Consider the following 57671-nt stretch of genomic DNA (forward strand, 5'->3'; position numbering starts at 1 on the left):
GGCCTCGGCCCAGGCCGGGTCCTGCTCGACCAACCGGGCCACGACCGCCTCGTCCGGCGTGCCGTCGAGCACACCACCGAGGTAGTCGGCGAGCAGGTCGTGGTCGACCTCCCTGAACCCCCCGGCCGTCACGATTCCTCCTGGTTGGCGTCGCGCCGGGAGTGCCCCGACCCAGATCGGACGCCCCCCACCTGCCGAGGGTTCCCCCGGGTGACGACGGGCACGTCCGGCCCGGCCATGCTCCCGCCGTCGGGTCCGGCGGCATCCCGGCCGCGCGTCCCGGCCCGCCCGTCCCGCGGCGGGGCGACCCGCCCGGACCGGAGGTTCGGGCGCTCGTCGGCCGTCCCGCCGGGAACGACGCCAGTTCGCAGGTGGCCGAGGGCCACGGCGAGTCGGGCGCGCCCCCGGGCGCAGCGGCTCTTGACCGTCCCTTCGGCGACGTCGAGGATCCGGGCCACCTCGGCGACGGGGTAGCCCTGCACGTCCACCAGCACCAGCGCGGCCCGCTGCTCGACCGGCAGCTCGGCGAGGGCCTGGCGGACCACCAGAGCGGTGTCGTGGTCCTGGACGGGGGCGGCCGGCTCCACCCCGCCGGTCGACGGGCCGTCGTCGGGGCCGTACGTCCCGTCCGGCAGCGGAACGGTCGGGTGCGCCTGCCGGCGGCGGATCCGATCCAGGCAGGCGTTCACCACGATCCGGTGCAGCCAGGTGGTGACGGCGGAATCGCCCCGGAAACGGGCTGCCGCGCGATGGGCGGAGAGCAGCGCGTCCTGGAGTGCGTCGGCGGCCTCCTCTCGGTCGCCGACCGTCCGCAGGGCCACCGCCCAGAGCCGGTCCCGGTGCCGGTGGAAGAGCTCGGTGAAGGCGTACCGGTCGCCGGCGACGTGGGCGCGGAGCAGCTCCACGTCGCTCGGTCCGACGCCCGGGACGGAGCCGGCCGGAACGGCGACCGGCGGACGGCGCTGGCCGTCCACCGGTACGTCTGTGGTCCGCTCGCCGTGGCCGTCCATCACCACGCCCGCCCCGGGTGGCGACCCGTCGACGGTCGTCGGTTCACGACCCCTGGACCGTGATCTCCTGGACCGTGACCTGGTAGCCCCGGTCGTTCGAGGGCAGCGCGGTGAGCCAGAACAGCAGGAAACGGTACTTCGTGTCGGCGTCGAAGCCGTTGAAGGTCATGGTGGTGCCGTCGTGCTCCTCGAACGGCTGGCCGACCGGGCTCGTCTTGTAGCTCGTAAACAGCGACTTGTCGCCGGCCGAGGTGGAGGGCGGGTCGGTCTTGCCGGCGAAGAGCTGGGCGGACGCCCCGGTGGCGGAGAGGTTCACCTGCACCGACTTGACCGTGCGCTCCTCGCCGAGGTCGATCCAGACCCCCATGCCGCTCTTGCGGTTGCCGAAGTTCGGCTGGGTGTAGGTGTCGGTGTCCCAGCCCTTGTCCTGGTCGCCGTCGATCACCTTTTCGGCGCCGCCCAGCTCGTCGCGGAGCTTGCTGTCCGGGTCGATGATGCGCACGTCGCTCACCTGGAGCTTGCGCGTGGCGGCGGCTGGGGCCGCCTCGCTGGCCGGGGCGCTGCTGGACGGCCGGGCCACCGGCTCGGTCTGCGGGGGATCGTCGTCCCCGCCCAGCGCGCTGATCCCGATGAGCAGACCGACCAGGGCGACCGCCAGCAGGCCGGCGATGCCGATGGCGACCTTCCGGCCGCCCACCGACGCCAGCGGGGACGGCTCGTCGCCGGTCTCCGCGGCGAACCGCAGCGGGCCGGCCGGCTCCAGGTACGGCTCTTCCTCGATCGGGATGTCGAGCCGGCCCAATTCGGCCGCGAGCACGTCCGACGGGGGCGGGGCGATCCCGGCGTCGAGCAGATCCATCGTCAGGTCGTCGAGGTAGGCCGGCACGCCGGCGCGGACCTGCCTCGGGGCGGCGATCGCCCCGCTGGCATCACGGACGGCGTCCGGGATGGCGGCCCGGCCGTGCCCGGCGGTGGCGCCGTGCAACGGAGCCTCGGCGTGCGGCCAGTATCCGGTGAGGGCGAAGTAGAGGATGCCCCCGATCGCCCGGACGTCGTTGTCCTGGCTGTCGGCGCCGTCGGTGCGGGCGTCGGCCAGCACCACCCGGCCCTCTTCGCTGATCATCACGGTGCCGGGGTGCATGTTGCCGTGCACCATGCCGGTGGCGTGCACGGCGGCCAGCGCACTGGCCACCGCGTTGCCGATCGCGGTCGTCCGGCCCGGGTCGAGGGGGCCGTCCGCGACCAGCTCCCGCAGGGACTGCCCGTCCACCCACTCGCGGACCACGTACGCCCGCTCGGCCTCGTCGATGGCGTCGTAGACGCCGACCAGATTCGGGTGGATCACCCGGCTGGCCGCGACGGCCGCCTGGAGCATCTCGGTGGCCGAGTCGCCGCCCGGGTAGCGCAGCACGACCGCGACGGGACGGCGCAACACGACGTCGACTCCCCGCCAGACCAGCCGGCCAGCGCTGTCGTTGTTGATGTGCTCGACCAGCTCGTACCGCTCGGCGAGGATCTCACCCGCCGTGGGAGCACCGAAGGTCATGATCGGCGGCGCGCTCTCCGCTGCCTCCTGACCCTCGCCGACCTGGGTCACCCGTCCTCCCTCGGTGATCGTGTCGATCGATGGACCCGCGCTGCTGGGCATGTGGCTTCCCGCTCTGCCTGTTGAGGAACCGGCCGACGGCGCCGACGTGGAACGCCTGGCTCAGCCGCACCCGTCGAGAGCGACCTTACCCGGGTTGCCCGTCTCGCCGACATGTCATCTTCCCGCCGCACCCGGCGGAGGTGCCGGGACATGCCGGACTCGTCCGGTTACGGCCGTTGTCGGCCACGTTGCTGGCACATGTACTGGCCAATCTAGAGGTTGACCGCAAGTAGTCGTCGCAGGGGCCGTGCCGGTGTGGCGGGCCGGTTCCGCCGCCCAGATTCCCCACCCAACGGCCCGCCATGCTCAACCTTTCGGCTGGTTGTCCACAGGCACTTACGGTCGCTGACCCGCGAATCGCTGAGTTATCCACAGGTGTATCCCCAGCCTGGTGATCCCCAGTCACCCTGCGTGCCAGCCCGGGCCGGGCACCTGCCGGTCGGGCCCGGCATGGTTCCGGGTCAGCGCCCGATTCGGCCGCGGACCATCCCGATCACCTCGGTGATCTCCCTGATCCGCAGCACCATGGCCAGCCCCAGGTAAGTCCCACCGATGACCGCGCCGCCGACCACGATCTGCACCGCCGACTGGACCAGTGTGGGTGCGTCGTCGCCCGGCAGCAGCTTCACTACCAGCAACCCGACGACGGTGGCCCCGGCGGCGGCGACGGCCACCCGTACGAACGTGCCGCTGATCTGCCCCATCCCGATCCGCCCCACCCGGCCGCGCAGCAGCCACGCCGAGATGACGGCTGCCGCCACGTACGAGACGGCGTTGCCGAGCATCATCCCGGCGGCGGCGAAGCTCGCCGCGAAGAGCGAGAAGAGGCCGATCTGTACGGCCACCCGCAGCCCCACCACCGGGATGTTGATCAGGGCCGGGGTCCGGGTGTCCGGCAGCGCGTAGAAGGCGAAGGTGAAGAGCTGACTGATCGCGAACGGCACCAGCGCGATGCCCGCCACGACCAGCACCGGGACGGTGTCCCGGGCGTTCTGCTCGGTGAACGCGCCGTGCTGGAACAGGGCGAAGGCGATCGGGGCGGCGAGCACTGCGTAGCAGACCCCGATCGGGGCGAGGACCGCCGTCACCGTCCGGGTGCCCCGGGACAGGTCGGCGGCGAGGTCGGCGTACCGGCCGTCGGCGGCGGCGGCGCTCATCCGGGGCATCAGCGCCGTGATGATCGATACGGCGATGATCCCGTGCGCCATCATCAGCAGCAGGAAGACGTTGTTGTAGATCAGCGGGCCGGCCGCCTTCTCGCCGCTGGCCCGGCTGAGCAGGTTGAACACCACGATCAGGCCGATCTGGCTGACCGCGACGTAGCAGAACATCCAGGCGCCGAGCCGGCCCAGCTCGGCGAGGCCGAGCTTGCCGAAGTCGAAGCGGAACCGCCAGCGGAAGCCGACCTTGCGTAGCGCCGGCAGCAGGCCGGCTGCCTGGATCGCCACGCCGAGCAGGGTGCCCCCGCCGACCAACAAGATGCGCCCGAACGTCATCTCGTCCGGCTCGACGATCTTCGCACCGAAGATCACGATGTAAAGGCCGCCGGTCGCGATCACCACGATGTTGTTGAGGATCGGCGCCCACATCGGGGCGGCGAAGTGGCCCCGGGTGTTGAGGACCGCGCTGATCAGCGCGCTCAGGCCGGTGAAGAAGATCATCGGCAGCATCAGTCGGGACAGCGCGTTGACCAGGCCGCGGTAGTCGCCGGTCTGCTGGTCGCTGGCGTACAGCCAGGTCAGCACCGGGGCGATCGCGACCGCGATCACCGCCGCAACGGCCAGCGCGATCACCGCCAGGGTGAGTAGCCGCTGGGCGTACGCCTGGCCCCGGTCGTCGTCGGTCTTGCGCCGGCGCACCAGCACCGGAACCAGGACGCTGGTCAGGATGCCGCCGAGCAGGAACTCGTAGACCATCCCCGGGAAGATCTGCGCCGTGGTGTAGGCGTCGCCGACCAGGGCACCACCCAGCGCGGCGGTGAGCACGAGCGTGCGCAGGAAGCCGGTGCCCCGGCTGACCAGGCTGCCGATCGCCATCACCGCGCTGTTGGTCGCGGCGCTGGTCTCCGCGACGACCTCCTGCGGCGGCGCGGTGGCCTCCACGGCGGGCTGGTTCAACGGCTCCGCCGAGATGAATGTGGCGTCGTCGCCCGGGGGCCGGCCGCCGCCCTGCGCGGCGTTCGCGCTGCGGTAGAGACCGCCGCTCATCTTCCAGCCTCCATGGGGTACGTCTCGGAGCCGGGCACCGGCCCGCACCACATGACCATAGTCAACCCCACCGCCGACCCGCGCCCGGCGGATCAGTTCCTCCACCGGCCCGATACGCTGGCGATCCCATGTCCGAAGCCTCCGCTCCCCACGCCGCTGACCGCCGCGAGCTCACCGCCGCGCAGCACAACGCCGTCGCCGAACTGCTCCGCGTCTCCCCCGTCGCCGACGAGCTGGGTCGCCGGTTCGCCAAGGCGGGCCACGAGCTGCACCTGGTGGGGGGGTCGGTACGCGACGCCCTGCTCGGTCGACTCGGCGACGACCTGGACTTCTGCACCGATGCCCACCCCGACCAGACCCTGCGGATCATCAAGGGCTGGGCCGAGTCGGTCTGGGAGACGGGCCGCGACTTCGGCACCATCGGCTGCCAGCGCGACGGGTTGCGGCTGGAGATCACCACCTTCCGCGCCGAGGCGTACGACCAGGTCAGCCGGAACCCCGTCGTCGAGTACGGCACCAACCTCGCCGACGACCTGAAGCGCCGCGACTTCACGATCAACGCGATGGCGGTCAGCCTGCCCGAACACCGGTTCACCGACCCGCACGGCGGCCTCGACGACCTCGCCGCCAAGGTGGTCCGCACCCCCGGCACCCCCGCCGAGTCGTTCGGCGACGACCCGCTGCGGATGCTGCGGGCGGCCCGGTTCGCCGCCCAGCTCCGCTTCACCGTCCACCCGGACGTGCGCGCCGCGATGGCCCGGATGGCCGCCGACCTCGACCGGATCACCGCCGAGCGGATCCGCGACGAGTTCACCAAGCTGCTCTGCGGCGCGGACCCGATCACCGGGCTGCGGCTGCTGGTCGACACCGAGTTGGCCGACCGCTTCCTGCCCGAGCTGACCGGGCTGAAGCTGGAGATCGACGAGCACGCCCAGCACAAGGACGTCTACGAGCACACCCTCACCGTGGTCAGCAACGCCGTGTCGTACGAGACCGGCGGCTGCGACTTCGTGCTGCGGATGGCCGCGCTGATGCACGACGTCGGCAAGCCGGCCACCAAGGCGGTCGGGCCGGACGGCCGGGTCAGCTTCCACCACCACGAGGTGGTCGGCGCCCGGCTGACCAAGGCCCGGATGAAGGCCATGAAGTACCCGAAGGACGTCATCACGCAGGTGGTCAAGCTGGTCAACCTGCACCTACGTTTCTACGGGTACGGCCGGGGCGAGTGGACGGACTCGGCGGTGCGCCGCTACGTCACCGACGCCGAAGGGCTGCTGCCCCGGCTGCACAAGCTGACCCGCTCGGACTGCACCACCCGCAACCGGCGCAAGGCCGCCGCCCTGGCGGCGGACTACGACGCGCTGGAGGAGCGGATCGCCCGGATCGAGGCCGAGGAGGACCTGGCCCGGGTCCGCCCCGACCTGGACGGCAACGCGATCATGGAACTGCTCGGCGTGCCACCGGGGCCGGTCGTCGGCCGGGCCTGGAAGTATCTGAAGGAGCTGCGCCTGGAGCGCGGCCCGCTGGACCGCGACGAGGCGGAGGCGGAGCTGCTGCGCTGGGCCCGCGAGCAGGGCATCGCCGGCTGACCGAGGGCTCCGCCGAGGGTTCCGATGTCCCTACAGTCGGGAAATTGACGCCGAGTCGGCACCGTATCGACCGATCGGCTGAGGTAATTCCCTTTGACGACCGTCCATGATGGTGCAACATCATCCAGGCCTCCTGTCCATCAGTGTGAGGCCGGAATCATCATTTCTCGGCCATCCGAGCTGGATGGTTGATGCTGCAACGGGGAGTTTTCTTTGAGAAATCGTGGCGTAATGCGCCGCTCTACGGTGGCCGGCTTCGCGCTCGCCTCCGTGACCTCCATCGTCTGCGCCACCACAGGTGGCACCGCGGTGGCCAACCCGACCACCCCGAGCCCCCAGGCCAGCCCGGGCGCGGTCAGCCCGGACGCCGCCGGGGGTCCGGTGCGGCCGGCCCTGACCGCTCCGAAGCGCCCGCAGGCCGGTAAAGCCGACAAGAGCGTCGTGCCGGGCCGCTACATCGTGAAGCTCAAGAACGGCAAGGCCAGCCCGAGCGTCACCCGCAGCACGGTGAAGGCCCTGGCGGAGGCCAACGGCGGTACGGTCCGGAAGGTCTTCACCGGTGCCCTGCGCGGCTACTCCGCGCAGCTCACCCCCGCCCAGGCGAGGCGCCTGGCGGCGGATCCGGGCGTCGCGTACGTCGAGCCGGTCCGCAAGTACTCCGCGAGCGACACCCAGGCCAACCCGCCCTCCTGGGGCCTGGACCGGATCGACCAGACCACCCCCGCGCTGAACAACTCGTACACGTACCCGGGGTCGGCCAGCGGCGTCACCGCGTACGTCATCGACTCCGGCATCAACATCGACCACCAGGACTTCGGTGGCCGGGCGAGCTTCGGGTTCAACGCCGTCGCCGACGGGATCGAGTCCGACTGCCTCGGGCACGGCACGCACGTGGCGGGCACCGTGGGCGGCACCACGTACGGCGTCGCCAAGGACGTCGACCTCGTCGCGGTGCGAGTGCTCAACTGCGATGGCTACGGCACGACCGAGGAGGTCGTCGCCGGAATCGACTGGGTGACCAACAACGCCCAGAAGCCGGCGGTGGCGAACATGAGCCTCGGCGGCCCGGCGGACCTGGCGCTGGACGACGCGGTCGCCGCCTCCATCGCCTCCGGCATCAGCTACACCGTCGCCGCCGGGAACGAGGCGGACGACGCCTGCTCGTACTCGCCGGCCCGGGCTGGAGCCGCGATCACCGTGGGCGCCACCGACCGGGTGGACATGATGGCCGCCTTCTCGAACTACGGCTCCTGCCTGGACACGTTCGCCCCCGGCGTCGGCATCACCTCCGCCTGGATCGGCGGCACCGACGCGCAGGAGACGATCAACGGCACGTCGATGGCCGCCCCGCACGTGGCCGGCGCCGCCGCCCTGCTCCTCGGCCAGCATCCGAGCTGGACCCCGAAGCAGGTGCGCGACGCCATCGTCACCAACGGCATCTCCGGCGCGGTGCTCGGCCCGACGGGCAGCATCGACCGGCTGCTGCACGTGAATGCGGCCCCGGTCAGCCGCAGCTCTGTCGGCCTTCGGGCCCGAATCAACGACTCCCTCGTCGTGGCGGAGAGCAGCGGCACCAAGCCGCTGATCGCCCGCAGTTGGCAGCTCGGCGCGTGGGAGAAGTTCGACGTCGTCTCCGCCGGCAGCGGGCTGGTCGCCCTCAAGTCGCTGATCAACGGCAAGTACGTCGTGGCGGAGAACGCCGGCAGCAAGCCGTTGATCGCCCGCAGCACCGCGATCGGCCCGTGGGAGAAGTTCGAGCTGTTCAACAACACCGACGGCAGCATCAGCCTCAAGGCGCAGATCAACGGCAAGTACGTCGTGGCGGAGAACGCCGGCAACCAGCCGTTGATCGCCCGCGGCACCTCGATCGGCGCGTGGGAGAAGTTCGACTTCGAGGCACCGAACCCGATCGTCAGCATGCAGGCCAAGGTGAACGGCAACTTCGTCACGGCGGAGAGCAGCGGCAACAAGCCGCTGATCGCCCGCGGCACCTCCGCTGGCGCCTGGGAGAAGTACGAGCTCGTCGACCTCGGCTCCGGGTGGGTCGCCCTCCGCGCGCTAATCAACAACAAGTACGTGGTCGCACAGAACGGCGGCACTGCGCCGCTGCTGGCCAAGAGCACCGAGGTCATCGGCGATGAGGCGTTCTACGTCGGCGAGCCCGACCAGGACGGCACCGTCTACCTGATCTCGAACGCCAACGGCATGCTCGTCACGGCCCAGGACGGCGGCAGCAAGCCGCTGATCGCCAATAGCACCGCGATCACCTCCGCAGAGCAGTTCACCATCGCTCTCGCCTGACGGCCCTCGCACCAACCTGGCGCCCGTCGGCACCGCCCCATCCCGGGGAGGTCCGGCGGGCGCCGGCCTTTCTCCCATGCCCCGCAGACGAGGCCGGCCGGACCCGCAAGGGTCCGGCCGGCCTCGGCGTGACTCAGCGGTCGCCGGTGCTCCCGTCCACAGCGGCCCGGCCGCCGTGGTCGGCCGCCGCAGTGGCGTTCTGCCCTCCGCCCAGCTTGGCGAGCAGGCCGGCCAGGTCGATGCCGGTCAGGTCGGTGCCGAGCTGGAGCCCCTGCGCCACGTTGCTCGCCACCGACTTCGTCAGCGAGGACGCCCCGTCGGTGGAGATCACCGTCAGCTTGTCGATCGCGCCGATCGGCGCACTGGCCGCCTCGACCACCTGCGGCAGCACCCGGACCAGCAGGTCCAGCACCGCCGCCTCGCCGTACGCGGCGAACGCCTCGGCCTTGCGGGCCATCGCGTCGGCCTCGGCCTGCCCCCTGGCCAGGATGGCCGCGGCCTCGGCCTGTCCCTCCCGCTCGACCGCCTCGGCGATCGCGGAGCGCCGGCGCTGCTCGGCCTCGCCCTCCTTGGCGCCCTCGATCGCGTTCGCCTCGGCCAGGGCGGCCCGACGCGCCCGCTCGCCCTCACCGGTGAGCCGGGACTGCTCGGCGACGGCCTGCGCGGCGGCGATGGTGGCCTGCCGCTGGGCGTCGGCGTTCAGCACGGCCGCGTTACGGGCCGCCTCGGCCTCCTGCTCCACCTTGTACCGGGCGGCGTCGGCCGGCTTGCGCACCTCGGTGTCGAGCTGGCGCTGCTTCAGCTCGGCGTTGCGCTCGGCCACCTTCTGCTGCTCGGAGAGGATCGCCTGGTCCCGCTCGGCCTGGGCGAGCGGGCCGGCCGCCGCCGACTTCGCCTTCGCGGCGTCGATCTCGGCCTGGATGGCGGCCTGCTTCAGCGACAGGTTCCGGTTCGCCTCGGCGATGGCCTCCTCGGCCAGCAGCCGCTCCTGCTCGGCCTGCTGCCGGGCCCGGGCCTCGGCGATCGAGGCGTCCTTGAGCACCCGGGCCGCCTCCGGGCGTCCCAGGTCCTGCAGGTACGACCCCTCGGCCACGATGTCCTGGAGCTGGAAGGTGTCCAGCACCAGGCCCTGGTTGGTCATCGAGTGCTCGGCCTCCTCGGCCACCGCGCTGGCGAACGCCGCCCGGTCCCGGATGACCTCCTCGACGGTGAGCCGGCCGACGATCGAGCGCAGCGCGCCGGCCAGCACCTCGCGGGTGAAGTTGTCGATCTCGCCCTGCTGGTGCAGGAAACGCTGGGCGGCGGCGCGGATCGCGTCCTCGGTGCCGCCGACCTTGACGATGGCGACGCCGTGCAGGTCGGCCCGGATGCCCTGCTTGCTCACCGCGCCCTTGATGCCGACGTCGATGCGACGGCTGGACAGGTCCAGCGACTGGATCTTCTGCACCACCGGCAGGACGAAGACCGACGCGCCGAGGACGACCTTCTGCCCGGAGTTGTCGGTGGACCGGCCGCCGTCGGCGGTGTGCGTGGTCCGGCCCCTGCGGCCGGTGACGATGAACGCCTCGTTGGGCCCGGCGACCTTGATCCGGGAGAGCACGAAGAGGAGGAGGAAGACGACGAGGAGAACCACGCCGCCGATGGCGATGAGAAGGGGCATGCGACTTCCGCTCCGAGGGGGTGAAGGGGGTTTGGTGGGTCCCTGCGGCAGGGCTCAGTAGGTTTCGACGTACACGCTGGTCTCGCTCAGGGCCTCCACCACGAAGACCCGGGCGCCGACCGGGATCGGCTCGTCGGCGCGGGCGTTGAGCTTCACCGGCTGGCCGGCGACGCGGACCCGGACCTCGCCGTACCCGTCGACCGGCACCGGGGTCACCACCAGGCCGAGCGCGCCGACCAGGTCGTTGCGGGTCGGGGTGGGGTCGGTCCGCATGGTACGGGCCGCCCGGCTGAGCCGGACCGCGACCCAGGCCGTGGGCACCGCCGCCAGCGCGCCGCCGGCCACCGCCGCCGTGATCATCCCGGGGGTACGCCCGCCGAGCAGCTCGTTGACGATCGCGGCGCCGAAGCCGAACGCGCCGGTGAAGCCGGCGACCGCCTCGACGGACACCGGCCCGTCGACGTCGGGATGGCCGAACTGGAACAGCTCCGCGCCGAGCAGGGCCAGCGCCAGCACGGCGACGCCCGCCCCGCCGATGATCAGGAAGATGAGCGTCCCCGAGGCCATGAGCTGCACGGTAGCGCCGCCGCGCAAGGTCACCCGGCGGCCGTGGCCCACGCCCGGCGGAGGCGGTGGGGCAGGTCGCGTCAGGTGGAGGCCACGGGGCAGGGGCGCACCGGCGGAGGCGGGGCCGGTGCACGCTCAGCGCGGGGTGGCGGAGAGTTCCAGGGTGGCCACCTCGCGCGGCACGGGCTGCCGGGCCAGCTCCCGTCCGGTCGGATCGGCGAGCACGTAGTCCCGGTAGCCGTACGGATGTCGGTAGAGGAGACGGTCGTCGGAGACGAAGGCGGTGTCGGCCGTCGGCAGGGCCCGGATCACCCGGCCGGTGGCAGTCTCCACCAGCAGTGGTTCGGTCTGGCCCTGCACCACCACCAGCCGGCCGTCCGGCGACCAGGCCCACGGGCCGACCGGGTCGCCGGGCACGGCCACGAACCGGGTCGGCCGGCCGTCGTCGGCGGAGAAGAGCTGCACGCCCCGGCGGGGGTGCCGCGCCGACTCGGACCGGGGGGCGAACGCCTCGGTCTGCTGGAGCGCCAACTCCCGGCCGTCCCGGGTCCAGGTGAAGAAGCAGTGGTCGGTGCAGAAGTAGCGCACGGTGTCGACGGGGTAGCGACGGAACCCGCCGTCCGTGGAGAGGACGCCGATGAACCGTCCCCCGGTGTCCTTGTCGCTGATCGTCACCACCAGCCGCCGTCCGTCCGGCGACCACTGCGGCGCCCCGGCGCCCGGGCCGACGCGGATCCAGTCGGTCCGGCCCCGGGCCGTGTCGCCCAGTCCGATCTCCAGGGGCCGGTCGGCGTCGACGAGAGCGCTGAACGCGCCCCTCGGTGCCGGCCACACCCCGGCGTAGCCGGCGGCGCGCTGGTAGCGGTTCCGGCTCCGGTCCAGCACCCAACCGGTGCCGTCGAGCAGGGCGCTGCCGACCACCCAGCCTCCCGGCAGGACCAGCGGCGACGCCGTCCAGTCCCGACCCGGGGTCGGGAGCAGGTCCGGGCCGGGGGTTGCGCTGACGGTCGGCTCGGGCACCGCCGGCAGGACCGGCGGGCGATGCCGCAGCAGCACGAACGGCAGGATCACGGCGGCGACGGCGAGCACTGAGACGCTCACCACCATCGCCCGGCGGTGGGCCCGCACCCGCCGGCCGCGCCGCAGCGCACCGGCCGCCAGGTCCGGGACCGCACGGGCCTCGCCCGCGAGTTCGTGTACGGCGGCCCGCAGCGCCTCCTCGGCGGAGGAGTTCATCGGTTCACCTCCGGCCTGTCGGCGTGCTTGGCGAAGTCGGGCACCAACTGCCGGAGCTTGGCCAGCGCCCTGGACGCCTGGCTGGCCACCGTCCCGGTCCGGCAGCCGAGCAGGGCGGCGGTCTGCTCCACGCTCAGGTCCTCCAGGTACCGCAGGGTCAGCACCGCCCGCTGCCGGGGCGGCAGCGTCAGCAGTGCGTCCCGCAGCAGCATCCGAAGGTCGACGTCGTGCCCGCTGTCCCGCTCGGCCGGGGGCTCGGGCAGCACGTCGACCGGCACCTCGGGCCGCCGGGATCGGCGTCGCCAGCCGGAGACCTGGTCGTGGTACAGGATCTTCTTCACGTACGGCTCGGCGTCGCCCCGGATCCGCGGCCAGCGCGCGTACGCCTTGGCCAGCGCGTTCTGGAGCAGGTCCTCCGCGCCGTGCTGGCTGCCGGCCAGGGCGTACGCGAAGCGCAGCAGGGCCGCGCCCCGCTCGTTGACGAACGCGGTGAACTCCCCGTCGGTCACCTCAGTCACCGCCCACCTCCGATGGTCAAGACGCCCACCGGAGCCGGAATCTTGCCTCGTCGGGCGGCCTGATCGCGGCGAGGTCGGACCGGGAGGGAAGAATGGGGGTGTGCGCTGGACCGTCCTCGACTCGCCGATCGGCGAGTTCTCCGTGGCCACCGACGACACCGGGGTGTGCGGCGCGAACTTCGGGCGGGTGGCGGCGGCGGCCGAGACGCCCGGCGACGAGTTGTCCGGGCGGGCCGTGGCGGAGTTGCGGGCGTACTTCGCCGGCGAGCTGACCGAGTTCACGGTGCCGGTGTCGGTGCGCCGGGGCTCCGAGTTCGAGCGGGCGGTGTGGCGGGAGATGACCCGCATCCCGTACGGGGAGACGATGACGTACGGGGCGGTGGCCAAGGCCGTGGGGGACCAGGGCGCGGCGCGGGCCGTCGGGGTGGCCTGCAACCGCAATCCGATCCCGGTGATCGTGCCCTGCCACCGGATCGTCGGCGCGGGGGCGAAGCTGGTCGGCTTCGGCGGCGGCCTGCCCCGCAAGGTGACGCTGCTGGAGTTGGAGGCCCGGGTCGCCCTGCAACGCGCCTGGTCGTGACCGGCGGGTCGGCGGGGGCGACTCAGCCCGTGACGAGGATCGCGACGCCCAGGCAGATCAGCGTCAGCACCGCGATCCCGCCCCCCGCGATCCCCGCGACCAGCCCGATCTTCGTGCTCCGGTCCATGGCCCGCCTCCACCCCGACGGGACGAGCACAGAGTCGACGAACGAGGTCAGCTCGCGAGAGTCGAACCGGTAGCCGCGCACCAGGCTGCCGTCGTCGTGCCGGCCGACGACCGCGCCGCGCCGGAAGTTGATCTGGGTGCCCTTGAAGACGCTCGCGCTCAGGGAGGCGCCGATCACCCGCCCGTCGATGCCGAACCGGTAGCTCAGCCTCCGGTTCTCCTGCTGCCGGGTGTAGATCCGGCTCGTGTCGTCGAACCGCAGCACGACGGCGTGCTCGATGGTGAGCCCGCTGCGGTGGAACAGGGTGTGCCAGCGCATGTCGGCCACGGCCAGCCCGACCCGCGCGCCGCCCGGGACGGGGGTCACCGCGTACGGGGTGTCGCGGGCCCGTTGCACGAGTTGGGCGACGATCTGCGAGGAATCCACGGTCTGCTCCTTACTGCCGCGCCGGAGGAGGAAGGGCGGTGGCCGGCGCGAAACGCGAGGGCCGGGTCCCGACGGACCCGGCCCTCGCGGTGGTGCTGGTGGTCAGCGGGTCAGCGCTCGACCTCGCCCTCGATGAAGGACTCGACGGCGGCGTGCGCGTCGTGGTCGGAGTACTGCACCGGCGGGGACTTCATGAAGTACGACGAGGCCGACAGGATCGGGCCGCCGATCTTCCGGTCCAGGGCGATCTTCGCGGCCCGGACGGCGTCGATGATGACGCCGGCCGAGTTCGGCGAGTCCCACACCTCGAGCTTGAGCTCGGCGTTGAGCGGGGTGTCACCGAAGGAGCGGCCCTCCAGACGGATGTACGCCCACTTGCGGTCGTCGAGCCACGGCACGTGGTCCGACGGGCCGATGTGCACGTCGCTCTTCTGCATCTCGTGCGGGATCTGCGAGGTGACCGACTGGGTCTTCGAGATCTTCTTCGAGACCAGCCGCTTGCGCTCCAGCATGTTCATGAAGTCCATGTTGCCGCCGAAGTTGAGCTGGTACGTGCGCAGCAGCTCGACGCCGCGGTCCTCGAAGAGCTTCGCCAGGGCGCGGTGCACGATGGTGGCGCCGACCTGGCTCTTGATGTCGTCGCCGACGATCGGCAGGCCCGCGTCGGTGAACTTCTGCGCCCACGCGGGGTCGGAGGCGATGAAGACCGGCAGGGCGTTGACGAACGCGCAGCCGGCGTCGATCGCGGCCTGGGCATAGAACTTGGCGGCCTGCTCGGAACCGACCGGCAGGTAGCAGACGACGACATCGACCTGCGCGTCGCGCAGCGTCTGCGTCACGTCGACCGGAGCGGCGTCCGACTCCTCGACGATCTCGCGGTAGTACTGGCCCAGACCGTCGAAGGTCGGACCGCGCTGCACGCTGACGCCGGTCGGCGGCACGTCGCAGAGCTTGATGGTGTTGTTCTCGCTGGCGACGATCGCCTCCGCGAGGTCCATGCCCACCTTCTTGGCGTCCACGTCGAACGCCGCGACGAACTCCACGTCCGAGACGTGGTAGTCGCCGAAGGTGACGTGCATGAGACCCGGGACGCGGTCGTTCGGGTCGGCGTTGCGGTAGTACTCCACGCCCTGCACGAGGGACGAGGCGCAGTTTCCCACACCGACGATGGCGACGCGGACGGAGCCCATAGCGTCTGCCTCCTTCTTCTTCATCACGGCCGCTCTTTCCTGGACTCTCCAGGCGGAGGCGGGCTGTCGTTATCTCGTCGGCCGCCAACCGTCCCGGCTCGCGGGACCGTCGGGGCACGGCCGGAGCGCTCATTGGCGATGAGCTCCTCCAGCCAGCGGACCTCGCGCTCACAGGCGTCGAGACCGTGGCGTTGCAGTTCCAGGGTGTACGCGTCGAGGCGCTCGGCCGCCCGGCCCAGCACGTCGCGAAGACCCTCGCGACGCTCCTCGATCTTTCGGCGGCGACCCTCCAGGATGCGGAGTCGGGTCGCCTGGTCAGTGCGGGCGAAGAACGCGAAGTGCACTCCGAAGCCCGTGTCGTCGTACGTCTCGGGACCGGCCTGCCCGATGAGCTGGGCGAAGCGTTCCTTGCCCTCGGCAGTGATCTTGTAGACCACCCGACCTCGCCGGCTGGTCAGCGCGGGAACCTCCTCGGCGGTCGCGGGGGTCTCGGCGGCTTCGGTGATCCATCCCGCCGCCTGCAACCTGCGTAGCGTCGGGTAGAGCGAGCCGTAGCTGATCGCCGCCCGGATCGCGCCCAACTTGGCCGCGAGCTCCTTGCGGAGTTCGTAGCCGTGCATCGGGGACTCCTGGAGGAGGCCGAGGATGGCGAGCTCGAGCACGGGCCACCCCTTCTTACCCCTGATGCGTGGGCGTAACCACCGCGATGTATCGGACCGATACATCGCACGTTAGCGGCTCACCCAGGATCAGGGCAAACCTTTCGAAGCGAGTTCCCGGGGTAACGGAATGTGACGGTGGTCGCCTCGTCGGGCCCGACCGCGTACCCTTCTCCGCATGCGTACGCAGCGCCAGGTGGTCGACTACTCGCTCCGGAAGCGGGCGGTGCTGCGCGAACTCCTCGCCGGCCGGGTCGGCACGTACGACGTCTGCGACGCCTCCCCGTACCTGAAGAACGCCGCCCGGTTCCACGGGGAACCGACCGAAAACCGCTGCCCGATCTGCCGCAGCGAGAACCTCACCCACGTTCACTACATTTACGGGGACGAGCTCAAGCAGTCCGCCGGGCAGGCGCGTACTCTGACCGAGTTGCCCGTCCTGGCGATGACGCTGCGTGAGTTCCAGGTCTTCGTGGTGGAGGTGTGCCTCGGCTGCGACTGGAACCACCTCGTCGAGCAGTACCTGCTCGGCCGGGACGGGCTGGCCGGTGACACGGAGGCCGGGGCGGAGCAGGGCGCGGTGGGCGGCTCGGCCGCGGGTGCCGGTCCGGCCGTTCGGCGGAGGCGAGAGGCGCAACGGTGAGTCCAGCTGGTTCGGTTGACCCGGTGTGGAGAAGACGGGACGACCGACAGCCCTTTGGCCTGATTGGCCCGATTGATCCTGAAGAAACGCCCCCGACCCGACACGCTCGGGCGGGGACGTCGCGTGTTTCAGCTCACGGCAACCCGGTGGCGGCGCGATCGCGTCCCACCGCGACCGGCAGGGTGTGAGGAATGAACTCGTACGGCGATCCCAGCTCCTCGCGCGGGCGGGCCCAGATCCCGGGCGCCAACGGCGACCCGGGCACGGCCGACGCGCACGGCCGCGGCGGCGACGCCCGCGGCAACGGCTGGTCACCAGAGGGTACGGCACAGGGCGGCCGTGCCTCGGTCGCGCCCCGGGGCACCGGTGGCCGCGCCTCGGTGGGCGGCTCGGCGTCCGTGCCGCCGCCGCGCGGCGGCGTCGCCGGCTCCGCCTCGGTGGGGTCCGCCTCGGTCGGGCGCGCGGGCGCGGGCCGGGCCTCGGTGCCGGCCCCCGGCGCCCCGGCGGCCGGGCGGGCCGGCGCGGGTCGCGCCTCGGTGCCCGTCTCCCCGGCGCCCGGCGGCGCCCCGGCCGGGCGGGCCTCGGTCGGGGTCGGCTCCGCCGGTCGGGCGAGCGTCGGGTCCGCGGCGGTGGGCGGGCCCGCCGGCCGGGCGACCGTCGGCCGGGCCGGGGTGGCCCCGGTGTCCGGCGGCGGTGCGGGCGGGCCGGGAGGCCCCGGCGGACCCACCGGTCCGGGTCGTGGCGGTCGTGGCGGCCGCGGCGCGGGCGACCCGAACGCGATCGCGCGGGCGAAGAAGCGTCGCCGGATCAACATGCTGATCGCCAGCTTCGCGATCTTCATCATGCTGGCCGGCATCGGCGTCGTCGGCTTCACGTACTACTCCACCACGGTCGTGCTGCCCGAGCAGTTGCCGCTGCCGCTGTCCACCACGGTGTACGCCAAGGACAACAAGACGGTCCTGGCCACGCTCGGCGACCAGAACCGGCAGCTCGTCAAGATCGCCGACATCCCGCAGCACATGCAGGACGCGGTGGCCGCGGCGGAGGACCAGAGCTTCTACGAGCACTCCGGCGTGGACTACAAGGGCATCGCCCGGGCCGCGTGGAACAACCTCACCAACGGCGACAAGCAGGGCGCCTCGACCATCACCCAGCAGTACGCCCGCAACGCCTACGCGAGCCTGAAGGACGACACGTACGCCCGGAAGGTCAAGGAGGCGATCCTCGCCTCCAAGCTGAGCGACGAGTACACCAAGGCCGAGATCATGGAGCACTACCTGAACGTGATCTACTTCGGGCGCGGCGCGTACGGCATCGAGGCGGCGTCGCAGACCTACTTCGGGAAACATACCAAGGAGCTCACCGTGGCCCAGGCCGCGGTGCTCGCCGCGCTGATCAAGCAGCCGGTCGCCAGTGAGACTCACAAGGGCTACGACCCGGCGGTCAACCCGGACGACGCGCGGTCGCGGTGGACGTACGTGCTCGACGGCATGGCCGCCAAGGGCTGGATCAACGCCCCGAACAAGCCACAACGACCGACCGACGCGCAGTACCCGAAGATACTCAGCCCGAAGGCCGCCGGCTCGGCCGCGTTCGGCGTGAAGACCTCCCGCGGCAACGTGATCAACTACGTCCGCGAGGAGATGGAGCAGTGGGGCATCTGCTCCAACTCAGGGGCGGCCGGCAAGATCAGCTGCGGAGACGCGCTGCGTGAGGACGGCTACCGGATCCAGACCACGATCGACCCGAAGCTCCAGGGCGCGGCGGAGAACACCGCGATGCGGGCCAAGAAGAACTCCGAGCTGGCCGGCCAGCCGAAGAACCTGATGGCGGCGGTGGTCTCGATCGAGCCGAAGACCGGCCGGGTGCTCGCCTACTACGGCGGCGACAGCGGCGCGGACTTCGACTACGCCGGCAAGAACACCGACTCCTCCGGCAACCTGACCGGTGGCCACGCCCCGGGTTCGTCGTTCAAGGTCTACACGCTGGCCGCCGCGATCAACGCCAACATCTCCGTGAAGTCGCACTGGGACGCCACCCCGTTCAAGCCGAAGGGCTTCAAGAACGAGGTGCAGAACGCGGGCCGGGGCGCCGGCGTCTGTAAGACGTGGTGCACCCTGGAGGAGTCGACGATCAAGTCGTACAACGTGCCGTTCTTCCACGTCACCGAGGAAATTGGCCCGGCCAAGGTGGTGGAAATGGCCCGCGCGGCCGGCATAACCACCATGTGGACCACCTCCGACAACCCGCCGAAGCCGGTCGACCTGACCAAGAAAAAGCCCGAGGATGTCGCCCCCGCGCCCTTTTACCACGTGATCGGCTACGGCCAGTACCCGGTGACCGTCCTCGACCACGCCAACGGCCTGGCCACCCTCGCGAACGCCGGCATGTACAACAAGGCCCACTTCGTGATGAAGGTCGAGAAGCAGAACGTGGACACCGGCGAGTGGGAGCTGGTCAAGGGGGAGAAGCTCAATCCCCAGCCGCGGATCCGCGCGGACGTGGCCAAGGAGGTCACCAGCGTCCTCAAGCAGATCCCCGGTGCCAACAGCCGGTCGCTGGAGAACGGCCGGGAGGCGGCGGGCAAGACCGGCACCTGGGAGTACGACAGCAAGGACAATGCCCACGCCTGGATGGTCGGCTACACCCCACAGCTCGCCACCGCGGTCTGGGTCGGCAGCAAGGACCCGAAGAAGCCGCAGATCAGGGACAAGAACGGCGAGGACATCGGCGGCTCCAAGCTCCCCGGCGCCATCTGGCAGCGGTACATGAACGCCGCGCTCGACGGCAAGAACAAGGAGAGCCTGCCCTCGGTCACCGGGATGGGCAACCCGGACGCCGGCAACGGCACCGAGCCGCCCCCGCCGACCCCGCCGACCCAGCCGGGGCAGCCGAACTGCGACCCACTGAACATCCTGTGCCCGCCGACCCCCGGTAACCCCGGAACGCCGGGCAACCCCGGAACCCCGGGCAACCCCGGAACGCCGGGTAACCCCGGAACCCCGGGCAACCCCCGGCCGGGCGGCGGCGGCAACGGTGGCGGGCTGTTGCCCACCGTCGCGCCCCGCATCCGCGAGTGAGCGGACCGGGCTGAGCATCCCCGCCGCCGGCGGCCGGACACCACGTCCGGCCGCCGGCGGCGTTTCGCGTACCGGAATGTTCGCGCCTGGGTGGGACGCGGAGGCCACCGATACGGGATGATTCCTGTCCATGAGCACCCAGTCGACGACAGACATCGACGACGCCGGGGCCAGCGACCACCCGTCCCGGTCGGACGGGTTCGTCCGCGGCGCCTCGGAGTTGATCGGCGGCCCACTGGGCGACCACGCGGTCGCGCTGGACCGGCCCGCCGGCCGCGAGAGCCGGTTCTGGACGGCCACCCGGATCGTGCTGGCCCTGGCCTGCCTGACCCTCGCGCTGCACTGGGTGCAGAAGTCCCCCTGCCAGGACGGTGCCTGGCAGAACAACGTGCAGTACACCCGCATGTGCTACACCGACGTGCTGGCGCTCTACTACGCCGAGGGGCTCAACGAGGGCAAGGTGCCCTACCAGGACCACCCCGTCGAGTACCCGGTGCTGACCGGGTACTTCATGGGCGCGCTCGGGCTACCGGTGCACGCGCTCGGCGTCGACAACCCTGAGATCAACCAGGGGCAGTGGTTCTACAACCTCAACGTCCTGGTGCTCGGCGCGCTCGCGGTGGCCACCGTCGCGGTCATCCTCAACCTGCGCCGCCGACGACCGTGGGACGCCGCCCTCTTCGCGCTCGCCCCCGCCCTGTTCCTCACCGCCACCGTCAACTGGGACCTGCTCGCCGTCGGGCTGGCCGCGTTCGGGCTGTTCGCCTGGGCCCGCCGCCGCCCGGCGGTGGCCGGGGTGCTGCTCGGCCTGGCCGGGGCGGCCAAGATGTGGCCGCTGTTCGTCCTCGGGCCGATCCTGGTGCTCGCCCTGCGCTCGAACCGGCTCCGTGCCGGCCTCACCGCCGTCGGCACGGCGTTGGTGGCCCTGGTCGTGGTCAACCTCCCGGTGGCGCTGCCCTACCGGGACAACTGGGGCCGCTTCTTCGAGCTGAACACCACCCGGCCCATCGACTGGGGCACTCTGTGGTACATCGGGCGCTACCTCGACGGCAAGGTCAACACCGGCGGCCCCGGCTCGATGGGGCCGTTCGAGTGGCTGAATGCCAACATCCCCACCCTGAACTGGCTCTCATATGCCCTCTTCGGACTGGCCTGCCTCGGGGTGGCCGCGCTGGCGCTGCTGGCACCGCGTCGACCCCGGCTGGCCCAGCTCGCCTTCCTGGTCGTCGCCGCGTTCCTGATCTTCAGCAAGGTCTGGTCGCAGCAGTTCGTGCTCTGGCTGCTGCCGTTGGTCGTCCTCGCCCGGCCGAAGTGGGGCGCGTTCATCGCCTGGCAGGTCGCCGAGATCGGCTACTTCGTCGCCTTCTACGGGGAACTGCTCGGCACGGCGACCAGCCGCCCGGTGTTCCCCGAGGGGGTCTTCGTGCTGGCCTCCGCGTTGCGGTTGGGCACCGTCGTGCTGCTCTGCGTGCTGGTCGTCAAGGAGATCATGGACCCGGGGCGGGACGCCGTGCGGGCCACCTACGCCGACGACCCGGACGGCGGCGTGCTCGACGGCGCACCGGACGCGCCGTGGTACGACCGCTGGCGCCAGCGACCGTCGGACGTCCCCGCCGAGCCAGCCGCCGCGACTGGCTGAACCGTCAGCTGTTGCGGCCAGGTGACTATGGGGTCAGTACGATCCTGCCGAAGACTTCGCCGGCGTCCATCTTCTGGTGCGCCAGCACGGCGTGCTCCAGCGGCAGCACCTCGTGTACCACCGTCTGGAGCTCGCCACGAGCCGCGGCAGCGAACTGCTCCATCCGTACGGCACGTCGAGCAGGCTCCGCTACCGTCGCGCCGCTGAAGGTGGCGAAGGACATCGACTTCTGGAACGCGGCCATCAACCTCGTGCCGAAGTCTGCCGGCGGTTGGCCACCGACTGCGCCGACGACCACGAGTCGACCATTAGGGTTCAGTCTGTCGATGAACGAAGGCATGTGTTCACCCGCTATGACGTCGATGATGACGTCGTAGCCCGGGAGATCGTCCGTCCCTCCTTCTCCGGAGCGGTCCAGCACGTGGGTCGCACCGAGGTCGCGCAGTCGACGGCCACGCTCGGGGGAGGAGGTGGTGACTGCCACGGCGCTGGCGCCACCGTGAGCCGCGAGCTGGACCGTCATGATCCCGATGCTGCCGGCCGCGCCGCGTACCAGCACGGACTCGCCCGCGGAGAATTGAGCGTGGGAGAGACCGAAGTGGGCCACGACCCCGGAGCTCCCGAGCGTCACGGCGTGGACAGCGGAAAGGCTCGCGGGGAGGGGCAATACCTCCCCGATCGGCGCAATTGCCTGCTCGACATAGCCGCCGCCGGTACCGGTGAACGCCCACACGCGCTGCCCGACCCATGCGGGGTCGACGCCATCGCCCACCGCGGTCACCGTCCCCGCCACCTCGCCGCCTGGGACATGACCCTCCCGGAAGCCGTAGGCAGCGAGAGCACCGCTTCGGATCACGACGTCGACGCCTCCGACACCAATCGCCTCAGTGGCGATCAACACCTGCCCCTGAGCGGGAGCCGGTCCAGGGATGTCGATGACAGAAAGCCCCTCGGGGCCGCCGAACTTCTTGATCGCGACTGCCTTCACCGTTGTCCCTCCTCGTGAACAAGCCGCCGTTGGGCGCGCCCTCTGGTTGCTGGGACGCTAGCGGACGCCGGCGTCCGTTTAGCTAAAGTGGGAGAGTGGTCGACCGTTCGCCTCAGACGCTGCGTTCTGACGCGCTGGACAACCGCGAGCGCATTCTCGACGCGGCTCGGGCGCTGTTCGCCGCCGAAGGCCTGGATGTGCCGATGCGCGAGATCGCCCGGCGCGCCGGGGTCGGCCCGGCCACCCTGTATCGCCGCTTCCCCACCAAGCAGGCGCTGGCCGCTGAGGCCTTCACCGAGCAGATGTACGCGTGCCACGCCATTGTCGAGGAAGGGCTCGCCGACCCGGATCCGTGGCAAGGCTTCTGCCTCGTGATCGAGAAGCTCTGCGGGCTGCACGCACGAAACCAGGGCTTCACCACGGCGTTCATCTCGGCCTTCCCCCACGCCATGGATCTCGCCGCAGGACGCGAACACGCGCTCACATCGCTCGCCGAGCTCGCACGCCGTGCCAAGGACACCGGCTACCTGCGGCCCGATTTTGTCCTGGACGACCTCATCCTCATGCTGGGGGCCAACCGCGGCCTGCACGCCACATCGACCAACGACCGGGTTGTCGCCTCCCGCCGCTTCGCCGCGTTCGCGATTCGGGCGTTTCGCGCTTGAGCGGCACTCACCGGAAGGGCGCCCGTCAACCGGTCCGGCGCCGGCCTAGGTACCCGCTCCCACATTCTGACTACCCGAGGCGGAAGACCACCGCGCCCTCGATCTCCTCACGGGTGATGCCCAGGGCGTCGACGGGGGTGTCGATCGTCGTCTCCCACGGCGTGCCCGCGATCCGGTCGCGCAGCACCACCACGTTGCGGACACCCAGGTCGCGCAGGTAGGTGACGCTCGCCTGGTCCGGGAAGCTCTCGGTGACCTGCCGGATCTCGGCCTGCCGAACGGGGGTGAAGCCGCTGCCGCCGTTGACCATGTCCTGGAACCTGCTGGTCGACCACAGCATCACCGGCTGGTCGAGGTTCTGGCTGCTCGGCAGCACCAGCATCGGGCCGTCCACCGACCGCATCGCGGCGGGCTGGGCCGGCACCACCGGATGCGGCGTGCTGTTCAGCCCTTCGGCGACCACCAGCAGCAGCGGCAGCACCGTGGCCAGCCGCAGCCACGGACCCGGCCACGGCGGGACCCGCTCGGCGGCCCACTCCCGCACCCGGACGGCGAAGGCGCTGACCGCGCCCGCGGCGAGCAGCCCGAGCAGCAGCGTCGTCCACAACATCATCCGTCCGGGCGTGCGCAGGCCGTTCCAGCCGGGCAGATACTCGAACAGCAACCCGTAGGTGAAGGTGCCGCCGAAGAACCGGGTGCCCATCGCCAGCACCATCGTCACCACCACCCCGGCGAGCAGCAGCAGCCGGTGCCGCAGCCGCCACACAGAGAAGAACAGCCCGCCCGCGGCGAGCGCGTACAGCACGAAGCCCGGCAGCAGGGTCATCTCCGGGTGCCAGGGCAGGACCGACCGCGCGCCCTCGTGCAGGCCGCCCCACACCCGGGACTCCGCTGGGGCGGTGAAGAAGCCCGAGAACGGCGGCGAGTAGACGCCGATGTCGGCGAGCGTCCGCGCCGCGTTCGGGTGCAGCTCGGCGACCTTGAAGAAGGGAACGGCCAGCAGCCCGCCCACCCCGGCGAAGAGCAGCGCGCCGACCACGTCGGCGACGAGCAGCCGGACCCCGAACGGCCGGGGGTTCGACCGCCGCCGGACGAACCACGTCACGGCGGCGACGAGCGTCGCCCCCGCCAGCGCGTACGCGAACGGCAGCCCGATGCCGAAGCCCAGGCTGAGCTGCCAGGCGGCCACCAGCCAGCCGGCGTACGCCCACCCGGCGTGCCGCCGCTCGGGGCGGTAGCCGTGGCGCAGCGACCAGCCGTGCCCCCGGGCCAGCATGGCCAGCGCCAGCGGGATGCCACCGTTGGACACGATGTGCAGGTGACCCGCCTGGGCGAGCAGCCAGGGGGCGTACGTGTAGCTCACCCCGGCCACCGCCGCGCCCGCCCGACCCGCGCCGAGCTGCCGGGCCAGCGCGTACGCCCCGAGCGTGGCCAGCGCGTGGGCCAGCACGAACATGATGTTGTACCGCAGCAGGGCGGCCTCGGGGCCGGTACCGATCATGCCGGCCGGTGCGTAGCCGAGCAGGGTGTCGGAGAACGCGAAGCTCCACGGGTCCGGGAAGAACGTGTTGGACTGCCACAGCTGTGCCGGGTCGGTCAGCAGGACGTGGCCCGACCAGGCCATCTGCCAGGCCTGGAGGCTCGGGTCCCAGTAGTCCTGAGGAAGCGTGTAGAGGGGGTAGCGCAGCGTCGGCCAGGTGAGCGCGACGGCCAGGGCCAGCGAGGCGAGCACGGCCAGGGTCCACTCGTGGACCAGGAACCGGCCGACCGCCCGCAGGACGCGCCCCACCCGCCCGGGCACCCGCTCCGGAGCGGGTGCGAACGCCTCCCACCGGTCCGGCTTCGCACCGTCGCCGTCCTTCGCGGTGCCGCCGTCCTTCGCGGTGCCGCCGTCCTTGTCCGCCTTCTTCTTGTCCGAGGCCTTTGCCGTTCCGGCGTCCTTGTCCGCCGTAATCTTCTTGTCGGCACCCTTCTCCGTGTCGCCGCCCTTGGTGTCGTCCGTGTCCGCGGACTTGGTGACGGCGTCATCCTGACCGACGTTGTCCTTCGCGATGCCGGCCTTCGCGTTGTCGTCCCCCGCTGCGGGCTCGGCGTGCTGCCCCGCGTCGGCCGTCTTCCGGCCGGCGTCGGCCCGGTCGCTGCCGGCTGCCTGCCCGTCGTCGGTCGCCCCGCCGTCCCCGGTGCCCTTCGTGGCGGTGTCCGGGTTCTTCACGGCGGCACCGTCCACCAGCGGACTCCCGCCGGTCGTGTCCTCGTCGGTGGCGCCGACCCGCTCGGTCGTCATGCCGCCGTGCTTCCCGCGCCGAGCCGGTCGCGCAGGAACGCGATGTCGGTGCCCTGCCCGTCCACCCCGCCCGGGGTCTCCACGATCACCGGTGCGTCCGCCGCCCGGATCACCGCCACCAACAACTCCGGGTCGATCCTGCCGCCGCCAAGGTTGTCGTGCCGGTCCCGGCCCGAGTCGAACGCGTCCTTGGAGTTGTTGGCGTGGACCAGGTCGATCCGTCCGGTGATCGCCTTGACCCGGTCGACCAGGTCCAGCAACTCCTCACCCCCGGCGTGGGCGTGGCAGGTGTCCAGGCAGAAGCCCACCTCGTACTCGCCGACGGCGTCCCAGAGCCGGGCCAGCGCGTCGAGACGACGGGCGCAGGCGTTGTCGCCGCCGGCCGTGTTCTCGATCAGCACCGGCAGGGCGAAGCCGCCGTTCTCGGCCGCGTACGCGAAGGTCTTGCGCCAGTTGTCGAAGCCGACCGCCAGGTCGTCGCCCGCGTTGACGTGCCCGCCGTGCACGATCAGGCCCTTCGCGCCGATCCCCGCAGCCGCGGTGGCGTGGCTGAGCAGCAGCTTCCGGCTCGGGATGCGGATCCGGTTGTTCAGCGTCGCGACGTTGATGACGTAGGGGGCGTGGACGTAGAGGTCGACGTCGGCGGCCCGCAGCCGGTCGGCGTCCTCCCGCGGTTGCGGGGCCTTCCAGCCCTGTGGGTCGGAGAGGAAGAACTGCACGGCCTCGGCGGCCCGGGCGGCCGCCTCCGACAGCGGGTCGGCGGAATCGACGTGGGCTCCGATACGCATGGAGGCGAGCCTACGTCGCGGCACCGACGCGCGGGGTGACGGTGCGCCCGGGTGGCGGCATCCGTTGCGGCGCCGCCGGGGACGGCGCCGGTGGGCGGGGCGTCACCCGGGGCGGGGGTGGTCGTTGGTCCGGTTGGGATCGACGGTCGACTTTCCCGCATGAGCGATTCTCCGGGGCGCGGGTCACGGGGCGGTTTGGGACCGGCCGGCCGGAGCGGGATCCGACGCGTGGGGCGGTCCGGCGGCGCCGGTGCCACTCAGCACGGTGCCACCCGGCCCGGGGCGAGCTGCGGGATTCCGGGTAAAAGCTCAAATCCGCCCCACAGGGGACGATTGCCATTGTACTGTCAGATAACAACACGATGAAGCTCCGCGGGGCGTCGCGATCCAACCTCATCGGTGTGGTCGTTCCTCCCCAGGTCCCACCCAAGGAATGCGGACGGGACGCCCCGCGGCCTCGTGACGGGGGCCCGGTCCGACGCCAGCGTCGGACCGGGCCCCCGTCCTGTGCGGCCCTCCGGGCCGCCGGATCCGTCGCCCGGTCGACCGTGCCGCCGGCGGCACGCCGGGAGTGGCCGACCTGCCCGGGCATGATCGTTCGGACCGGGTATTCTGGTCCGGTTGTCCGCGCCCGGCCGGGTTCCCCCGGCCCCGGAGCGGGCAGACGCACGACCTCCTGCCGCGGAAGGACCGTGGCCGCTTAGCCCACAGGAGGTGAGCACGTCTTGCGTCATTACGAAATCATGGTGATCCTCGACTCCAGCCTCGAGGAACGCACCGTCGCCCCGTCGCTCGACACGTACCTGAACGTGATCCGGACCGCGGGTGGCTCGGTGGAGAAGACCGACGTGTGGGGCCGTAGGCGCCTCGCGTACGAGATCAACAAGAAGGCCGAGGGCATCTACGCCGTCATCGACCTGCAGGCGACGCCTGCGGCGGTGGCCGAGCTGGACCGTCAGCTGCGGCTCAACGAGTCCGTGCTGCGCACCAAGGTCATCCGTCCGGAGATGCGCTAACTAACAGCGTCCAGTCCGGTTCACCCGGTTCACCCGGATCAGCTTCATCGACGCTGTCGTAGGGCTCTGAGAGTCTGTACGGCGAACGATGAGTGCGCGAGGAGATGGTCATGGCAGGAGACACCACCATCACGGTCATCGGCAATCTGACCGATGACCCTGAGTTGCGATTCACCCCCTCGGGGGCCGCGGTCGCCAAGTTCCGGGTCGCTTCGACGCCCCGGTTCATGGACAAGGCGTCCGGCGAATGGAAGGACGGCGAGCCGTTGTTCCTCGCGTGCACGGTCTGGCGTCAGGCCGCCGAGCACGTCGCCGAGTCGTTGCAGCGCGGCGCCCGGGTGATCGTGTCGGGCCGGCTGCGTCAGCGGTCCTACGAGACCCGCGAGGGTGAGAAGCGCACCGTCATCGAGCTTGAGGTCGACGAGATCGGCCCGTCGCTGCGCTACGCCACGGCGAAGGTGCAGAAGATGTCGCGCTCCAGTGGCGGCGGTGGCGGTGGCTTCGGCGGTGGCGGTGGCGGTGGCGGTGCCCAGGGCGGCGGCGGAGGCAACTTCGACGACCCTTGGGCCTCGGCCGCACCAGCTCCCTCGCGCGCTGGTTCGGGTGGCGGCAATTTTGATGAGGAGCCCCCGTTCTAATGGCGCCGAGCGCCCGCGATCGCAAACCAGGAGCACGGTCAATGGCTAAGGCTGCGGCCCTTCGCAAGCCAAAGAAGAAGGTGAACCCGCTAGACAAGGACGGGATCACCTATATCGATTACAAGGACACCGCGCTGCTGCGCAAGTTCATCTCCGACCGCGGCAAGATCCGCGCTCGACGGGTGACCGGCGTGACCTCGCAGCAGCAGCGGCAGATCGCCCGCGCGGTCAAGAACGCCCGCGAGATGGCGCTCCTGCCGTACACGGCCACGGCTCGCTGAGAGGAGGCACCGACATGAAGATCATCCTGACTCAGGAGGTGTCCGGCCTCGGTGCCCCGGGCGACATCGTCGAGGTGAAGAACGGCTACGGCCGTAACTACCTGCTGCCGCAGGGCTTCGCGATCGTCTGGACCAAGGGTGCGGAGAAGCAGGTCACGGTCATCAAGCGGGCCCGCTCGGCCCGGGAGATCCGTGACCTCGACCACGCCAACGAGGTCAAGGCCCGGCTCAACAGCCTGAAGGTCAACCTGAAGGCCCGCGCCGGCGACGGCGGGCGGCTCTTCGGTTCGGTCACCCCGGCCGAGATCGTCGACGCCGTCAAGGCGGCCGGCGGCCCGACCCTCGACCGTCGGCGGCTGGAGCTGCCCAGCCACATCAAGTCGCTGGGTGCGTACCCGGTCAGCATCAAGCTGCACCCCGAGGTGACCGCCAAGTTCGACCTGAACGTCGTCCAGGGCTGACACCGAAGCACCACGCGCAGGGCCCGCACCGGTACGCCGGTGCGGGCCCTGCGCCGTTGGTACGGCCCGGCCAGCCAGTCCCGTTGACCGGTGACGGCGCTGGTCAGCACCGTCGAGAGCCCACCCTCGGCCACCGTCGCCCACGGTCGCCGACCACCGGCGGGCCGTGGGTGCCGACTGCCTACGCACCGCCGACCGGTTCGCCCCGGGACGACTCCGCCCTGGCTCGAAAGGGCCCGGCAGGGCACGGCGCGACCGTTGCGGGAGGCCGTACGGGGCGAGGATCGGCGAAACTGACCGGGAATTTTTTATCCACAGGGTGTGGGTAGAGATTTCCCAGGTCAGAGCGTTGCTTGGAAGAATTCCCCAGCGGTTGTCCACAGGCTGTGCACACCCTGCGCACATGTTGTCCACCGGCGTCCACAGGTTGTCCCAAGGCTCGTCCACCGGCTTGGTTGAGTCGCTGACCTCGGGTTCCGTATGGTTGCCTCTCGACCGACGGTGCGATGACCCCCGATCGACCCGACCGGTCCGATCGGAAGTCGCCGTGCCCGGCGGCGGACCGGTAGTCGAACCGAGGCAGCGGAGGGGGGACCCGTGTCGGTCGCCGACGACATGCGGACGCAGCCACGAGGCGGTGGCCAGCCGCCAGCCCCTTCCCAGCGGGAGGGCCAGTTCGAGAAGACCCCGCCCCAGGACGTCGCCGCAGAGCAGTGCGTTCTCGGCGGCATGCTGCTGTCCAAGGACGCCATCGCCGACGTCGTCGAGATCCTGAAGTCCCACGACTTCTACCGGCCGGTGCACGCCACCGTCTTCGACGCCATCCTCGACATCTACGGACGGGGTGAGCCCGCCGACCCGATCACCGTCGCCGCCGCCCTGGCCGACTCCGGCGACCTGGCCCGAATCGGCGGGGCCCCGTACCTGCACACGATGATCGCGAGCGTGCCGACCGCCGCGAACGCCGCCTACTACGCCCGGATCGTCGGGGAGCGGGCGGTGCTCCGCCGGCTGGTCGAGGCCGGAACGAAGATCGTGCAGCTCGGGTACGGCACCGGCAACAACGGCAGCCGGGACGTGGACGACATCGTCGACCTCGCCCAGCAGGCCGTCTACGACATCACCGAGCGCCGGGTCAACGAGGACTTCGCCGTCCTGGCCGACATGCTCCAGCCGACGCTCGACGAGATCGAGGCGGTCGGCGCCCAGGGCGGCATGATGACCGGCGTGCCGACCGGCTTCACCGACCTGGACCGGCTGCTCAACGGTCTGCACGCCGGGCAGCTCATCATCGTGGCGGGGCGGCCCGGCCTCGGCAAGGCACTCGCCCTCGACACCCCGCTGCCCACGCCCAACGGCTGGGCGACGATGGGCGAAGTTAAGGCCGGCGACCAACTTATCGGTGCTGACGGGTGCCCGACGACGGTCACCCACGCATTTGATGTGATGGAGGGTCGACCCTGCTACGAAGTCGAGTTCTCCGACGGCAGTGTGATCGTTGCGGATGCCGAGCACCTGTGGAAGACGACTACACGCGCTTCCCGGCGTGCCGGCGCGGTTCGCCGGAAGGTCGCTTGGTCCCCCTCTGCGGTGGAGCGGCTGCGACGGGTGGCGTCTGAGGCATCCGAGGATGTCAGCGTTGCTGAACTGGCGTCGGTGATCGGCGACGAGTTCGTCCACACCGCCCGCCGCGTCGTGCGAGACCTCCCGTACCAATTTGCTCCGCTGGCGCAGGGGCGGCGCGGGGACCCACGTGCCCGTGTCTACCCGGCCCGCGCCGTCTACAGGCGCCTTCTGGATCGCGTAAGCGCCTGGCAGGATACGGTTGACGCCGCCCGGTACTCCGATGTCGTTACGACCGAAGAGATCCGAGCAACGCTGCGAACCGCCACCGCCGACCGCAGGTTGAACCACGCGGTACGAAACGCCGAAGCACTGCAACTGCCGGAGGCGGACCTGCCGGTGCCCCCGTACACGCTGGGCGCCTGGCTTGGTGACGGACACAGCGCCGGTAGCCGGCTCACCACCGTTGACCCGGATATCCTGCGGCGGATCGAGGCGGACGGCTTCGAGACGAAAAAGTCAGCGACAGAGCCGACGCTGTACTCACTCCGGCCTCCGGAATGCCCCATGTGTGGCCGTGGCCGCAGGGGCTGCGTCCTCTGCGCCAGTTCTCCGTCGTCGCTGACGCAGTCGCTGCGGGCAATCGGCGTGCTCGGTAACAAGCATGTGCCGCAGTCGTACCTGCGGGCATCGCAGACGCAGCGCCGGGCGCTGCTCGCGGGCCTGCTCGACACCGACGGCACCATCACCAACGCTGGCACTGTTCAGCTCACTACAACCTCGGCGAGGCTTGCCGAGGGTGCCTACGAACTGGTCGTCAGTCTCGGGTATCGCTGTTCAATCAGCCGCAAGGTGGTGAAGGGTCGCAGGCCGGAAACCTCCATCGCGTACAACCTCAACTTCACGACCACTGACGAGGTGTTCCACCTGCCTCGGAAGCAGGAGACTCATCGCCTACGCAGGCGCAGCGAGAGTACCGTTCGGACTGACAGCCGGTTCATTGTCGATGTGCGGCCGGTGCCGAGCGTCCCGGTCCGCTGCGTGACGGTGGACAACCCGGACCACCTCTACCTGGCCGGCCGGTCCATGATCCCGACGCACAACAGCACCGCTAGCATGGACTTTGCCCGTCATGCGGCTATCCGGGCCAACCAGGCTGCGGCGATCTTCTCGCTGGAGATGAGCAAGGTCGAGATCGTCATGCGACTGCTCTCGGCCGAGGCCCGCGTCCCGCTGCACGTGCTGCGCAGCGGCCAGCTCTCCGACGACGACTGGACCAAGCTGGCCCGGTGTATGGGTGAGATCAGCGAGGCCCCGCTCTTCGTCGACGACACGCCGAGCATGAACCTGATGGAGATCCGGGCCAAGGCGCGCCGGCTCAAGCAGAAGCACGACCTGAAGATGATCGTGGTCGACTATCTCCAGCTGATGACCTCGCCGAAGCGCACCGAGAGCCGGCAGCAGGAGGTCGCGGACCTGTCCCGTGGCCTCAAGCTGCTCGCCAAGGAGGTCGAGTGCCCGGTGATCGCGGTGAGCCAGCTCAACCGTGGCCCTGAGCAGCGCACCGACAAGCGACCCCAGCTGTCCGATCTCCGTGAATCCGGCTGCCTCACCGCCGAGACCAGGCTCCTCCGCGCGGACAACAACGCAGAGGTGACGCTGGGTGAACTCCTCGCCGGTGAGGTAAAGGAAGTTCCTGTCTGGGCGCTCGACGACAACCTTCGCTACGCCCCCCGCACCATGACCCACGTCTTTCCGAGTGGCACTCGCGAGGTGTTCCGGATGACACTGGCGTCGGGAAAGCAGATCGAGGCCACGGCCAACCACCCCTTCCTGACCTTTGCTGGCTGGGTGCCGCTGAGAGAGTTGGCCGCCGGGGCGCGTATCGCGACGCCGAGGCACATCCCGCCGCCGCTCGCCACCAGGCACTGGCCCGAGGAAGAGGTGGTCCTGCTGGCCCATCTGCTCGGTGACGGCTCGTTCGTCCGGCGACAACCGATTCGGTACGCCAGTTGCGACGAACAGAATTTGCAGGCCGTTGCGGATGCGGCGAAGCACTTCGGCATCTCCGCCGTCCGGGACGACTACGCCGCTGCCCGGGTGACCACCCTGCGCCTGCCTGCTCCTCATCGACTGGCCAGGGGCCGCCGGAATCCGGTGGCCGAATGGTTGGACGGTCTCGGGCTGTTCGGCCACAGGTCTCACGAGAAGTTCGTGCCGCAGACGGTTTTCGGCCTGCCCAAAGAGCAGATCACCACCTTCCTCCGCCATCTGTGGGCGACCGACGGATCCGTCTTCCTCAACAAGTCCGGCCGCAGTGGCAGGATTTACTTCTCCTCGACCAGCCGACGGATGTTGGAGGACATCTCCCGACTTCTACTCCGGTACGGCATAACCGCCCGTCTCAAGGCTGTACCTGTCGCGCGGCACCGGCCTCAGTACACGCTCGACATTTCAGGCAGGGACGACCAGCTTCGTTTTCTCCGTGAGATCGGGGTGCACGGCGAGCGGGCGGCCAACTGCGCGGCGCTGCTGGGCGCGCTGGAGGAGCGGGAGAGTAATACCAACGTTGACACCGTGCCCACGGAAGTGTGGTCGGAGGTCCGTAGGATCCTCGTCGACCAGGGCATGAGCCATCGGGAGTTCGCCAAGGCGATCGGAACCCAGTTCTGCGGCAGCACCCTGTGGAAACACGCACCCAGCAGATCCAGGCTGGCGAAGATTGCGGCGGTCCTCGACTCAGTGGACCTTGAGCTGCACGCCACCAACGACATCTTCTGGGACGAAATCGTCTCAATTGAGTCGATCGGTGAGCTTGACGTGTACGACGCGACCGTCCTCGGCACGCACAACTTCGTCGCCAACGGCATTGCCACCCACAACTCCATCGAGCAGGATGCGGACGTGGTAATCCTTCTACACCGAGATGACTACTACGACAAGGAGTCGCCACGTGCGGGCGAGGCGGACTTTATTGTTGCCAAACACAGAAATGGTCCGACCGACTCCATCACCGTGGCCGCGCAACTCCACCTCTCCCGCTTCGTGGACATGGCGATCGGCTGACCGCCCAGGGGGCGATCCCGGGACCGGCTGGCAACATCACTGGCCGGCCCCGGACACGTCCGTCAGTCGAAGAGTTCGCCGAGGAAGCCGCCGTGCTTCTTCTTGCGGCGGTAGTGGCCGTGGTAGCCGTGGTGCTGCTGGCCGTGCCCGCCGTACGCCGGGGCGACGGGCGGGTAGCCGTGCGCGGGCGGCGGGGGCGGCGGGGGAACCGCGCCGTACCCCGGCTGCTGTGGCTGGTGGGCGGGCGGAGGCGGCGGCGGGTAGGCGCCGGGGGCCTGGGGGCGCTGTGCCGGGTTCGGGGCGCCCGCCGGCTGCTGCCGGTTCCAGTTCGCCTCGGCCTCGAACAACTTCTCCAGTTCGCCGCGGTCGAGGAAAATTCCCCGGCACTCGCCGCACTGATCGATGACGACTCCGCTGCGTTCGTACTGACGCATGTCTCCGTGACACTTGGGACAGGTGAGCTGCATTATCCGAAGGTACCTGGTGATGTCACCCGATCGCGGCGAGCACGTCGGTCACCTCGTCGTCGGATACCTCGTGGAAGTCCTCGTAGTAGCTGCTGACCGCGCCGAAGCCGGCGGGCCGCTGGACGCAGACCACCTCGTCGGCCTCGGCGACCAGCATCTCGTACGCCTCCTCGGCGCCGACCGGGACCGCGACGACCACCCGACGGGCGCCGAGCCGCCGGGCCACCTGGACGGCGGCGCGGGCGGTGGCCCCGGTGGCCAGGCCGTCGTCGACGATGACGGCGGTCCGCCCGGTCAGGTCGAGCGGTGGGCGACCGGCCCGGTAGCGGCGTTCCCGGCGCTCCAGTTCCGCCTGCTCGTGGCGTTGCACCTCGGCGACGTCCCCCGGGTCGACCCGGGCGGCCACCGCTTCATTGAGCACCCGCACCCCGTTCGGGCCGAGCGCGCCGAAGGCGACCTCGGGCGCCATCGGCATGCCGAGCTTGCGCACCACCAGCACGTCGAGGGGCGCGCGGAGCCGCTCGGCGACCACCCGGGCCACCGGCACCCCGCCCCGGACCAGCCCGAGCACGGTGATGTCGGGCCGGTCGGCCAGCTCGGCGAGCCGGTCGGCGAGGACCTGGCCGGCGTCCTCTCGGTCACGGTAGGTCGTCGTCATTCCTCAGGTGTACGCCCTGCCGACGGGCCCGCGTCGGCAGTCCGGCGAGAACGACCGGTCGGTGGGCGGAGACCACCCGGCTCTGGGCGGGCGAGGGCGGGTGCCCAGACCAGCAGGGCGGCCGGGTAGAGCAGGTACCCGAAGCGGGTGGACGGCATCAGCAGGATCGCGGCGAGCAGCCCGTACCCGCAGATGAGGGCGGTGGCGGCGGCCGTGCGGGGCGGGCGGCGCAGCAGCCGGACGGCGATCCCGACGCCGACCGCGACCAGCAGCGCGGCGGCGACCACCCGGCCGGCGGGCAGGGCGGTCGCGATCAGTTGGCCGGGGAACGGGGACTGCGCCGGGCTGGTGACCAGGCCGTGGCCGAGCGGGAAGCGCAGCACGTTCTCGACCAGCGCGTCCCGGTCGACCAGCAACGCGGGGAGCAGGGCGAGCGCCGGGACGCCGACTGCGCCGGCGGCGAGCCGCCCGGAGGAGCGCCGGGTCGCCGCCCAGGCGATCAGGACGAGGGCGACCGGCCAGGCGAAGAGCTTCAGCGCGCCGGCCAGCCCGACGGCCAGGCCCGCGCGGCCCGGCCGGTCGACGGCGGCGAGGGCAAGGGCCAGCAGGCAGAGGGCGAGCACGGGCAGGTCGTCGCCGCCGGTGGCCAGGGTGAGGGCGCAGATCGGCAGGACGGTGGCCGCCTGGACGCCCCGCAGCACCGCCGCTGCCCGGCCGGTCGGGTCGGTCGGGTCGGTCGGGCGTAGGGCGCGGACCGCCAGGGCGAGGGCCAGCGCGGTGGCGACCGCGAACCACAGCCGGGCGTCGGTCCACCAGCCGTCCGCGACCGCGCGGGGCAGGCCGAACAGGGCCATCCCCGGCTGGTACGGGGTGTAGCCGAGCAGCCGCTCGTCGGCGGGGAGCGCGGCGATCGCGTCGTGTCCGAGGTACGGGGTGCCGGTCTCGGCGAGGCGGGTGCCGGCGTGCTCAACGACCACCACCTCCTCCTGTGCCCGGTCGGTCCGGCCGCCCGCTCGCTGCGCGCCCTGCTGGATCAGCGGCAGCACGGTTGTGGCGGCCCAGGCGAGGCCGGTGACCGCCCAGCGACCGGGTAGACCGGCCAGCGACGAGGCGGCACCGTGCCGCCGGGCGGCCAGTTGACCCGCGACGGCGACGGCGGCGAGCAGGTACCCGAACGCGGCGACGGTTCCCCAGGCGCGGTGCGGCGGCAGGGTGGAGCTGATCGCGGTGACCGCCGCGAACGCGGCGGACGCGGCGTACAGGCCGATGTCGAGGGCCAGGCCCCCCGCGGCCCGGTCGATCCTCCGCCAGCTCGCGGGGGTACGGGTGGTCCGGTCGGCGGCGGTCACGCGGGCAAGTGTGGCAGACGCTCCCCTCGACCTCGGCCGCCCTGCCGGCGGCCGGAGGGGAGTCGAAGCACGGCGCCCGCGTCGTGCAGGGGCGGTGCGAGGGTGCCGGGGCGACCGCCGAACCCGCGGTGCAGCGTGGAGAGCAGCGTCCCGGCCGGCACGGGCCGGCCGAACAGGTGGCCCTGCCCAGCGGCGCAGCCCAGCTCCCAGAGTGCGCGGCGCTGCGGCTCGCTCGCCACCCCCTCGGCGACCACGGTGAGCCCGAGGCTGCGGCCCAGGTCGAGGGTGGACCGGATGACGGCGGCGGCCTCCGTCGATGCCTCCATGACAGACACGAAGCTGCGGTCGATCTTCAACTCGTGGACCGGGATCCGGGAGAGCAGGGAGAGCGAGGAGTAGCCGGTGCCGAAGTCGTCCAGGGCCAGCCGGACACCCTCGTCGCGCAGCCGGTTGAGCACCCGGTCGACCACGTCGAGCTGGCTGAGGGTCAGCGTCTCGGTCAGCTCCAGGACCAGCCGGTCCGGCGGCAGGTCGTGGGCGCGCAGCCGGGCGAGCACGGCGCCGGGGAAGCGGGCGTCGAGCAGGCTGCGTGGCGACACGTTGACCGCCACCGGCAGGTCGAAGCCGGCGGCCCGCCAGCTGTCGGCGGCGATCAGCGCCTCGTCGAGGATCGCCTCGGCGAACGCCGGGAGCCGCCCGGAGCGTTCCACCGCCTCCAGGAAGCGCAGCGGGTCGATCATGCCGTGTACCGGGTGGTGCCACCGGGCCAGGGCCTCCGCGCTGGTCACCTCGCCGGTGGCGAGGTCGACGATCGGCTGGAAGTTGACGGTGAACTCGTGGTCGGCGACCGCGCGGGGCAGCTCCCCGCCGAGGGTGAGCCGGCCGAGGTCGGCAATGTCCCGGGCCGGGGCGTACGTGGAGATCCGCTGGCCGGCCCGCTTCGCCTGGTACATCGCCACGTCGGCGCGGCGCAGCAACTCGGCGATCCCACCGCTGGCCGGTGCGACGGCGATGCCGCCGCTGGCCTCGATGCTGATCCGCATGCCGTCCAGGCCGAGCGGCTCGTGCAGCGCGGCGAGTAGCGCCTCCGCCCGGTGGGCGGCCACCGCCGGGGCGGGCAGCCCGCGCAGGAGCACGGCGAACTCGTCGCCGCCGAGGCGGGCCACCAGGTCGTCGCCGTGGGCGGCACCGCGTAGCCGGCCGGCGACCTGCATGAGCACCCGGTCACCGGCGGCGTGGCCGAGGGTGTCGTTGACCTCCTTGAAGTGGTTGAGGTCGATCAGCACCAGCGCGGTCACCCCGTCGGCGTGTCGGGCGTTGAGCTGCTCGGTGCCCTGCTCCAGCAGGTGCCGCCGGTTGGCCAGGCCGGTCAGCGCGTCGTGGGTCGCCGCGTAGGCGTGCTCGTCGGCGACGCGGGCCAACTCGGCGTACGCCTGGGCGTTGCGCACGGCGGTGCACAGCGCGGAGGCGAAGGTGCGCAGGGTGTACTGCTCGCGTTCGGAGAGCCGGACCGGGCCCCGGAACCGCAACCGCAGCGCGCCGATGTCGACGGCCCGGTCGGACCCTTCGAGGCGCACCTCGATGGCTGGCCCGTCCACCGCACCGACCTGGTCGGCGGGCCCGTCGTAGGTGAGCGCGCCGGCGGCGCCCCGGACGGTCCGGGTGCCCTCGCGCAGGGCGATCTCCACCTCGTCCGCGGAGAACAGTTCGGCGGCCTGGGTGACGGCGGTGGTGAGCACCTTGTCGAGGTCGACGACGTTGAGCGCGTCGGTGGTCCGGGCGAGCCGCTGCCAGGCGTCGCGTTCCGCCCGGTTGCGGACCCGGCTGGAGTAGGCAAGGTGCAGGCTCAGCACCAGCGGCGGCACGACGATCAGGAAGCTGGGGTTGCTGTTGAGGATCAGCAGGGTGGAGACGATGACGGCGAACCGGGCGGTGGCGCTGGCGATGCGCAGGTCGTAGTGCTCGCGGAACAGGTCGCGGACCCGGGTGCGGGTGGCGAGGGCGATGACCGGGAAGGTCAGCACCTCGTCGAGGACGACGACCACGAGGTACGCGGCGACCAGCGCCCAGATCGACCGGCCGACGGCCCCGCCGATCGGCCAGCTCCAGCCGACCGTCAGCAGCACCATCCCGCCGACGGCCGCGGTGACCATGTCCTTCGCCACGCCGAACGCCAGTTTGAGGGGCGCCACCCGGAGGATGCCCCGGACGAGCCCGACGCCCAGGCCGGTCGCGAGGATCACCCAGGGCACGGGTGCCACCGCGAGCCCGACGAGCACCGCGACCTCGGTCCAGGAGACGCCGTGGGTTGTCGCCCGGATGCGGATTCGCACGTTCACGGTGGCACCCACCGCCACGAGGAAGGCCACGGTCGCCGCGCTGGTGAGCTCCCGGGCGCTCGGCGGGCTGTCGAACCCGATGTCGCGCAGGCTGAGCACGACCGCGGTGGCGGCGCACAGCACGACGAGACCGACAAGCAGCAGAAGCCGCCGATCGGTCTCACTGTCGCGTCTTGCGCGCCCGGCCACGTCCAGTCCCTCTGCCGTCGGTGATTCTTGGCAGTGCGTATCTCGGACTTTACGGCCGGTCAGGTCTCGGGTGAAGAGTTCGATCAGAGCCAGTCGTGAGCCTTCATGGTCCCGCCTTTCGTCTCAAGAACTTCGTCGACCGATGCCTGCCCGGGCTTGGCTGACACGTCGAATCTTATGACGTTTGGTGGGCCTTCGTGGCATTGCATGTCCATATGCGCAGAATGCGCTAATGAGTGCCGTTCAGGTCACTCACCGTTCTGGCGCGAAAACCCACAGCGTAACTCCTGCGAGTTCTCGGCATAATTATCGGAGCGGGCTTCCCTCCCGTCTCTCCCCGGTCCGTCCATAGCCGTTTGCGCTGGTGTTGGTGCCCCCTGGTGCGGTCGTTCGGCGGGGCGGTGAATTGTGATGACGGCCCGGTGTCCGTTCGGCGTACGGAGCCTGACGCGTTTTTGCAGGGTTTTGTTTAAGTTTGTATACATATGCGCGGCCGAATGCCGCAGAAATCAATTCTCGGCCCTGCCCATTCGCCCGGTCCGCAGCGGCACCCCATTCCCACGAGAACCGCGCCCGGCTTGTTCGGGCCCGGTTCATCGGCGCGCCCCGACCGACCCCCGGCACCGCCCGGCCCTCGGCCGGGTCCGGGGCGTACCGGACGATAGGCTCGCGACCGTGACCGATCCCGCGCAGCTCACCCACGTCGACGCGGCGGGCGCGGCCCGCATGGTCGATGTCTCCGCCAAGGCGGTGACCGGCCGGCTCGCAGTGGCCGCCGGCCGGCTGCGGACCACCCCCGAGGTGATCGACCTGCTGCGCCGCGACGGGCTGCCCAAGGGCGACGCGCTCGCCGTGGGCCGGCTCGCCGGCATCATGGGTGCGAAACGGACCCCCGACCTGATTCCGCTCTGCCACCCGATCGCGCTGCACGCGGTGACGGTCGACCTCACGCTGACCGACGACACCGTCGAGATCACCGCCACGGCGCGGACCGCCGACCGCACCGGCGTGGAGATGGAGGCGCTGACCGCGGTCGCGGTCGCCGGCCTGGCCCTGGTCGACATGGTCAAGGCGGTCGACCCGGCGGCGTCGGTGGAAGCGGTGCGGGTGCTGCGCAAGGAAGGCGGCAAGACCGGCCGCTGGCTACGGCCGGGGGACCGACCGTGATCCGCGCCCGGGTGGTGGTCGCCTCCAACCGTGCGGCGGCCGGCGTCTACGCCGACACCAGCGGCCCGCTGCTCGCCGCCGGGCTGCGCGAGCTGGGCTGCCAGGTGGACGACCCGGTGGTGGTGACCGACGGCGAGCCCGTCGGCGAGGCGCTGCGGGCCGCCCTGGCTGCCGGGGTCGACGTCGTGCTGACCAGCGGCGGCACCGGAATCACCCCCACCGACCGGACGCCGGACGTGACCCGCGCGCTGCTCGACCATGAGATCCCCGGCATCGCCGAGGCGATCCGCGCCCACAGCCGGGACAAGGTGCCCGCGGCGGCGCTCTCCCGGGGCGTCGCCGGGGTGGTCGGCCGGATGTTGGTGGTCAACCTGCCCGGCTCCACCGGCGGCGCCCGCGACGGCCTCGCGGTGCTCGGCCCGATCCTGGCCCACGCCGTCGACCAGTTGCGCGGCGGCGACCACTGACGGCGCGGCGGGCGGGGTGGTCCCGCCCGTAGGGCCGGCGCGCGGGCGGGCCGGCCACCGGCGGTGTCGGCCGGCCACTGCTGGGGCGGGCCGGACCGCCCGGGGATAGGCTCGGCCGGTGAGCACGGAAACCGCGTCCGCCGCCGAGCAGGTCGCCGTACCGCCGCCGGCGGGCTGGGAGGAGGCCCGCTCCCGGGTGTACGCGGTCGGCCTGGCCGCCGCCCTGCCCGCCGTGAGTCGGCCGCTCGCCGACGCCGACGGGCACACCCTCGCCGAGCCGTTGGCCACCCGCACCGACCTGCCGGCCTTCCCCACCTCCAGCGTGGACGGCTGGGCGGTACGCGGGGGCGGGCCGTGGCGGATCGTCGGCCGGGTGCTGGCCGGCGGCAACCCGCCCCCGCTTGCCGAGGACGGCACCACCGTCGAGATCGCCACCGGCGCGATGGTGCCCGAGGGCGTCACCGCGATCGTGCGGGTCGAGGAGTCCAGCCGCACGGCCGACGGCCGGATCGCCGGCACCCCGCGACCGAGCCCGGAATGGCGCCGGCCGGGCGAGGAGGCGTACGCGGGTGAGGAACTGCTCCCCGCCGGCACCCCGGTCGACCCGGCGGTGATCGGTCTGGCCGCCTCCTGCGGGCACGACGCCCTGCGGGTGCGCCGCCCGCCCCGCGCCGCGCTGCTGGTCTTCGGCGACGAGCTGCTGACTTCGGGCCCGCCGGCCGACGGCCGGGTCCGCGACGCCCTCGGCCCGGCCGTGCCGGCCTGGCTGCGCCGGTACGGCTGCCAGGTGCGCCCGGCCGACGTGGCCGGCCCGGTGGCCGACACCCTGCCGGCGCACGTGGCGGCCCTGCGCGCGGCGCTCACCACCGCCGACCTGGTGTGCACCACCGGCGGGACGATGCACGGCCCCGTCGACCACCTGCACCCCACCCTGGAGGCCCTCGGCGCGGACTACGTGGTCAACACGGTCGCGGTCCGCCCCGGCTTCCCAATGCTGCTGGCCCGGCTGGCCGACCCGGACGGCCGGGTCCGGTTCGTGGCCGGCCTGCCCGGCAACCCGCAGTCGGCGATCGTCGCGCTCGTCTCGCTGGTCGCGCCGCTGCTGGCCGGCTTGCAGGGACGGCCGATGCCGGCGCTGCCGCACGCCACGCTCGCCGAGCCGGTGCCCGGCCGGGGCGACCACACCCACCTGGCCCTGGTCCGGCTGGACCGGGCGGCCGGCACCGCCCACCCGGTCCGGCACGTCGGCTCGGCGATGCTGCGCGGGCTGGCCGGCGCCGACGGGTTCGCCGTCATCCGCCCCGGCACCACGGGCGAGCCGGGCGCGCGGGTGCCGGTCGTGCCGTTGCCCCTGTTTCCGGGGGAACGGTCCTGATGACGATCGAGGAGTCGACGGTCTTCGGCACGGTCACCGAGGAGCCGCTGGACCTGGCCGCGCACGAGGCGGCCGTCGCCGACCGGCGGGCCGGGGCGGTGGTGTCGTTCCGGGGCGTGGTCCGCGACCACGACCACGGCCGCCCGGTGACCAGCCTGGAGTACGAGGGCCACCCGAGCGCCGCCGCGGTGCTGCTGGAGGTCGCCGCCCAGGTGGCCGCCGACCCGGACGTGTACGCGGTCGCGGTGTCGCACCGGGTCGGCCCGCTCGGCGTCGGCGACGTGGCCCTGGTCGCGGCGGTGAGCACCGCGCACCGGGCCGCCGCGTTCGCCGCCTGCGCCCGGCTGGTGGACGAGGTCAAGGCGCGGCTGCCGATCTGGAAGCGGCAGGTGTTCGACGACGGCACCGAGGAGTGGGTCAACTGTCCCTGACGCCGTCGGGCCGGTGCGGTGTCCGGGCCGGCGGGCAGCCGTGCCCTCGGCGACCGCCGGAGCCTCAGCGCCGGCCGTCGACCAGTAGGGCGCGGCCGAACCGGTCGGCGTAGAAGGCCGGCTCGGCACCGGGTCGCCACGGCAGCGCGGCGACCAGCACGATCAGGGCCACGGCGAGGGAGTTCTCCATCAACGCTCCGAACAGGCCGTCCTGGTAGTGCGACATCTCAGGGAGCTGGTGCTCGTACGGCCAGATCGGCGAGATCAGGAACAACAGGTAGAGGCCGAGCGCCGCCACGCCGTGCCGGAGCCCGGTGAGCGTCGGGTACCAGATCGGTGGGCGTAGCCCGTTGAGCCCGGGCAGACCGCTGTACGACGACGCCTGGCCGGCGCGCTGCACCGACCCCCGGCTCGCCTCCCGACGGCGTGCCGCCGCGTCGGCCAGGACGATGATCGCCGGAATGACCCAGACGAGGTGGTGCGACCAGGAGATCGGGCTGATCACGTTGGCGGTGAGCCCGACCAGGGTGAACGCGGTCAGCTCGTCGCCGTCGGCGCGGGCGCTGACGGCCCGGGACAGCCCGAGGGCCAGGATCAGCACCGAGAACGACAACCAGAGCAGGCCGGGCGTCTCGATCGAGTCGTAGAGCCGGGCCAGCAGGCCCGCGAGGGACTGGTTGGGCGTCATGTCGGCCGCACCTACCCGCTCGGTCTGCCACAGCACGCTGCCGAAGTAGGACCGGGACTCGGTGCCGACGAGCGCGAAGCCGGCGAGGGTCACCCCGATCGTGGTGCCGACCGCCGTGGCCGCCGCCCGCCACTGCCGGGTGATCATGAGGTACGCGATGAACAGCGCGGGGGTCAGCTTGACGGCAGTGGCCAGGCCGATGCCGACCCCGGCCCAGGCCCCGCTGAACACGAAGCGCCGCAACGGCCCGTCGGCGGGGTCGAACCGGGTGCCCCGCTTCGCCCGCCAGCGCAGACCGATCAGGTCGGCCATGATCAGCGCGAAGAGCAGCAGGTTGACCTGGCCGTAGCCGAGGGTTTCGCGGCCCGGCTCGAGGGCCACCGCCATCGGCGTCGCGATGCCGACGGTGAACCAGAGCGGCCAGCCGAGCCGGTCCACGACCGGCCGCAGCAGGCCGGCCAGGACGAGGGCGAGGGCGGCGATGCTGGCCAGCACGTTCAACCAGCCGGCGACCTGCACCGGCACCACCGCCATCGGGAGCATGACCAGCCCGCCGAAGGGTGGGTACGTGAAGCCGAGCGTCGTGGAGGGAGCGATGAAGTCGTACAGCTCGTTGCCGTTCATCCACCACGCCACCGCGCCGTGGTAGATCTTCATGTCGAAGAAGTTGTACGGCCGCCCGAAGGCGCCGATGGCGAACCACGCGGCGTACGCGACGGCGGCCACGACACCGACCCGCACCGCGGTCCTGCGGTCGACCCCACGGGTCAACCGGGTCACGCGGCGGATCGGCGTGAGGCGGTCCGTCCGTCGTCTGACGGTCGCCGGCATGGCGTGGCCACCCCCATACCAAGATCGTCCTACCCGTTCAGGTCCAGCACGGAGCCTAGAACGGCGCCTCACGTTAATGCCTCCCGCGTTATGCGACCGTGTCCGATCCCACACTGATTTTTTACATTTCCACCGCGTTAACGCCTACCGGGTGGTTCAGGTAATTCGCGGCCTTAGCGGTGAAGAGCCGCGGGAGGGGAGCGCCGCGCCGCAGGTCAGCCGGGCAGTCGGCGTGCCGTGGCGGCCGAGAGTACGGCGATCCGGGCCTCCCGGCGGGCGGTCCGGACGGCCCGCTGCACCGACCGTCGTGAGTGGCCGATCCGGTGCCCCGCCCGCCACCGCAGACCCGGCTTCCCCTCGGTGTCGGCGGCGGCGAGCAGCAACCCGCCGAGGATGCCGAGATTCTTCATGAACTGGGTCTGGTGCTGTGCCCGCTCGGCCGGTTCGCCCTTCCAGAAGGGATGACCGGCGACGGTGGTCGGGAGCAGCGTGCCGGCGAGCACCAGCGCGGCCGGGCGGGTGAACTTCCCGGTGGCCAGCATGAGGCCGCCGATCAGCTGGGTGGCCGAGTTGATCCGGACCAGCGTCTCGGTGTCGGTGGGGATACGGGGGGAGACCTGCTGGATCAGCGGGCCGACCCGGTCGGTCACCGGCTTCGCGGCCGGCACCAGCCGTCCCGGGTTCTGCAAGTTGCGGACGCCGCTGACCACGAAGACGCCGCTCAACATGACGCGGGCGAGGGAGCGCACGGGTTTCATGGATCAGTCATACCCCGTCGCGGCGGCGGCTACCCCTGCAACGGCCCGATCCGATCGGCCGACGTGGACGCCGGAGGCGTACCCATGATCCGGACCGCCACGCCGATCGGGGCGACCGTCGCTGGTGGACGGGCTCCGGCCGGTAACCTCGCCCGGGTGACCACGCTGCGGCTCCGCCCCGAGGGTCCGGCCGACACCGGCCCGGTCCGCCGGGTACTGGCTGCGGCCTTCGCCCGCCCCGACGTGTCGACCCCGCCCGAGGTGGGGCTGGTCGGCGAGTTGCGCGACACCGACGCCTGGGTGCCCGAGTTGGCCATGGTCGCCGAGCACGGCGGCGAGGTGGTCGGGTACGCCCTGCTGACCCGGGTCCGGGTCGGCGCGGAGGGCGGCAGCGCGTTTCCGGCGCTGGTCCTCGGCCCGGTCGCCGTCGCGCCGCACCGGCAGCGCGTCGGGCACGGCACGGCCGTGGTGCAGGCCGCCCTCGACGCCGCCACCGAGCTGGGCGAGCGGCTCGTGGTGGTGCTCGGCGACCCGGCCTTTTACCGGCGGTTCGGCTTCACCCGCGCCGACCGGATGGGGCTGACCAGCCCGTGGTCCGGCCTGGGCGACCCGTGGCAGGCGCTGGTCCTGCCGCCCAGCACCAGCGGGGACGACCCGGTGCCGCGTGGCGAGGTGTTCTTCCCGCCGCCCTGGTCGAAGGTCTGACCGCCCCGCCGGTGAAACGGCCCGTCAGGCCCGCATGACCGCCGCGATGGGGGTCCGGGCCGCGCGCAGGGCGGGTATCAGTCCACCTGCCGCGCCGGCCAACGCTCCGACCACCACCCCGTAGACCGCCGCGCTCAGGGGGAAGGGGACGTCCGTGCTGCCGCTGAGCGCGGCCGCCACCAGCGGACGATACATCGCCACCGCGAGCAGGACCGCAGCCAGCGAGCCCACGCAGCCGATGAGCACGGACTCGGCGAGAACCAGCACCATGATGTCGCCCTTGGTGGCCCCGAGGGAGCGACGCAGGGCCAGCTCGTCGGCCCGCTCCTTGAGCGTGGCCAGGCCGATGTTCAGCACGCCGAGGACGCCCACCAACAGCATGATCAGACCGACCCCCAGGAATGCCGCGGTGACGACCCTCAGCTGGTCGTCGACGCCCGCCGCCGCGTTCACCGGCTCGATCGTGCCCTGGATCGGCAACTGGTCGACGGTTGCGTGCCAGCGCAGCCATTCGACGCTCTGTGCCGCGTCGCCTGACGGCACCCGGGCCAGCACCCGCACCGAGGATTCCGCGACCGGCTGGGCGTGCGCGGCCAACTCCCGCCACGGCAGGTACGCCCTGGGGTCCTGCTCGCCGTCGTCGATCACCGCGGTCACCGGCGTGTGGCGGGCGAGATCCCCCTTGCCGGTCCTCCACACCAGCCCCGAGCGCCCGGCGATCTGCTCCCACGCCACCTTGTTGACGATTATCGCCGCGCCGGCCGTCGTCGCCGCGGGCCATTGGCCGGCGATCAGATCGAAGGGTCGCACCGCCATGACGTCACCTTCGAAGGCGATGATGGGAATCGCCGAGGGCCCGCTGGTGAGCACGGCCCCCGAGTCCGACACGAACAGTGCGACGTCGGCACCGGCGTTCGACTTCGAAGCGAGCAACCGGGACGTCTGACTGCCGAGGGCGTCGCCGCTGACCGCGACCGCCGCACTGCCGTCTCTGCCCTCCCTCAACTCGGCGAGGTGGATCAACTCCGCCCTGGCCACCCCCGCGGTGGCCTGAACGAAGATCACCGCGATGATCCCGATGACCAGGCTGAGGCAGGCGAGCAGCGCCCGGCCGCCGCGGGCCCGTAACTCGCGCGCACTCATCGAGATGAGCTCAGGTATACGTCTAATCACGTGCCCACGCCCCCTCGACGAGGTGCAGGGTGCGGTCGGTGCGCATGGCCACCTCGGGGTCGTGCGTCACCATCACCGTGGTCGCGCTGCGGGCCTTGGCGGCCGTCAACAACAGAGTGATCACCTGTTCGCTGGTGTTCTCGTCCAGTGCGCCGGTGGGCTCGTCGGCGAGGACGACAGCGGGGGTGCGTACCAGTGCCCTGGCTATGGCCACCCGCTGCTGCTCGCCCCCCGACAGTTGACGTGGACGGTGGGTGGTCCGATCGGCGAGGCCGACCTGGTCGAGGCTTTCCAGCACGAGGGACCGCCGGCGGCGCCGCGGCACCGGAATGCCGTGCTGGAGGGCCGTCTCGACGTTCTCGTAGGCGCTCAGGTGGGGCAGCAGGAAGAACCGCTGATAGACAAAGCCGAGGTGCGTACTTCGCAGGCGGGCGAGGGCCACGTCGCTCAGACCGCTGACTTCCTGCCCGTCGATGTGGTACGTGCCGGAGTCGGGGCTGTCCAAGAGACCGAGAATGGCGAGTAGCGTGCTCTTCCCCGAGCCGGAGCGCCCGAGAATGGCGGCGGTGGTCCCTGCGTGGATGTGCAGGGAGACGTCCCGAAGCACGTCGACGCGCTCGCCTTTCGGGCCGTCGAAGGACTTGCGAATGCCGTTGAGCCGTAGCAAGCCTGGTCCCTCAGCCCTCGCCTGGATCCGTGAGCGCCGGGGCCGGTGAGACGACCACGTCGCCCTCCGCGAGACCGTCGACTATCTGGATGTACGACCCGTCGGTCAATCCCAACTTCACGTCGCGCGTCCCGGTCGAACCGGTGGCGTCCCGTACTCGGACCCGCCCTCGCTCCGCGCTTCCCGCCACCGCCTCGACGGGAAGCGCGAGAACGTTTCGGGCCTCGCCGGTTCTGATGGCCAGCACGCCCTTGAGCCCGGGAAAGAGACGAAGATCCGCAGGCGGCGCACAGGTCACGGTGACCCCTGCTCCCTCTTCCCCGCCGCCTTCATCGGGGCCGCCGAGCACCCGGCAGGGGAATGGGCCGGGCCCGTGGTCGATCTGGGCGGTCGCCTCCGGCGCAAGCTCGAAGAGCCGGTAGACGAGCGCTTCCGAGATGGTGGCCCGCATGCCATAGCCGCTGGCCTTGAGGCCCACCAGGGGAAGGCCCTCCGGAACCGTGGTTCCGGAGGAGGCGAGTTCGTCCTGAACGGTGGCCTCCACGGGATTCGTGACCGGCACCCGCTTACCCGACGACCGGATCCAGCCGATGACGGTCCCGGCCGGTACCACGCCCTTCTTCGACCGGTCGCGAAGATAGACCCCGGATTTCGGTGCGGTCAGGGAATAGCTCGGCGAGGACACCACGGACCCGTTCGACGCCAGTACGCTGACCAGATTCCGCCGCTCCACGGTGGCGGTGGTCGATTGCGTCTTGTTGTCGGTCAGCACCGGAACCAGGGCCGCGCCGGACCTGCCGGAGATGAACCAGGCCCCGGCGGAGAGGACGACAGCAGGCAGGGCCACGAAGACCAGGGCGCGTCTCGGGAAACGCGACCCGCGCCTCCGTCCCCGTCCCGTGTCAGTCCTTCGCACAGTTCGCCTTGACGTCCTGTTGCACGACGCTGGGATCGCCCAGCCTCGCCTTGGCGAGCTCGTCGTCAAAGACGTCTCGGCTGCTCTGGTCGAAGTTCTTCTGGTAGGTGCGTAGGGTTGGGAACTTGCCGAGGTTGTCGAGGGCCTGCTTCTCCCGCTGCGCATCGGTGCCGCGGGCCGCCAGCCACTCCTGCTGCCAGGCGCACAGCCAGAAAGATTCGACCTTCCCCGTAGCAGCGCCGTCTTGGAAAACGACCCGCGATCCATCGGCCTCTTTGCGCAGCTGCTGGGCCGAGTCCCAGCTCTTGTTGGCCGGCAAGGTCAACGAGGATTTGGCCGCGTTGTATTCCTTGAGCGCCTCGTCATAATTCTTGAGACCTCCGGAGTCGTCATCCGACCCGGTCGAGCAGCCGGTCGTCAGAAGGGCGACCGCAACAGCAATGGGTAATACGCCCCTGAATACTCGCATGTTTCTCCCCGTGACGCGAGGTTGGGCCGGTTGGCCGCCATGGGCCGTAGCGTTCCAACCGGCCCAACGCAACTAGACCAGGTCAATCCGGATGATCAGTGATAGGAATTCCTTACCAGCGGAGGTCGCCCTCCCAATGGTCGTCCGCGTTGGCGTTGATGTTGACGGAAGACCGGTAGTTGAGGGTGAATCGGGTGGTCGCGAGGACCTCGGTCGCCAGATTCCAGGTGCCGCCCGTGCCCGGACCTACCACGGTGGTTCCTGCGAAGGCGTCCCCGCTCGTCACGCTGATGGGGCTGATTCGGAGGCTCACGTTGTTCGTCGCACCCATGCCGTTGGTGTACTTCAGCGAGATTGTCGAGTTGTTCGCCGCTACGGTGCGGATGTTCGCCCCCTCGACAAGAGCCGACGCAAATCCGCAGTCCCCCATGATGTGTTCCGGGCCGGATGCGAGGGCCGGGGTTGCTAACGCTGGCACGAGTGCCAGACCCAGCACGGCTCCCTTGACGATGGCTTTCATGCGTGGTCCTTTCATGAGGCCGGATGATGGAACTCGCCGGTCGTCAGGCCGCAGTTTGTCGTGGCCGGGGCCGACCGGCGAGGTTCCGCTGCTGACCGCACCTGAAGATCGATGCGATCAGTGGTGAAAAGGGGTAGCGCGAGCCCTCCGAGGTTCCAGGGCTCAATGGCAGCCGTAGAGTTGATCAGACTCTACGACTGGCTGCGGAGAAGACCGGGTGGTCAGCGACCGACTCACGCCCGCGCCGCTCTGGCCGTTCTCGTCGAAGCCCGTTGTGAATCCAAAACCCTCCGTTGCTCTGGATGGGTGACGGGAGCGCTGCGCACAGTGAGCTAAGCATGTCGTCATCGGTGCCCGCAATAAGGTGTCGGGGCATCCTGCTCAGGAGAATGAATGCACCGGATTTCCGCGCCCCGCTTACGTATTGTCATGCTCGACGAGCGCTGGAGGCGCTGGAAGTGGCACAGGCGACCACAGGGGGACTACTCCAAGTAGTGACGGTGATCTATGTCACCACGTTTGGGTTGAATCTTTTTGGTGCCCTGTGCGTCTAGGCGAGCGCTTGAGGGCCTGTTCACGTACCCGCAGTAGTCGCGAATCGGTGCCCTTGGCACCCGCGCCCGGGTCAGGCCGGCTGGGTGCGCAGGTACCGGCCGAAGTGCGGCACGGTGAAGGCGACCGTCCCGCGTTCCCCGGAATAGATCAGCCCCTTCTTGATCAGCGCGTCCCGGGCCGGGGAGAGGCTGGCCGGCTTACGCCCGAGCGCGCGGGCGATCTCGGCGGTCGGCACGGCGGCGTCCATGTCGTCCCGGCCGCCGACGTCCCCCTCGACGAGGGACAGCGTCGCCATCGCCCGCATGTACTCGCGCTCGGCCGGGGTGGCCCGCTCGAACCGGGAGCCGAAGAAGCCCACGGCCAGCTCGGCCTCCGCCTCGGGGGCGGCGACCCGGACGTCCGCGTCGGTGATCGGGGAGCGCGGCGCGTGGTCCCAGGTGGCCTTGCCGTACGCCTGGACGAAGTACGGGTAGCCGCCGGACTTCTCGTAGAGCAGGTCGAGGGCCTTCGGCTCGTACTCGACCTCCTCCCGTTCGGCCGGCGCGCAGAGTGCCCGGTCGGCGGCGATCCGGTCGAGCCGGTCGATGCGCTGGTAGCGGAACAGCCGCTCCGAGTACGACTTGGCGGCGCTGAGCACCGCCGGCAGGTGCGGCAGCCCCGCGCCGACCACGATCAGCGGCGCCCCGAGCTGGGACAGCTCGTGGCAGGCGGCGCAGAGTGCCGAGACGTCCTCGGCCCCGACGTCCTGCATCTCGTCGATGAAGACCGCGATGCCGGTGCCGACGTCGGAGGCCACGGCGGCGGCGTCGCTGAGCAGCTCCACCAGGTCGATCTCGATGTCGCCGGAGTCGGCCCGGCCGGTGGCGGCCGGCACGTCGATGCCGGGCTGCCAGCGGTCGCGCAGTTTCGGAGCGGCACCGGCCCGGCCGGCGGGCGCGGAGCGCTGGGCGAACGCCTTCAGCACCCCGAGGAACGTGTCGATGCGGTCCGGGGCGCGGTGCCGGGGTGCGAGCTCACGGACCGCCATGTGCAGCGCGGCGGCGATCGGGCGGCGCAGCGACTGGTCCGGCCGGGCCTCGATCTTGCCGCTGCCCCAGAGGTGGTTGATGGCCTCCGAGCGGAGCGTGTTGAGCAGCACCGTCTTGCCGACGCCGCGCAGGCCGGTCAGCATCAGGCTGCGCTCGGGGCGGCCCCGGGCGATGCGCTCCAGCACCACGTCGAAGACGTCCAGCTCCCGCCCCCGCCCGGCCAGCTCGGGCGGGCGTTGGCCGGCGCCCGGGGCGTACGGGTTGCGGACCGGATCCACGAATCGCACAATATCGGGCTGTCTAGCCGGAAACCTAGACATCCGTAGAGGACGCTACCGGCGTGTCGCCGGTCGTCGAGACAAAACTAGGGCTGTCTAGCGTCTGCGCTAGACAGCCCTAGTTCCAGCTACCGGTGCCCGGCTGATGCGCTTCCTGACGTGGAACACGCAAGAGCGGCGTCAGCGGGCCTTGAGGCACAGCACGAAGTCGAGGGTGTCCAGCTGACTGTCGAAGAAGTACCAGTTGGTGTAGCCGGTGACCTTGGCGCACTTCGCCTCGGCGTCCTTCTCGCCGCTGGTCCGCCCGTCGAACCGGCGCAGCACCTCGTACGTCTTCGGGGCGCACGGGGCGATCAGCAACTTGGGCTTGCCACCCGCCGGCCCCGTGTTGCGGACGCACTGCCCGGCCTTGACGAAGCGGGGATCGGCCGACGACTCGGGCGCCGGGGCGGTCGGGGCGGGGGCCGTCGGGGAGGCCGGTTGTTCCTCCGGCGTCGGGTCGGCGGTCGGCCGGGCCTGGCCGGCGCCCTCTGGTGCCTCGTCCCGGTCGAGCAGGTACCACACCAGCGAGCCGCCGCCGAGCAGCAGCACCAGCAGGGTGGCCAGCACGGCGATCAGCGGTCCCCGTCCGCTCCTCCGGTCCGGGGGCGGCGCCGGTGCCCCGGTGTACGCCGGCTGGCTCGGGCCGGGCCCCGGGTACGGCCCCGGGGCGTACGGGCCGCCGGGCTGGCGGGCCGCCGGGTACCCCGATCCGCCCCCGCCCGGCCGGTACACCTCGGGTTCGTGGGGCCACGGTTCGGGACGGTCCCACGGGTCGGGCTGCGGCTCCCGGGACGGCGGCGCGAACCGCCGCGGATCGTCCGTCCAGGGTGCCCGGTCCGCCGGGTGGGAGGCCCGCTCGGGATGCTCGTGGTGCCCTGGCTGGCGAGGCGGGTACGCCGTGTGCGGCTCTGCCCGACCGTCGTCCGCCCAGGACCCGGAGGACCTGTCGTACCCGTCGTCCGCCCACCGCCCGGACGGCGTGTCGTAGCCGTCGCCCGGTCGTCGTCCGGGCCAGGGCCCGGTGGGACCCTCACCCGGTGATCCGTAGTTCGACATGCGCACCCTCCTGCCCGAGCGGTGAGGCCGGCCACCAACCAGGGCGCCGACGCCGTGGTCACCGTAGCGTGGCCAACCGATGACATCACCTCCTCCGCGTGCGACGGCATCGACCGGTCCGCCCGTATCCGACGGCCCAGCCACGCCCGGCGGGCCCGACGGAGCTGCGGCGCCGCCGGTCCGACCGGCGCTGGTCTGGACCGCGCTCGTCGTCGTCTACGTGCTGTGGGGCTCCACCTACCTCGGGATCCGGGTCGCGGTGGAGTCGTTGCCGGCGCTCACCTCGGCCGGCCTCCGGTTCGCTGCGGCCGCCGCCGTGCTCGCGCTCGTCCTGCGGGTACGCCGGGGAGCGGGTGCCCTGCGCATCGACCGGCGTCGGCTCGGCTCGGCCGCGCTGGTCGGGGTGCTGCTGCTGGCCGGCGGCAACGGGCTGGTGGTGCTCGCCGAGTCCGGCCCACCCGGGACGGCGGTGCCCTCGGGCGTGGCCGCGCTGCTGGTCGCCACCGTCCCGCTGCTGGTCGTCCTGCTCCGGACGACCACCGGGGACCGGCCCCGGTTCTGGACCTTCGCCGGGGTGAGCCTCGGCTTTCTCGGCCTGGTCCTGCTGGTGCTGCCGACCGGTGGGTCGGCGGCGGTGCCGCTGGCGGGGGCGCTGACCGTGGTCGCGGCGGCGACCTCCTGGTCGGTGGGATCGTTCCTGTCCAGCCGTCTGACGATGCCGGCCGACCCGTTCGTCGCCACGGTCTACGAGATGCTCGCCGGTGCCGTGGCGCTGGCCGTGCTCGCCGCCGCCCGGGGCGAGCTGCGCGGCTTCGACCCCGGGCAGGTCACCGGCCGGTCCTGGCTCGCCCTGGCGTACCTGATGGTCGCCGGCTCGCTGGTCGCCTTCACCGCGTACGTCTGGCTGCTGCATCACGCGCCGATCTCGCTGGTGTCCACGTACGCGTACGTGAACCCGGTGGTCGCGGTCACGCTCGGCGCGCTGCTGGCCGCCGAGTCGGTGACCAGCCAGGTGTTGCTGGGCGGCGCGGTGATCGTCGTCGGGGTGGCGGTGGTGGTGAGCACGGAACGCCCCGGACGGCGGACCGGGGCGGCGGGCCGGGCACCCCGGCGGTAACGTCCGGCCGGTGTCCCCCGGGCTGCCGATCTCCCTAGCGGCGCTCGGCGCGGCGGCCGGCGCAGTCGCACCGTGGCTGGCCGCCCGGTTCACCACCGCGCGGCCCGCGTCGACGGCCGCGACCGGCACGCCGGTTGCCGCCGTGCCGGTTGCCGCCGTGCCGGTTGCCGTCGCGCCGTTTGCCGTCGCGCCGTTTGCCGCCGCGCCGGCTGGTGCCGCCCCGACGCCCGGCACGACCCCGACCCGCCCGCCCCCGTCCGCGTGGCGGCGGGCGCCGACCTGGGCGGTGGTCGGGGCGGTCGTCTTCGGCGGGCTCGGCGTCGCGCCGGGCGTCGGGGCGGCGCTGCCGGCGTTCCTCGCGGTGGCCGCGCTCGGGCTGGTGCTCGCCGTGGTCGACCTGGCCTGCCTGCGGCTGCCCGACCCGCTGGTCGGCGTGGCCGCGCTCGCCGCAGTCGCCGGCCTGGTCGCGGCGGCGTCGGTCGCCGGCCGGCCGGACCGGCTACTCGGCCCGCTGGCCGGGGCGGCGCTGTCGTTCACCGGGTACGCGCTGCTGGCCCTGCTGCCCGGCTCGCGGCTCGGCTTCGGCGACGTCAAGCTCGCCGCCGTGCTGGGGCTGCCGCTCGGCTGGTTGGGCTGGCCGACGCTGCTGACCGGGCTGGTCCTGCCGCACGCGCTGCACGGGCTGGCCGTGCTCGGCCTGCTGGCGGCCCGCCGGGTCCGCCGGGACACCCTGCTGCCACTCGGGCCGGCCCTGCTCGCCGGCACCTGGATCGCCGCCCTGCTCGGCTGAACCACTCCCCCCGGGGGCTCCTACAGCAGGCGGAGCTGGCGGTCCTTGGGGCGGCGGGGCTCGGTCTCGCCCAGCCGCTCGAACAGGCCCGGGTCGATCACGTCGAAGAACGGCGACGGCCGGCAGTCCCGCTCCGGCCCGTGCCGGGCGCGCCGGGCGGCGTGGCTGACGTAGAGGCGGTCCTGGGCCCGGGTCAGGCCGACGAAGAAGAGCCGCCGCTCCTCGGCGACCGCGTCCTCGTCCGGGGTGGAGCCGGGCCAGCGCAGCGGGAGCAGGCCGTCCTCGCAGCCGACCAGGAAGACCACCGGGAACTCCAGGCCCTTCGCGGCGTGCAGGGTGAGCAGGGTGACTGCCTCGGCGCGCGGGTCGAGGGCGTCCACCTCGGCGCCGGTGGCGAGCTGGGACAGGAACAGCTCCAGGTCGTCGCCGCAGCGCAGGGCCAGCGGGGTCAGCAGGTCCACCGCCGCGCGGACCTCCTCGGGGCGCGCCACACCGGAGCCGTCGAGGGTGGGGGCGGCGAAGCGGTCGGCGACCACCTGCCCGGCGAGCCGGACCCGGGCCGGCAGGCCGCCGGCCAGGCCGTCGGCGTGCCGCAGCTCCCGGGCGATCGCGTTCACCCCGGGGCGGTCCCGCAGCCGGTCGTGCGAGCGCTTCTGCACCGGGACGTTCGCCCGGGTCAGGGCGTCCACGATCGGCGCGGCCTGCGCGTCGGTCCGGTACAGCACGGCGATGTCGGAGAACGACAGGTTCGTCGACCGGCCGTCGATCCGGCCCGAGTCCAGCGACCGGTGGGACAGGCCGCCGACCAGTTCGTCGACGGTGCGTACCAGGAAGTCGGCCTCGTCGGCGACGGACGCGGCGGCGTACCGGCCGACCAGCGGGGCCTCCGGGTCGAGCCGGGCCGGGTCGAGCCGGCGGCCCCGGACCAGCGACGACGGCGCGATGGCCTGCACGGCGGCGGCCAGGATCGGCGCCGACGAGCGGTAGTTGCGGTTCAGCCGGACCAGCCGGGCGTCGGTGAAGTCCTGCGAGAAGCGCAGGAAGTAGCCGACGTCCGCCCCCCGGAACGAGTAGATCGCCTGGTCCGGGTCGCCGATCGCGCACAGGTTGCCGTCGGCGGGGCTGAGCAGTCGCAGCAGCTCGTACTGCACGTCGTCGACGTCCTGGTACTCGTCCACGAAGATCCACTGCCAGCGGTCCCGGTACCGCTGCACCAGCTTCTTGTCGGCGCGCAGCAGCTCCACCGGCAGGGTGATCAGCTCGTCCAGGTCGACCAGGTCCCGCTTGCGCAGCAGCGCCGTGTACGCCGCCAGATCCTCGCCGGCCTCCGCCCGCGCCGCCGCCCGGTCAGCGTCGTCGGCGATCCGGAAGCCGGCCGGCAGCCCGGCGGCCCCGGCGTTCTCGCGCAGGATGGCCAGCCCCAGCGAGTGGAACGTGCCGACGGTGATGTCCTCGGCCACCGGCCCGAGCAGCCCGTCGAGGCGGTGTCGCAGCTCCTCGGCGGCCCGCCGGGTGAAGGTGATCGCCAGGCAGCGCTCCGGGAACACGTTCAGCTCGGCGCACAGGTACGCGATCCGGTGGGTCAGCGTCCGGGTCTTTCCCGTGCCGGGGCCAGCCACGATCAGCAGCGGCCCGCCCGGCGCGGAGGCGGCCACCCGCTGCATCGCGTCCAGCCGGTCGAGCAGGCCGGTGCCGACCTCCTCCATCCCGGAGAGCATCGGCTCGAACGGCTCGTGCGGGGAGGGCTGCGGCGGAATCGGCGGGGGCGGCGGGGCGGCCTTCCGCTTCGGCTCGACCTTCGCCGCCGCCGGCCGCTTGGCCTTCGCCTTCGCCGCCGGCTCCGCGGGCGTCCGCTGCGCCGGCACCGGTACGTCGAACAGCGTCTCCGCCTGCGTCCCCGCCGCCTTCCCGCCCAGCTCGGCCGGGTCGAACAGGGTGATCACCCCGTAGTCGCCGTCGTACCCGGGCACCCGGCGCACGTCGCCCCGGCGCAGCCGGCCGATCCCCTCGGCGAGCAGCTCCCCGCCGACCCGGCCGATCTCGTCCAGCGGGGCGCGGGTCAGGATGTCCAGCTCCGAGCCGAGCACGGCGACCAGCTCGTTGAGCTTCCCCTCGACCTTCTTCGACTTCGGCCCCACGTTGTTCAGCTCGCCGAGGATCTCGGCCAGTGGCACCAGGTGGGTGACGCCCGGGGCGTGCTCCGGTCGGTGACCCTCGGGCCGGTCGGCCAGCTCCTCGACCCGGCTGAGCACCCCGACGGTGACCGGCCTGCCGCACTCCGGGCAGCGCCCCCCGGCGGCCCGGGTCTGCTCCGGGGACCAGCTGACCTCGCATACCCGGTGCCCGTCGGCGTGGTACTTGCCCTCCTCGGGGAAGAACTCGATGGTGCCGGCGAGGCCGTCGCCGGTGCGCAGGGCCTCCCGGATGGCGAAGTAGTCCCGGCCGGAGGCGAACACCGTGGCCTCCCGGCCCAGGGCGGGCGGGGAGTGCGCGTCCGAGTTGGACACCAGCCGGTAGCGGTCGAGGCTGCCGACCCGCCAGTTCATCTCCGGGTCGGACGACAGCCCGGTCTCCACGGCGAAGACGTGCTCGGCCAGGTCGGCGTAGCAGTCGGCGATCGCGTCGAAGCCGGACTTCGAGCCCAGCGCCGAGAACCAGGGCGTCCAGATGTGCGCCGGCACCAGGTAGCCGTCCGGGCTGGCCTCCAGGGTGATCTCCAGCAGGTCCCGGGAGTCCAGGCCGAGGATCGGCCGGCCGTCCGAGGCGATGTTGCCGATCCGACCGAGGACGGTGTTGAACCGCTGCACCGCGTCCAGGTCGGGCAGGTAGATCAGGTGGTGCACCTTCCGGGTCCGGTCGTCCCGCTTGTAGATCGTGGAGATCTCCACGCTGAGCATGAACCGGACCGGGTCCGCCTCCGCCTCGCTGGCCAGCCGGGGCGGCAGCCGGCGGGCGATGTCCCGCTCCGCCTCGGGGCTGAGCCGGTACAGGCCGGGCTCGGCCGGGTGCAGCGTCTCGCGCAGGTGGTCGTACCAGGCGGGGTGGGTGAAGTCGCCGGTGCCGAGGACGCCGATGCCCTTGCGCCGGGCCCACCAGCCGAGGTTCGGCAGGGTCAGGTCACGGCTGCACGCCCGCGAATACTTCGAGTGGATGTGCAGGTCCGCGACGAACGGCGAGGGGCCACCGGCGGGTGCGGCGCTGAACGGGAGCACGCCGCATCCTGTCACGCCCGCCCCGACGGCCGCTCCCCGCCACGCGTACGGGTGACCTGAGCGTCCTTCCCTGGACACCCCGGCCGCAGCCCGCTAAGTGTGCGCCAGCCCCGGGTCAGGGGGTGCGGAGTTCCACCAGGGTGACCTGGGGGTCCGCGCCGACGCGGACCGGGGGGCCCCAGAAGCCCGCGCCGTTGGTCACGTACACCTTCGTGCCGTCGACCTCGCCGAGGCCGGAGACCACCGGCTGTTCGAGCTTCACCAGCAGGTTGAACGGCACGATCTGACCGCCGTGGGTGTGCCCGGACAGTTGCAGGTCGACGCCGAACTTCGCCGCCTCGACGGCCGCCACCGGCTGGTGGGCGAGCAGCACCACGGGGCGGCCCGGGTCCCGGTCGCCGAGCGCGGCGGTGAAGTCGGCGGGGGCGGCCAGCCCGGTGCCGGCGGCGCTGACGTCGTTCACCCCGGCCAGGTCCAGCACCCCGCCCGGGGTCCGGATCTCCTGCCGGGTGTTCTGGAGCACCCGCAGGCCGAGCCGGTCCACCTCCTGCACCCACTCCTCCACGCCGGAGTAGTACTCGTGGTTGCCGGTGACGAAAAAGTTGCCGTACCGGGAGCGCAGGTCGCGCAGCGGCGCCGCCGCCTCGCCCAGTTCGGCGACCGAGCCGTCGACCAGGTCGCCGACGACCGCGACCAGGTCGGCGTCCAGCCGGTTGATCATTGCAACGATCCGCTCGGTGTGCGCCCGGCCGCGCAGCGGCCCGAGGTGGATGTCCGAGACGGTGGCGATGCGCAGCCCGTCCATCCCGCGCGGCAGCTTCGCCAGCGGGATCCGCACCCGGTCCAGGCGCGGCGGGCCCATCGCGTTGCGTACCCCGTAGCCGGTGACCCCGACGGCCGTGAGGCCCGCGAAGATCGCCGCGCCGCGGGCCAGCAGCAGCCGGCGGTCCGGATCGTGGTCGGGCTGGTCGACGGCCGCGGCGGCCGGCGGTTCCGCCCCGCCGGACGCGCCCACCAGCACCGGCTCGGGCGCGGCGGCGGCCGGCTCGGCGGCGACCACCCGGCGGCGCAGCGCCAGCCGGGCGACCAGCATCGGCACTTCCAACACCAGCAGCACGACCAGCAGGTAGAACATCACCGCGAGCCACAGGTAGCCCGGCCAGGCCAGCCAGAACAGTCCGGCCCGGGTGCCGATCATCGTGGCCGGGACGAGCAGTGCCAGCACCAGCGCGGAGAAGGCCCCGATCCGCCGCCACCGCCCCGGGCCGGTGGTGTCCTTGACCAGCCGCTTCCACAGGTAGAAGTGGAGCAGACCGACGACGAGCGTCGCGAAGCCCACGAACGCCAGGGTCGCCAACACGTGAGCCTCCTCAGCCGCCCGCGAACGGAGGCAGTACGTCGATTGTCGTCCCGGCCGGCAGCGGTGCCTGACGATCATGACAGGTCACGCCATCGACCAGGAAACTCGCCGCGGTCAGCACGGCGGCGAGCCGTACGCCGTGCCGCTCGGCCAGCTCACCGGCGAGTTCGTCCAGGGACCGCCCGGCGGGCGCGGTCTCCTCGGGGGTGCCGGCGGCGGCCCGCGCGCCGGCGA

Annotated in this window: 49 protein-coding genes (2 of these 49 cut by a window edge); 19 read left to right on the forward strand and 30 right to left on the reverse strand. The window is 71.8% G+C overall.

The features are described 5' to 3' along the window. The 4 genes from ACH4T9_RS26840 to murJ form a co-directional block, all read right to left on the reverse strand. Positions 1–132, reverse strand: the beginning of a protein-coding gene (locus ACH4T9_RS26840) for a hypothetical protein (protein WP_396671855.1). 873 nt of this gene lie to the left of the window's left edge; only the first 132 of its 1005 coding nucleotides appear in the window; the start codon lies at positions 130–132; its stop codon lies beyond the left edge, outside the window. Further along, positions 129–1010, reverse strand: a complete 882-nt coding sequence (gene sigM / locus ACH4T9_RS26845; RefSeq protein ID WP_396672072.1) for an RNA polymerase sigma factor SigM — start codon at positions 1008–1010, stop codon at positions 129–131. The genes ACH4T9_RS26840 and sigM overlap by 4 nt, the downstream gene beginning before the upstream one ends. Before the next feature lie 43 nt (positions 1011–1053). Further along, a complete protein-coding gene (locus tag ACH4T9_RS26850; protein ID WP_396671856.1) occupies positions 1054–2658 on the reverse strand; it encodes a protein kinase family protein in 1605 nt (534 codons plus the stop codon). Positions 2659–3119: 461 nt separating this feature from the next. Then, on the reverse strand, positions 3120–4865 hold the full coding sequence (gene murJ, locus ACH4T9_RS26855; protein WP_396671857.1) for a murein biosynthesis integral membrane protein MurJ: 1746 nt from the start codon (positions 4863–4865) through the stop codon (positions 3120–3122). Positions 4866–4993: 128 nt separating this feature from the next. Between murJ and ACH4T9_RS26860 the strand changes: the two genes are divergently transcribed. Together ACH4T9_RS26860 and ACH4T9_RS26865 are read left to right on the forward strand one after the other, a co-directional pair. Beyond that, positions 4994–6454 (forward strand): CCA tRNA nucleotidyltransferase, encoded by a 1461-nt coding sequence (locus tag ACH4T9_RS26860; RefSeq protein WP_396671858.1) that lies wholly within the window; start codon positions 4994–4996, stop codon positions 6452–6454. 231 nt (positions 6455–6685) lie between these two features. Continuing rightward, the gene (locus tag ACH4T9_RS26865) at positions 6686–8755 is read left to right on the forward strand and encodes a S8 family serine peptidase (RefSeq protein ID WP_396671859.1); all 2070 of its coding nucleotides are present in this window, start codon (positions 6686–6688) and stop codon (positions 8753–8755) included. A gap of 133 nt (positions 8756–8888) precedes the next feature. On the opposite strand, the gene ACH4T9_RS26870 is transcribed toward ACH4T9_RS26865, so the two are convergent. From ACH4T9_RS26870 to ACH4T9_RS26885, 4 genes are all read right to left on the reverse strand, one after another. Continuing rightward, positions 8889–10415, reverse strand: coding sequence for a flotillin family protein (locus ACH4T9_RS26870; protein WP_396671860.1), 1527 nt, complete (start codon positions 10413–10415; stop codon positions 8889–8891). A gap of 54 nt (positions 10416–10469) precedes the next feature. Then, positions 10470–10982: an NfeD family protein gene (locus ACH4T9_RS26875; RefSeq protein ID WP_396671861.1), complete on the reverse strand. Its 513-nt coding sequence runs from the start codon at positions 10980–10982 to the stop codon at positions 10470–10472. 135 nt (positions 10983–11117) lie between these two features. Further along, positions 11118–12218, reverse strand: a complete 1101-nt coding sequence (locus ACH4T9_RS26880) for a TolB family protein (protein WP_396671862.1) — start codon at positions 12216–12218, stop codon at positions 11118–11120. Continuing rightward, positions 12215–12736 carry a SigE family RNA polymerase sigma factor gene (locus ACH4T9_RS26885; RefSeq protein ID WP_396671863.1) on the reverse strand — a complete coding sequence of 174 codons (522 nt, stop codon included), beginning with the start codon at positions 12734–12736 and terminating at the stop codon, positions 12215–12217. The genes ACH4T9_RS26880 and ACH4T9_RS26885 overlap by 4 nt, the downstream gene beginning before the upstream one ends. Positions 12737–12836: 100 nt before the next feature. Here ACH4T9_RS26885 and ACH4T9_RS26890 point away from each other — a divergent pair, with 100 nt between their 5' ends. Continuing rightward, on the forward strand, positions 12837–13316 hold the full coding sequence (locus tag ACH4T9_RS26890) for a methylated-DNA--[protein]-cysteine S-methyltransferase (protein ID WP_396671864.1): 480 nt from the start codon (positions 12837–12839) through the stop codon (positions 13314–13316). 22 nt (positions 13317–13338) lie between these two features. Here the strand turns inward: ACH4T9_RS26890 and ACH4T9_RS26895 are convergent, their stop codons facing one another. The 3 genes from ACH4T9_RS26895 to ACH4T9_RS26905 all read right to left on the reverse strand — a co-directional run bounded on the left by ACH4T9_RS26895 (position 13339) and on the right by ACH4T9_RS26905 (position 15721). Continuing rightward, positions 13339–13869 carry a hypothetical protein gene (locus tag ACH4T9_RS26895; protein ID WP_396671865.1) on the reverse strand — a complete coding sequence of 177 codons (531 nt, stop codon included), beginning with the start codon at positions 13867–13869 and terminating at the stop codon, positions 13339–13341. 110 nt (positions 13870–13979) lie between these two features. Further along, a complete protein-coding gene (locus ACH4T9_RS26900; RefSeq protein ID WP_396671866.1) occupies positions 13980–15059 on the reverse strand; it encodes an inositol-3-phosphate synthase in 1080 nt (359 codons plus the stop codon). A 23-nt stretch (positions 15060–15082) separates the two neighbouring features. Beyond that, positions 15083–15721 carry a PadR family transcriptional regulator gene (locus tag ACH4T9_RS26905; protein ID WP_387022351.1) on the reverse strand — a complete coding sequence of 213 codons (639 nt, stop codon included), beginning with the start codon at positions 15719–15721 and terminating at the stop codon, positions 15083–15085. A gap of 175 nt (positions 15722–15896) precedes the next feature. Between ACH4T9_RS26905 and ACH4T9_RS26910 the strand changes: the two genes are divergently transcribed. From ACH4T9_RS26910 to ACH4T9_RS26920, 3 genes are all read left to right on the forward strand, one after another. Continuing rightward, positions 15897–16361, forward strand: coding sequence for a DUF5318 domain-containing protein (locus ACH4T9_RS26910; protein ID WP_396671867.1), 465 nt, complete (start codon positions 15897–15899; stop codon positions 16359–16361). A 191-nt stretch (positions 16362–16552) separates the two neighbouring features. Then, entirely contained in the window at positions 16553–19441 is a 2889-nt protein-coding gene (locus tag ACH4T9_RS26915; protein ID WP_396671868.1) for a transglycosylase domain-containing protein, read from the forward strand. A gap of 130 nt (positions 19442–19571) precedes the next feature. Beyond that, on the forward strand, positions 19572–21080 hold the full coding sequence (locus ACH4T9_RS26920; RefSeq protein WP_396671869.1) for a glycosyltransferase family 87 protein: 1509 nt from the start codon (positions 19572–19574) through the stop codon (positions 21078–21080). A gap of 25 nt (positions 21081–21105) precedes the next feature. Here ACH4T9_RS26920 and ACH4T9_RS26925 read toward each other — a convergent pair whose 3' ends face one another. Beyond that, complete coding sequence (locus ACH4T9_RS26925; protein ID WP_396671870.1) at positions 21106–22068, reverse strand: zinc-dependent alcohol dehydrogenase family protein; 963 nt, start codon at positions 22066–22068, stop codon at positions 21106–21108. A 95-nt stretch (positions 22069–22163) separates the two neighbouring features. On the opposite strand from ACH4T9_RS26925, the gene ACH4T9_RS26930 reads away from it, so the two are divergent. Beyond that, the gene (locus ACH4T9_RS26930) at positions 22164–22733 is read left to right on the forward strand and encodes a TetR/AcrR family transcriptional regulator (RefSeq protein WP_396671871.1); all 570 of its coding nucleotides are present in this window, start codon (positions 22164–22166) and stop codon (positions 22731–22733) included. 70 nt (positions 22734–22803) lie between these two features. Here the strand turns inward: ACH4T9_RS26930 and ACH4T9_RS26935 are convergent, their stop codons facing one another. Together ACH4T9_RS26935 and ACH4T9_RS26940 are read right to left on the reverse strand one after the other, a co-directional pair. Beyond that, a complete protein-coding gene (locus tag ACH4T9_RS26935) occupies positions 22804–25017 on the reverse strand; it encodes a hypothetical protein (RefSeq protein WP_396671872.1) in 2214 nt (737 codons plus the stop codon). Continuing rightward, the gene (locus ACH4T9_RS26940; RefSeq protein ID WP_396671873.1) at positions 25014–25805 is read right to left on the reverse strand and encodes a deoxyribonuclease IV; all 792 of its coding nucleotides are present in this window, start codon (positions 25803–25805) and stop codon (positions 25014–25016) included. The genes ACH4T9_RS26935 and ACH4T9_RS26940 overlap by 4 nt, the downstream gene beginning before the upstream one ends. Before the next feature lie 725 nt (positions 25806–26530). Between ACH4T9_RS26940 and rpsF the strand changes: the two genes are divergently transcribed. The 5 genes from rpsF (at position 26531) to ACH4T9_RS26965 (ending at position 32830) form a co-directional block, all read left to right on the forward strand. Further along, the gene (rpsF, locus tag ACH4T9_RS26945; RefSeq protein WP_120683045.1) at positions 26531–26821 is read left to right on the forward strand and encodes a 30S ribosomal protein S6; all 291 of its coding nucleotides are present in this window, start codon (positions 26531–26533) and stop codon (positions 26819–26821) included. 92 nt (positions 26822–26913) lie between these two features. Further along, positions 26914–27459, forward strand: coding sequence for a single-stranded DNA-binding protein (locus tag ACH4T9_RS26950; RefSeq protein ID WP_396671874.1), 546 nt, complete (start codon positions 26914–26916; stop codon positions 27457–27459). Between the two features lie 41 nt (positions 27460–27500). Beyond that, positions 27501–27740 carry a 30S ribosomal protein S18 gene (gene rpsR, locus ACH4T9_RS26955; protein ID WP_007073789.1) on the forward strand — a complete coding sequence of 80 codons (240 nt, stop codon included), beginning with the start codon at positions 27501–27503 and terminating at the stop codon, positions 27738–27740. Between the two features lie 14 nt (positions 27741–27754). Beyond that, entirely contained in the window at positions 27755–28201 is a 447-nt protein-coding gene (gene rplI, locus ACH4T9_RS26960) for a 50S ribosomal protein L9 (protein WP_387022373.1), read from the forward strand. Positions 28202–28930: 729 nt separating this feature from the next. Further along, the gene (locus ACH4T9_RS26965; RefSeq protein WP_396672073.1) at positions 28931–32830 is read left to right on the forward strand and encodes a replicative DNA helicase; all 3900 of its coding nucleotides are present in this window, start codon (positions 28931–28933) and stop codon (positions 32828–32830) included. A gap of 62 nt (positions 32831–32892) precedes the next feature. On the opposite strand, the gene ACH4T9_RS26970 is transcribed toward ACH4T9_RS26965, so the two are convergent. Genes ACH4T9_RS26970 through ACH4T9_RS26985 form a run of 4 tightly spaced genes read right to left on the reverse strand, consistent with a single transcriptional unit; the run spans position 32893 to position 37832 of the window. Then, positions 32893–33300, reverse strand: coding sequence for a zf-TFIIB domain-containing protein (locus ACH4T9_RS26970; protein ID WP_396672074.1), 408 nt, complete (start codon positions 33298–33300; stop codon positions 32893–32895). Between the two features lie 19 nt (positions 33301–33319). Then, positions 33320–33955, reverse strand: coding sequence for a phosphoribosyltransferase (locus ACH4T9_RS26975; protein WP_396671875.1), 636 nt, complete (start codon positions 33953–33955; stop codon positions 33320–33322). Beyond that, positions 33952–35304: a glycosyltransferase 87 family protein gene (locus ACH4T9_RS26980; RefSeq protein WP_396671876.1), complete on the reverse strand. Its 1353-nt coding sequence runs from the start codon at positions 35302–35304 to the stop codon at positions 33952–33954. Before ACH4T9_RS26980 ends, ACH4T9_RS26975 begins: the two co-directional genes overlap by 4 nt. Beyond that, positions 35301–37832, reverse strand: a complete 2532-nt coding sequence (locus tag ACH4T9_RS26985) for a putative bifunctional diguanylate cyclase/phosphodiesterase (RefSeq protein WP_396671877.1) — start codon at positions 37830–37832, stop codon at positions 35301–35303. Before ACH4T9_RS26985 ends, ACH4T9_RS26980 begins: the two co-directional genes overlap by 4 nt. Before the next feature lie 675 nt (positions 37833–38507). On the opposite strand from ACH4T9_RS26985, the gene moaC reads away from it, so the two are divergent. The 4 genes from moaC to ACH4T9_RS27005 all read left to right on the forward strand — a co-directional run bounded on the left by moaC (position 38508) and on the right by ACH4T9_RS27005 (position 41272). Continuing rightward, a complete protein-coding gene (gene moaC / locus ACH4T9_RS26990) occupies positions 38508–38999 on the forward strand; it encodes a cyclic pyranopterin monophosphate synthase MoaC (protein WP_396671878.1) in 492 nt (163 codons plus the stop codon). Beyond that, positions 38996–39466, forward strand: a complete 471-nt coding sequence (locus ACH4T9_RS26995; RefSeq protein ID WP_396671879.1) for a molybdenum cofactor biosynthesis protein B — start codon at positions 38996–38998, stop codon at positions 39464–39466. Before moaC ends, ACH4T9_RS26995 begins: the two co-directional genes overlap by 4 nt. Positions 39467–39584: 118 nt before the next feature. Continuing rightward, complete coding sequence (locus tag ACH4T9_RS27000; RefSeq protein WP_396671880.1) at positions 39585–40841, forward strand: molybdopterin molybdotransferase MoeA; 1257 nt, start codon at positions 39585–39587, stop codon at positions 40839–40841. After that, entirely contained in the window at positions 40841–41272 is a 432-nt protein-coding gene (locus tag ACH4T9_RS27005; RefSeq protein WP_396671881.1) for a molybdenum cofactor biosynthesis protein MoaE, read from the forward strand. The genes ACH4T9_RS27000 and ACH4T9_RS27005 overlap by 1 nt, the downstream gene beginning before the upstream one ends. A 64-nt stretch (positions 41273–41336) precedes the next feature. Here the strand turns inward: ACH4T9_RS27005 and ACH4T9_RS27010 are convergent, their stop codons facing one another. Together ACH4T9_RS27010 and ACH4T9_RS27015 are read right to left on the reverse strand one after the other, a co-directional pair. Next, a complete protein-coding gene (locus tag ACH4T9_RS27010) occupies positions 41337–42791 on the reverse strand; it encodes a glycosyltransferase 87 family protein (protein ID WP_396671882.1) in 1455 nt (484 codons plus the stop codon). A 215-nt stretch (positions 42792–43006) separates the two neighbouring features. Next, entirely contained in the window at positions 43007–43549 is a 543-nt protein-coding gene (locus ACH4T9_RS27015) for a DoxX family protein (RefSeq protein ID WP_396671883.1), read from the reverse strand. Positions 43550–43705: 156 nt separating this feature from the next. Here ACH4T9_RS27015 and ACH4T9_RS27020 point away from each other — a divergent pair, with 156 nt between their 5' ends. Next, complete coding sequence (locus tag ACH4T9_RS27020) at positions 43706–44254, forward strand: GNAT family N-acetyltransferase (RefSeq protein ID WP_396671884.1); 549 nt, start codon at positions 43706–43708, stop codon at positions 44252–44254. 24 nt (positions 44255–44278) lie between these two features. Here the strand turns inward: ACH4T9_RS27020 and ACH4T9_RS27025 are convergent, their stop codons facing one another. From ACH4T9_RS27025 to ACH4T9_RS27055, 7 genes are all read right to left on the reverse strand, one after another. Next, the gene (locus ACH4T9_RS27025; RefSeq protein ID WP_396671885.1) at positions 44279–45397 is read right to left on the reverse strand and encodes an ABC transporter permease; all 1119 of its coding nucleotides are present in this window, start codon (positions 45395–45397) and stop codon (positions 44279–44281) included. A 22-nt stretch (positions 45398–45419) separates the two neighbouring features. Next, positions 45420–46094: an ABC transporter ATP-binding protein gene (locus tag ACH4T9_RS27030; protein ID WP_396671886.1), complete on the reverse strand. Its 675-nt coding sequence runs from the start codon at positions 46092–46094 to the stop codon at positions 45420–45422. A gap of 10 nt (positions 46095–46104) precedes the next feature. Continuing rightward, entirely contained in the window at positions 46105–46941 is an 837-nt protein-coding gene (locus ACH4T9_RS27035; RefSeq protein WP_396671887.1) for a hypothetical protein, read from the reverse strand. Positions 46942–46996: 55 nt separating this feature from the next. Further along, positions 46997–47479, reverse strand: coding sequence for a hypothetical protein (locus ACH4T9_RS27040; protein WP_396671888.1), 483 nt, complete (start codon positions 47477–47479; stop codon positions 46997–46999). Positions 47480–47591: 112 nt separating this feature from the next. Continuing rightward, positions 47592–47999, reverse strand: coding sequence for a hypothetical protein (locus ACH4T9_RS27045; protein WP_396671889.1), 408 nt, complete (start codon positions 47997–47999; stop codon positions 47592–47594). 625 nt (positions 48000–48624) lie between these two features. Further along, positions 48625–49860: an AAA family ATPase gene (locus ACH4T9_RS27050; protein WP_396671890.1), complete on the reverse strand. Its 1236-nt coding sequence runs from the start codon at positions 49858–49860 to the stop codon at positions 48625–48627. Positions 49861–50040: 180 nt separating this feature from the next. Continuing rightward, positions 50041–50634, reverse strand: a complete 594-nt coding sequence (locus tag ACH4T9_RS27055) for a hypothetical protein (protein ID WP_396672075.1) — start codon at positions 50632–50634, stop codon at positions 50041–50043. Between the two features lie 403 nt (positions 50635–51037). Here ACH4T9_RS27055 and ACH4T9_RS27060 point away from each other — a divergent pair, with 403 nt between their 5' ends. Together ACH4T9_RS27060 and ACH4T9_RS27065 are read left to right on the forward strand one after the other, a co-directional pair. Next, positions 51038–52075 carry an EamA family transporter gene (locus tag ACH4T9_RS27060; RefSeq protein WP_396671891.1) on the forward strand — a complete coding sequence of 346 codons (1038 nt, stop codon included), beginning with the start codon at positions 51038–51040 and terminating at the stop codon, positions 52073–52075. Between the two features lie 10 nt (positions 52076–52085). Further along, positions 52086–52865, forward strand: a complete 780-nt coding sequence (locus ACH4T9_RS27065; RefSeq protein WP_396671892.1) for a prepilin peptidase — start codon at positions 52086–52088, stop codon at positions 52863–52865. A 20-nt stretch (positions 52866–52885) separates the two neighbouring features. Here ACH4T9_RS27065 and ACH4T9_RS27070 read toward each other — a convergent pair whose 3' ends face one another. The 3 genes from ACH4T9_RS27070 to ACH4T9_RS27080 all read right to left on the reverse strand — a co-directional run. Further along, positions 52886–56077: a UvrD-helicase domain-containing protein gene (locus ACH4T9_RS27070; RefSeq protein WP_396671893.1), complete on the reverse strand. Its 3192-nt coding sequence runs from the start codon at positions 56075–56077 to the stop codon at positions 52886–52888. A 115-nt stretch (positions 56078–56192) separates the two neighbouring features. Continuing rightward, a complete protein-coding gene (locus ACH4T9_RS27075; protein WP_396671894.1) occupies positions 56193–57437 on the reverse strand; it encodes a metallophosphoesterase in 1245 nt (414 codons plus the stop codon). A 10-nt stretch (positions 57438–57447) separates the two neighbouring features. After that, positions 57448–57671: the 3' portion of a MoaD/ThiS family protein gene (locus ACH4T9_RS27080; RefSeq protein WP_396671895.1), read on the reverse strand. 52 nt of this gene lie beyond the right edge of the window; 224 of the gene's 276 nt are visible here — the last part of the coding sequence; its start codon lies off the right edge, out of view — the gene reads right to left on this strand; the stop codon is at positions 57448–57450.

The organism is Micromonospora sp. NPDC020750, assembly GCF_044334565.1.
Lineage (GTDB): Bacteria > Actinomycetota > Actinomycetes > Mycobacteriales > Micromonosporaceae > Micromonospora.

Bases quoted from the DNA above. Each gene is read 5' to 3' on its own strand.
- ACH4T9_RS26940 (WP_396671873.1), bottom strand. From the start codon at position 25,805: ATGCGTATCGGAGCCCACGTCGATTCCGCCGACCCGCTGTCGGAGGCG.
- ACH4T9_RS26875 (WP_396671861.1), bottom strand. From the start codon at position 10,982: ATGGCCTCGGGGACGCTCATCTTCCTGATCATCGGCGGGGCGGGCGTC.
- ACH4T9_RS27010 (WP_396671882.1), bottom strand. From the start codon at position 42,791: ATGCCGGCGACCGTCAGACGACGGACGGACCGCCTCACGCCGATCCGC.
- ACH4T9_RS26975 (WP_396671875.1), bottom strand. From the start codon at position 33,955: ATGACGACGACCTACCGTGACCGAGAGGACGCCGGCCAGGTCCTCGCC.
- ACH4T9_RS26870 (WP_396671860.1), bottom strand. From the start codon at position 10,415: ATGCCCCTTCTCATCGCCATCGGCGGCGTGGTTCTCCTCGTCGTCTTC.
- ACH4T9_RS27025 (WP_396671885.1), bottom strand. From the start codon at position 45,397: ATGAGTGCGCGCGAGTTACGGGCCCGCGGCGGCCGGGCGCTGCTCGCC.
- murJ (WP_396671857.1), bottom strand. From the start codon at position 4,865: ATGAGCGGCGGTCTCTACCGCAGCGCGAACGCCGCGCAGGGCGGCGGC.
- ACH4T9_RS27015 (WP_396671883.1), bottom strand. From the start codon at position 43,549: ATGAAACCCGTGCGCTCCCTCGCCCGCGTCATGTTGAGCGGCGTCTTC.
- rpsR (WP_007073789.1), top strand. From the start codon at position 27,501: ATGGCTAAGGCTGCGGCCCTTCGCAAGCCAAAGAAGAAGGTGAACCCG.
- ACH4T9_RS26900 (WP_396671866.1), bottom strand. From the start codon at position 15,059: ATGGGCTCCGTCCGCGTCGCCATCGTCGGTGTGGGAAACTGCGCCTCG.
- ACH4T9_RS26935 (WP_396671872.1), bottom strand. From the start codon at position 25,017: ATGACGACCGAGCGGGTCGGCGCCACCGACGAGGACACGACCGGCGGG.
- ACH4T9_RS27060 (WP_396671891.1), top strand. From the start codon at position 51,038: ATGACATCACCTCCTCCGCGTGCGACGGCATCGACCGGTCCGCCCGTA.
- ACH4T9_RS26915 (WP_396671868.1), top strand. From the start codon at position 16,553: ATGAACTCGTACGGCGATCCCAGCTCCTCGCGCGGGCGGGCCCAGATC.
- ACH4T9_RS27040 (WP_396671888.1), bottom strand. From the start codon at position 47,479: ATGCGAGTATTCAGGGGCGTATTACCCATTGCTGTTGCGGTCGCCCTT.
- ACH4T9_RS27045 (WP_396671889.1), bottom strand. From the start codon at position 47,999: ATGAAAGCCATCGTCAAGGGAGCCGTGCTGGGTCTGGCACTCGTGCCA.
- rplI (WP_387022373.1), top strand. From the start codon at position 27,755: ATGAAGATCATCCTGACTCAGGAGGTGTCCGGCCTCGGTGCCCCGGGC.
- sigM (WP_396672072.1), bottom strand. From the start codon at position 1,010: ATGGACGGCCACGGCGAGCGGACCACAGACGTACCGGTGGACGGCCAG.
- ACH4T9_RS26920 (WP_396671869.1), top strand. From the start codon at position 19,572: ATGAGCACCCAGTCGACGACAGACATCGACGACGCCGGGGCCAGCGAC.
- ACH4T9_RS26865 (WP_396671859.1), top strand. From the start codon at position 6,686: ATGCGCCGCTCTACGGTGGCCGGCTTCGCGCTCGCCTCCGTGACCTCC.
- ACH4T9_RS27005 (WP_396671881.1), top strand. From the start codon at position 40,841: ATGACGATCGAGGAGTCGACGGTCTTCGGCACGGTCACCGAGGAGCCG.
- ACH4T9_RS26850 (WP_396671856.1), bottom strand. From the start codon at position 2,658: ATGCCCAGCAGCGCGGGTCCATCGATCGACACGATCACCGAGGGAGGA.
- ACH4T9_RS26910 (WP_396671867.1), top strand. From the start codon at position 15,897: ATGCGTACGCAGCGCCAGGTGGTCGACTACTCGCTCCGGAAGCGGGCG.
- ACH4T9_RS26965 (WP_396672073.1), top strand. From the start codon at position 28,931: ATGCTGCTGTCCAAGGACGCCATCGCCGACGTCGTCGAGATCCTGAAG.
- ACH4T9_RS26860 (WP_396671858.1), top strand. From the start codon at position 4,994: ATGTCCGAAGCCTCCGCTCCCCACGCCGCTGACCGCCGCGAGCTCACC.
- ACH4T9_RS26880 (WP_396671862.1), bottom strand. From the start codon at position 12,218: ATGAACTCCTCCGCCGAGGAGGCGCTGCGGGCCGCCGTACACGAACTC.